Annotated in this window: 53 protein-coding genes (2 of these 53 only partly in view); 18 read left to right on the top strand and 35 right to left on the bottom strand. The window is 74.0% G+C overall.

Going from position 1 to position 56,771, the window contains the following annotated elements; translation table 11 throughout:
* Positions 1-21 carry the 5' portion of a LacI family DNA-binding transcriptional regulator gene (locus J2S55_RS04015; RefSeq protein ID WP_306857363.1) on the bottom strand. Its footprint begins 975 nt before the window's first position, so 21 of the gene's 996 nt are visible here — the first part of the coding sequence; its start codon is at positions 19-21; its stop codon lies beyond the left edge, outside the window.
* 165 nt (positions 22-186) lie between these two features.
* Between J2S55_RS04015 and arfA the strand changes: the two genes are divergently transcribed.
* The 5 genes from arfA to J2S55_RS03990 all read left to right on the top strand — a co-directional run bounded on the left by arfA (position 187) and on the right by J2S55_RS03990 (position 5,509).
* A complete protein-coding gene (gene arfA / locus J2S55_RS04010) occupies positions 187-1,701 on the top strand; it encodes an arabinosylfuranosidase ArfA (RefSeq protein ID WP_306857362.1) in 1,515 nt (504 codons plus the stop codon).
* Between the two features lie 4 nt (positions 1,702-1,705).
* Entirely contained in the window at positions 1,706-3,046 is a 1,341-nt protein-coding gene (locus J2S55_RS04005) for a substrate-binding domain-containing protein (RefSeq protein ID WP_306857361.1), read from the top strand.
* A gap of 85 nt (positions 3,047-3,131) precedes the next feature.
* A complete protein-coding gene (locus tag J2S55_RS04000) occupies positions 3,132-4,070 on the top strand; it encodes a carbohydrate ABC transporter permease (protein WP_306857359.1) in 939 nt (312 codons plus the stop codon).
* Complete coding sequence (locus J2S55_RS03995; protein ID WP_306857357.1) at positions 4,067-4,903, top strand: carbohydrate ABC transporter permease; 837 nt, start codon at positions 4,067-4,069, stop codon at positions 4,901-4,903. The genes J2S55_RS04000 and J2S55_RS03995 overlap by 4 nt, the downstream gene beginning before the upstream one ends.
* 18 nt (positions 4,904-4,921) lie before the next feature.
* Entirely contained in the window at positions 4,922-5,509 is a 588-nt protein-coding gene (locus tag J2S55_RS03990; protein ID WP_306857356.1) for a P-loop nucleotide/nucleoside kinase family protein, read from the top strand.
* A gap of 57 nt (positions 5,510-5,566) precedes the next feature.
* Here the strand turns inward: J2S55_RS03990 and J2S55_RS03985 are convergent, their stop codons facing one another.
* From J2S55_RS03985 to J2S55_RS03975, 3 genes are all read right to left on the bottom strand, one after another.
* Positions 5,567-6,349: a putative hydro-lyase gene (locus J2S55_RS03985; protein ID WP_306857355.1), complete on the bottom strand. Its 783-nt coding sequence runs from the start codon at positions 6,347-6,349 to the stop codon at positions 5,567-5,569.
* A gap of 323 nt (positions 6,350-6,672) precedes the next feature.
* Positions 6,673-6,912 (bottom strand): helix-turn-helix domain-containing protein, encoded by a 240-nt coding sequence (locus J2S55_RS03980; RefSeq protein WP_306857354.1) that lies wholly within the window; start codon positions 6,910-6,912, stop codon positions 6,673-6,675.
* Positions 6,909-7,145, bottom strand: coding sequence for a DUF6158 family protein (locus J2S55_RS03975; RefSeq protein ID WP_306857352.1), 237 nt, complete (start codon positions 7,143-7,145; stop codon positions 6,909-6,911). The genes J2S55_RS03980 and J2S55_RS03975 overlap by 4 nt, the downstream gene beginning before the upstream one ends.
* 136 nt (positions 7,146-7,281) lie before the next feature.
* Here J2S55_RS03975 and J2S55_RS03970 point away from each other — a divergent pair, with 136 nt between their 5' ends.
* From J2S55_RS03970 to J2S55_RS03960, 3 genes are all read left to right on the top strand, one after another.
* A complete protein-coding gene (locus tag J2S55_RS03970; RefSeq protein WP_306857350.1) occupies positions 7,282-8,241 on the top strand; it encodes a LysR family transcriptional regulator in 960 nt (319 codons plus the stop codon).
* 85 nt (positions 8,242-8,326) lie between these two features.
* Complete coding sequence (locus tag J2S55_RS03965; protein WP_306857349.1) at positions 8,327-9,829, top strand: S1 family peptidase; 1,503 nt, start codon at positions 8,327-8,329, stop codon at positions 9,827-9,829.
* A gap of 81 nt (positions 9,830-9,910) precedes the next feature.
* Positions 9,911-11,356, top strand: a complete 1,446-nt coding sequence (locus tag J2S55_RS03960; RefSeq protein WP_306857348.1) for a hypothetical protein — start codon at positions 9,911-9,913, stop codon at positions 11,354-11,356.
* Here J2S55_RS03960 and J2S55_RS03955 read toward each other — a convergent pair.
* From J2S55_RS03955 to J2S55_RS03925, 7 genes are read right to left on the bottom strand one after another with little or no spacing between them, the layout of a single operon-like run.
* Entirely contained in the window at positions 11,353-12,063 is a 711-nt protein-coding gene (locus tag J2S55_RS03955; RefSeq protein WP_306857347.1) for an N-acetylmannosamine-6-phosphate 2-epimerase, read from the bottom strand. The genes J2S55_RS03960 and J2S55_RS03955 overlap by 4 nt on opposite strands.
* The gene (locus J2S55_RS03950) at positions 12,060-12,971 is read right to left on the bottom strand and encodes an ROK family protein (protein ID WP_306857346.1); all 912 of its coding nucleotides are present in this window, start codon (positions 12,969-12,971) and stop codon (positions 12,060-12,062) included. Before J2S55_RS03950 ends, J2S55_RS03955 begins: the two co-directional genes overlap by 4 nt.
* On the bottom strand, positions 12,968-13,897 hold the full coding sequence (locus tag J2S55_RS03945; protein ID WP_306857345.1) for a dihydrodipicolinate synthase family protein: 930 nt from the start codon (positions 13,895-13,897) through the stop codon (positions 12,968-12,970). Before J2S55_RS03945 ends, J2S55_RS03950 begins: the two co-directional genes overlap by 4 nt.
* The gene (locus J2S55_RS03940) at positions 13,894-14,883 is read right to left on the bottom strand and encodes an oligopeptide/dipeptide ABC transporter ATP-binding protein (protein WP_306857344.1); all 990 of its coding nucleotides are present in this window, start codon (positions 14,881-14,883) and stop codon (positions 13,894-13,896) included. Before J2S55_RS03940 ends, J2S55_RS03945 begins: the two co-directional genes overlap by 4 nt.
* Positions 14,880-16,847: a dipeptide/oligopeptide/nickel ABC transporter permease/ATP-binding protein gene (locus J2S55_RS03935; RefSeq protein WP_306857343.1), complete on the bottom strand. Its 1,968-nt coding sequence runs from the start codon at positions 16,845-16,847 to the stop codon at positions 14,880-14,882. Before J2S55_RS03935 ends, J2S55_RS03940 begins: the two co-directional genes overlap by 4 nt.
* A gap of 2 nt (positions 16,848-16,849) precedes the next feature.
* The gene (locus J2S55_RS03930; RefSeq protein ID WP_306857342.1) at positions 16,850-17,800 is read right to left on the bottom strand and encodes an ABC transporter permease; all 951 of its coding nucleotides are present in this window, start codon (positions 17,798-17,800) and stop codon (positions 16,850-16,852) included.
* Between the two features lie 24 nt (positions 17,801-17,824).
* Positions 17,825-19,417: an ABC transporter substrate-binding protein gene (locus J2S55_RS03925; RefSeq protein ID WP_306857340.1), complete on the bottom strand. Its 1,593-nt coding sequence runs from the start codon at positions 19,415-19,417 to the stop codon at positions 17,825-17,827.
* Between the two features lie 167 nt (positions 19,418-19,584).
* Between J2S55_RS03925 and J2S55_RS03920 the strand changes: the two genes are divergently transcribed.
* Positions 19,585-20,271: a FadR/GntR family transcriptional regulator gene (locus J2S55_RS03920; protein ID WP_306857338.1), complete on the top strand. Its 687-nt coding sequence runs from the start codon at positions 19,585-19,587 to the stop codon at positions 20,269-20,271.
* A 349-nt stretch (positions 20,272-20,620) separates the two neighbouring features.
* On the opposite strand, the gene J2S55_RS03915 is transcribed toward J2S55_RS03920, so the two are convergent.
* From J2S55_RS03915 to J2S55_RS03885, 7 genes are all read right to left on the bottom strand, one after another.
* The gene (locus tag J2S55_RS03915) at positions 20,621-21,454 is read right to left on the bottom strand and encodes an amidohydrolase family protein (RefSeq protein WP_306857336.1); all 834 of its coding nucleotides are present in this window, start codon (positions 21,452-21,454) and stop codon (positions 20,621-20,623) included.
* Between the two features lie 281 nt (positions 21,455-21,735).
* Positions 21,736-22,575 carry a sugar phosphate isomerase/epimerase family protein gene (locus J2S55_RS03910; protein WP_306857335.1) on the bottom strand — a complete coding sequence of 280 codons (840 nt, stop codon included), beginning with the start codon at positions 22,573-22,575 and terminating at the stop codon, positions 21,736-21,738.
* A gap of 200 nt (positions 22,576-22,775) precedes the next feature.
* Positions 22,776-23,996 carry an ABC transporter substrate-binding protein gene (locus tag J2S55_RS03905; protein ID WP_306857333.1) on the bottom strand — a complete coding sequence of 407 codons (1,221 nt, stop codon included), beginning with the start codon at positions 23,994-23,996 and terminating at the stop codon, positions 22,776-22,778.
* Between the two features lie 76 nt (positions 23,997-24,072).
* Positions 24,073-25,008, bottom strand: a complete 936-nt coding sequence (locus J2S55_RS03900) for an ABC transporter permease (RefSeq protein ID WP_306857332.1) — start codon at positions 25,006-25,008, stop codon at positions 24,073-24,075.
* Positions 25,005-26,051 carry an ABC transporter permease gene (locus J2S55_RS03895; RefSeq protein WP_306857331.1) on the bottom strand — a complete coding sequence of 349 codons (1,047 nt, stop codon included), beginning with the start codon at positions 26,049-26,051 and terminating at the stop codon, positions 25,005-25,007. Before J2S55_RS03895 ends, J2S55_RS03900 begins: the two co-directional genes overlap by 4 nt.
* Positions 26,048-27,481: a sugar ABC transporter ATP-binding protein gene (locus J2S55_RS03890; RefSeq protein WP_306858554.1), complete on the bottom strand. Its 1,434-nt coding sequence runs from the start codon at positions 27,479-27,481 to the stop codon at positions 26,048-26,050. Before J2S55_RS03890 ends, J2S55_RS03895 begins: the two co-directional genes overlap by 4 nt.
* 8 nt (positions 27,482-27,489) lie before the next feature.
* Complete coding sequence (locus J2S55_RS03885; protein ID WP_370879587.1) at positions 27,490-28,599, bottom strand: Gfo/Idh/MocA family protein; 1,110 nt, start codon at positions 28,597-28,599, stop codon at positions 27,490-27,492.
* 128 nt (positions 28,600-28,727) lie between these two features.
* Between J2S55_RS03885 and J2S55_RS03880 the strand changes: the two genes are divergently transcribed.
* On the top strand, positions 28,728-29,909 hold the full coding sequence (locus J2S55_RS03880; protein WP_306857329.1) for an ROK family protein: 1,182 nt from the start codon (positions 28,728-28,730) through the stop codon (positions 29,907-29,909).
* Positions 29,910-29,927: 18 nt separating this feature from the next.
* Positions 29,928-30,422, top strand: a complete 495-nt coding sequence (locus J2S55_RS03875; protein WP_306857328.1) for a GNAT family N-acetyltransferase — start codon at positions 29,928-29,930, stop codon at positions 30,420-30,422.
* Between the two features lie 63 nt (positions 30,423-30,485).
* On the opposite strand, the gene J2S55_RS03870 is transcribed toward J2S55_RS03875, so the two are convergent.
* The 9 genes from J2S55_RS03870 to J2S55_RS03830 are packed head-to-tail and all read right to left on the bottom strand — an operon-like array spanning position 30,486 to position 40,066.
* Positions 30,486-31,451, bottom strand: coding sequence for a UDP-glucuronic acid decarboxylase family protein (locus J2S55_RS03870; RefSeq protein ID WP_306857326.1), 966 nt, complete (start codon positions 31,449-31,451; stop codon positions 30,486-30,488).
* Positions 31,448-32,542 (bottom strand): glycosyltransferase family 9 protein, encoded by a 1,095-nt coding sequence (locus J2S55_RS03865; RefSeq protein WP_306857324.1) that lies wholly within the window; start codon positions 32,540-32,542, stop codon positions 31,448-31,450. The genes J2S55_RS03870 and J2S55_RS03865 overlap by 4 nt, the downstream gene beginning before the upstream one ends.
* Before the next feature lie 58 nt (positions 32,543-32,600).
* Positions 32,601-33,281, bottom strand: a complete 681-nt coding sequence (locus tag J2S55_RS03860; RefSeq protein ID WP_306857322.1) for an SDR family oxidoreductase — start codon at positions 33,279-33,281, stop codon at positions 32,601-32,603.
* Between the two features lie 16 nt (positions 33,282-33,297).
* Positions 33,298-34,656: a PfkB family carbohydrate kinase gene (locus J2S55_RS03855; RefSeq protein WP_306857320.1), complete on the bottom strand. Its 1,359-nt coding sequence runs from the start codon at positions 34,654-34,656 to the stop codon at positions 33,298-33,300.
* Positions 34,653-35,204, bottom strand: a complete 552-nt coding sequence (locus tag J2S55_RS03850; protein WP_306857318.1) for a D-sedoheptulose-7-phosphate isomerase — start codon at positions 35,202-35,204, stop codon at positions 34,653-34,655. The genes J2S55_RS03855 and J2S55_RS03850 overlap by 4 nt, the downstream gene beginning before the upstream one ends.
* 2 nt (positions 35,205-35,206) lie before the next feature.
* The gene (locus J2S55_RS03845; RefSeq protein ID WP_306857317.1) at positions 35,207-36,400 is read right to left on the bottom strand and encodes a glycosyltransferase; all 1,194 of its coding nucleotides are present in this window, start codon (positions 36,398-36,400) and stop codon (positions 35,207-35,209) included.
* Complete coding sequence (locus J2S55_RS03840) at positions 36,397-37,473, bottom strand: glycosyltransferase family 9 protein (protein ID WP_306857316.1); 1,077 nt, start codon at positions 37,471-37,473, stop codon at positions 36,397-36,399. The genes J2S55_RS03845 and J2S55_RS03840 overlap by 4 nt, the downstream gene beginning before the upstream one ends.
* Positions 37,470-38,438 carry a glycosyltransferase family 2 protein gene (locus J2S55_RS03835; protein ID WP_306857315.1) on the bottom strand — a complete coding sequence of 323 codons (969 nt, stop codon included), beginning with the start codon at positions 38,436-38,438 and terminating at the stop codon, positions 37,470-37,472. The genes J2S55_RS03840 and J2S55_RS03835 overlap by 4 nt, the downstream gene beginning before the upstream one ends.
* Positions 38,435-40,066, bottom strand: coding sequence for a carbamoyltransferase family protein (locus J2S55_RS03830; RefSeq protein ID WP_306857313.1), 1,632 nt, complete (start codon positions 40,064-40,066; stop codon positions 38,435-38,437). Before J2S55_RS03830 ends, J2S55_RS03835 begins: the two co-directional genes overlap by 4 nt.
* A 187-nt stretch (positions 40,067-40,253) precedes the next feature.
* Here J2S55_RS03830 and J2S55_RS03825 point away from each other — a divergent pair, with 187 nt between their 5' ends.
* The 4 genes from J2S55_RS03825 to J2S55_RS03810 all read left to right on the top strand — a co-directional run bounded on the left by J2S55_RS03825 (position 40,254) and on the right by J2S55_RS03810 (position 43,178).
* Positions 40,254-40,982 (top strand): D-glycero-alpha-D-manno-heptose-1,7-bisphosphate 7-phosphatase, encoded by a 729-nt coding sequence (locus J2S55_RS03825; RefSeq protein WP_306857311.1) that lies wholly within the window; start codon positions 40,254-40,256, stop codon positions 40,980-40,982.
* Positions 40,979-41,938, top strand: a complete 960-nt coding sequence (locus tag J2S55_RS03820) for a glycosyltransferase (protein WP_306857310.1) — start codon at positions 40,979-40,981, stop codon at positions 41,936-41,938. The genes J2S55_RS03825 and J2S55_RS03820 overlap by 4 nt, the downstream gene beginning before the upstream one ends.
* 80 nt (positions 41,939-42,018) lie before the next feature.
* The gene (locus tag J2S55_RS03815) at positions 42,019-42,408 is read left to right on the top strand and encodes a hypothetical protein (RefSeq protein WP_306857309.1); all 390 of its coding nucleotides are present in this window, start codon (positions 42,019-42,021) and stop codon (positions 42,406-42,408) included.
* A gap of 95 nt (positions 42,409-42,503) precedes the next feature.
* On the top strand, positions 42,504-43,178 hold the full coding sequence (locus J2S55_RS03810; protein WP_306857308.1) for a DUF6766 family protein: 675 nt from the start codon (positions 42,504-42,506) through the stop codon (positions 43,176-43,178).
* 127 nt (positions 43,179-43,305) lie between these two features.
* Here J2S55_RS03810 and J2S55_RS03805 read toward each other — a convergent pair whose 3' ends face one another.
* Both J2S55_RS03805 and J2S55_RS03800 read right to left on the bottom strand, forming a co-directional pair.
* The gene (locus tag J2S55_RS03805; protein WP_306857306.1) at positions 43,306-43,503 is read right to left on the bottom strand and encodes a hypothetical protein; all 198 of its coding nucleotides are present in this window, start codon (positions 43,501-43,503) and stop codon (positions 43,306-43,308) included.
* A gap of 169 nt (positions 43,504-43,672) precedes the next feature.
* Positions 43,673-44,341 carry an AIM24 family protein gene (locus J2S55_RS03800; protein WP_306857304.1) on the bottom strand — a complete coding sequence of 223 codons (669 nt, stop codon included), beginning with the start codon at positions 44,339-44,341 and terminating at the stop codon, positions 43,673-43,675.
* A 216-nt stretch (positions 44,342-44,557) separates the two neighbouring features.
* On the opposite strand from J2S55_RS03800, the gene J2S55_RS03795 reads away from it, so the two are divergent.
* The gene (locus J2S55_RS03795; protein ID WP_306857303.1) at positions 44,558-46,204 is read left to right on the top strand and encodes a sensor histidine kinase; all 1,647 of its coding nucleotides are present in this window, start codon (positions 44,558-44,560) and stop codon (positions 46,202-46,204) included.
* A complete protein-coding gene (locus tag J2S55_RS03790) occupies positions 46,201-46,857 on the top strand; it encodes a response regulator transcription factor (RefSeq protein WP_306857302.1) in 657 nt (218 codons plus the stop codon). Before J2S55_RS03795 ends, J2S55_RS03790 begins: the two co-directional genes overlap by 4 nt.
* Here the strand turns inward: J2S55_RS03790 and J2S55_RS03785 are convergent.
* Both J2S55_RS03785 and J2S55_RS03780 read right to left on the bottom strand, forming a co-directional pair.
* The gene (locus J2S55_RS03785; RefSeq protein WP_306857301.1) at positions 46,854-47,504 is read right to left on the bottom strand and encodes a phosphatase PAP2 family protein; all 651 of its coding nucleotides are present in this window, start codon (positions 47,502-47,504) and stop codon (positions 46,854-46,856) included. The two genes, J2S55_RS03790 and J2S55_RS03785, sit on opposite strands and share 4 nt — an antisense overlap.
* 210 nt (positions 47,505-47,714) lie before the next feature.
* Positions 47,715-48,431, bottom strand: a complete 717-nt coding sequence (locus J2S55_RS03780) for a maleylpyruvate isomerase family mycothiol-dependent enzyme (RefSeq protein WP_306857299.1) — start codon at positions 48,429-48,431, stop codon at positions 47,715-47,717.
* 171 nt (positions 48,432-48,602) lie between these two features.
* On the opposite strand from J2S55_RS03780, the gene J2S55_RS03775 reads away from it, so the two are divergent.
* Complete coding sequence (locus J2S55_RS03775) at positions 48,603-51,011, top strand: tetratricopeptide repeat protein (RefSeq protein WP_306857297.1); 2,409 nt, start codon at positions 48,603-48,605, stop codon at positions 51,009-51,011.
* A gap of 114 nt (positions 51,012-51,125) precedes the next feature.
* Here the strand turns inward: J2S55_RS03775 and J2S55_RS03770 are convergent, their stop codons facing one another.
* The 4 genes from J2S55_RS03770 to J2S55_RS03755 form a co-directional block, all read right to left on the bottom strand.
* Entirely contained in the window at positions 51,126-52,733 is a 1,608-nt protein-coding gene (locus J2S55_RS03770) for a serine/threonine-protein kinase (protein ID WP_306857295.1), read from the bottom strand.
* Positions 52,734-52,845: 112 nt separating this feature from the next.
* The gene (locus J2S55_RS03765; RefSeq protein WP_306857294.1) at positions 52,846-54,540 is read right to left on the bottom strand and encodes a glycerol-3-phosphate dehydrogenase/oxidase; all 1,695 of its coding nucleotides are present in this window, start codon (positions 54,538-54,540) and stop codon (positions 52,846-52,848) included.
* Between the two features lie 117 nt (positions 54,541-54,657).
* Entirely contained in the window at positions 54,658-56,175 is a 1,518-nt protein-coding gene (gene glpK / locus J2S55_RS03760) for a glycerol kinase GlpK (RefSeq protein WP_306857292.1), read from the bottom strand.
* Between the two features lie 37 nt (positions 56,176-56,212).
* A protein-coding gene (locus J2S55_RS03755) for an MIP/aquaporin family protein (protein ID WP_306857290.1) crosses the window boundary here: on the bottom strand, positions 56,213-56,771 show its 3' portion. It continues 263 nt past the right edge of the window; 559 of the gene's 822 nt are visible here — the last part of the coding sequence; the start codon falls outside the window, past its right edge; its stop codon occupies positions 56,213-56,215.

Genomic DNA, 56,771 nt, shown 5'->3' with positions numbered 1-56,771 from the left:
GTCGCGCAGACTCACTCCCACTGCCCCCGCCTCCCAGGTCGTACGGCCCACACGAGCCGGACAAGATCTGACGCCGTCGATCGTAACGCCCAGGTATCGACCCTGGCAGCACCTGTTTACAACGTTGGAACAACGTTGTACAAACTCACCTACCACGGAACACCGCGACAACAGAGAGGTCGTGTCTTGGCGACCACCGCCCGTCTCACCCTGGACCCCGCCTTCCGGATCGGCCCGGTGGAGCGCCGGCTGTTCGGCTCGTTCGTCGAGCACATGGGCCGCTGCGTCTACACCGGCGTCTTCGAACCGGGCCACCCGCTGGCCGACGCCGACGGCTTCCGCACCGACGTCCTGGAGCTGACCCGCGAGCTCGGGGTGACGCTGGTCCGCTACCCCGGGGGCAACTTCGTCTCCAACTACCGCTGGGAGGACGGCGTCGGCCCGGTGGAGGAACGGCCGGCCCGGCTGGACTACGCCTGGCGGAGCCTGGAGGACAACCGCTTCGGGCTCAACGAGTTCATGTCCTGGGCGGCCAGGGCCGGGGTGGAGCCGATGATGGCGCTCAACCTGGGCACCCGCGGCGTGGCCGAGGCGCTGGAGCTGGTGGAGTACGCCAACCATCCCGGCGGCACCCGGCTGTCCGACCTGCGCCGCGCGCACGGCGTGGACAGCCCGCACGGCGTGCGGCTGTGGTGCCTGGGCAACGAACTGGACGGCCCCTGGCAGATGGGCCACAAGACCGCCGGGGAGTACGGTCGGCTCGCCGCCGAGACGGCGCGGGCGCTCAAGCGCTTCGACCCGGGGCTGTCCCTGGTGGCCTGCGGCAGCTCCAACAGCGCCATGCCCACGTTCGGCGCGTGGGAGGCCGAGGCGCTGGAGTCGACCTACGAGATGGTCGACTACGTCTCGCTGCACGCCTACTACGACCCGTCCGACGGCGACGTCGACTCCTTCCTGGCCAGCGGCGCCGACATGGAGCACATGATCCGCTCCATCGCCGCCACCGCCGACCACGTGGGCGCGAAACTGCGCAGCGACAAGAAGATCAAGCTCTCCTTCGACGAATGGAACGTCTGGTACCAGAGCCGCTTCCAGGGTGAGTCCTCGCTGGACTGGACCCGGCACCCCCGGCTGATCGAGGACGCCTACGACGTCACCGACGCGGTGGTGGTCGGCAGCCTGCTCATCACCCTGCTGCGCAACGCCGACCGCGTCGGGGTCGCCTGCCAGGCGCAGCTGGCCAACGTGATCGCGCCGATCAGGACCGAGCCGGGCGGGCCCGCCTGGCGGCAGAGCATCTTCCACCCGTTCGCGCTGACCGCCCGGCACGCCCGCGGCGAGGTGCTCCGGGTGGAGCCCGAGTGCGCCACGATCCCGACCGCCAAGTACGGCGAGGCGCCCGCGATCTGGGCGAGCGCCACCCACGACGCGGCGACCGGCGAGATGGCGCTGTTCGTGGTCAACCGTGACCGGCGCGGTCCCTGCACGCTGGAGATCACGCTCCCCGAGGACCTGCGGCCGGTGGAGCACGTCGAGCTCACCGACGACGACCTGTCGGCCGTCAACTCGGCCGACGCGCCGGACCGCGTGGCCCCCAGGCCCGGCACCGGCCTGAGCCAGGAGGGCCGCCGGGCCTCCCTGACCCTCCCGCCGGTTTCGTGGAGCATCGTCCGCTTTGCTCCCAATTCCCCCCAGGAGTAGTTACATGACCAGCCCTCTTTCCCGCCGTTCCTTCCTCGGCCTGTCCGGTGCCGTGGGACTCACCGCCGCGCTGTCGGCCTGCGGGAGCGGGACCAAGATCGGTTCCGGCTCCGCCGCCCCCGCCTCGGCCGCGCCGACGTTCTCCGGCGGCGAATACACCGGGCCCAAGGTGACCCTGGACTACTGGAACGGCTTCACCGGCGGTGACGGTCCTCACATGCGGGCCATGCTGGAGACGTTCAACAAGGAGTTCTCCGGCCGGATCGAGGTCCGCAACGTCACCCGCCGCTGGGAGGACCTCTATCCCGCGATGCCGACGGCCATCGCCGCGGGCAAGGGCCCCGACGTCGCGGTCATCCACAACGACTGGATCGGCACCTTCGCCGCCCGGCAGACGCTGATCCCGCTGGACGACGTGGTGGGCGCGCTCAAGCTGACCGAGGCGGACTTCATCCCCGCGGTGTGGAACGCCGGGATCTACGAGGGCAAGCGCTACAGCGTGCCGCTCGACGTGCACTGCCTGGGCGACTACTGGAACCGGGCCCACCTGGAGAAGGCCGGCCTGAGCGACGCCCCCGCCGACAAGGCCTCCTACGAGGAGGCGCTCGGCGGGCTCAGGGACGCCGGGATCGCCAACCCGTTCTGGATGCCGAACAAGTGGCCCGGCCACCTGATGTTCATGAGCCTGCTGTGGCAGCACGGGGGGCAGCTCTACAGCGAGGACGGCACGCGGGCGCTGTGGGGCTCCGAGCAGGGCGCGCAGGCGCTGAGCTGGATGGTGGAGCAGATCGACAAGGGCTTCAGCCCCGCCAAGGTGGCCCAGGACACCCAGTACGCCGCCTTCAAGAACGACAGGAACAGCTTCACCTGGGACGGGATCTGGCAGATCAACGACCTGAAGTCCAACGCCAGGTCGCTCAGGTGGGGCCTGTCCCCGATCCCCAACATCGGCGGCACCGCCGCGGTGTGGAGCTCCTCGCACAACTTCGTGATGACCTCCCAGGCGGGCAAGGACTCGAACAAGGTCCAGGCGGCCAAGTTCTTCATCGACCACATGGGCCGCCTGTCGGCCGAGTGGGCCAAGGCGGGGATGATCCCGGCCCGTAACTCCGTCCGCGAGGACCCCGCGATCGCCGCACTGCCCCAGATCAAGCTGGCCGCCGACCTGAACGCCTTCCACTTCCTGCCCGCGCTCCCCGGGGTCGGGGACGTGCAGTCCAAGGCGCTGGAGCTGGCGGTGGCCAAGGCCGTGCTGAAGGAGGCGTCCCCGGCGGACGCGCTGAAGGAGGGCGTGGCGACGGCCGACAAGCTGCTGGCCGACAACAAGCGGAAGTACGGGCGATGAGGGTGCGCACCGCGGCGGCCCGCGCCATCGGTGCCGCGCCGGACAGGCGCGCCGCGCGGGCCCTCACCTCGGCCGGGGAGCGGCCGTGAGCGTGCAGATCGGACCGGGGGACCTCGCCGTGGCGGCCGCGCCCGGCCGGTCCCCCGGGACCCCCCGCAGGATGCGGCCCTGGACGCCGTACGCGTTCCTCGCCCCCTATCTGATCCTGTTCGCCGTCTTCATGCTGCTGCCGATCGGCTTCGGGTTCTGGACCAGCCTGCACGAGTGGGACATCAACCTCCCGGACAAGCCGTTCGTCGGACTGGAGAACTACGCCGAGCTGTTCGACCCCGCCGGCGTGGACGGCTCGCGCTTCTGGACGGCGATGCGGGCCACCGGGATCTTCACCGTCGCCTCGGTCCCGCCGCTGATCGTGCTGCCCCTGCTGGTGGCGCTCCTGATGAACGGCCGCTTCAAAGGACGCAACGTCTACCGCGCCGTCTACTTCGCACCGTACGTGCTGGGCGTGGCCGTCGTCGGCTTCGTTTGGCGGTTCCTGCTGGACGGCAACATCGGCCTGGTCAACCACTATCTGGGCCTCGACGTGCAGTGGACCACCGACGTGCCGCCCGCCTGGATCGCCCTCGTCGGGGTGACGGTGTGGTGGACGCTGGGCCTGAACTCCGTCATCTTCCTCGCCGGCCTGCAGGACATCCCGCGCGAGCTGCACGAGGCGGCGATGGTCGACGGCGCCTCCGCCTGGCACCGGTTCCGCTCGGTGACGCTGCCCGGCCTGCGGCCCGTGACGGTCTTCGTGGTCAACTCCACCATCCTGGCCTCGGCCAACATGTTCGGCCAGTCCTACCTGATCACGGGCGGGGCCCCCGCCGACCAGACCAAGACCGCGATCTACCTCATCGCCGAGACCGGTCTGCGCCAGTTCGACATGGGCACCGCCTCGGCCATGAGCTTCATCCTGGCCGGCTTCCTGATGGTGGCCAGCGCGCTGGTGTTCGGCGCCTTCAGAGACAGGGGCAAGCGATGACCCGCGACATCCGCAGCCTGCGGCGGGCCCTGCTCCACCTGATCCTCGCCGTGATCGCGGCGCTCTACCTGAGCCCGCTGGTCTACATGCTGTCCACCTCGTTCAAGACCCGCGAGGGGGCCGGCTCGACCGATCCCCGGTGGATCCCCGGCCCGGCCACCCTGGACGCCTACCGGGAGATCCTCGGCAGCGCGGACAGCCCGATCGTCAAGTGGTTCGTCAACAGCCTCACCGCCGCCACCGGCCATGCCGTCCTGGTCCTGGTCACCGCGGCGCCCGCCGCCTACGCGCTGGCCCGGCTCCGCTTCCGCGGCCGGGGTGTGATCTTCGCGACGGTCGTGGCGACGCTGTTCGTGCCGCCGGTGGTGCTGTTGATCCCGAACTTCCTGATCGTCAACGAGCTCTCGTGGGTGGACAGCCTGCCCGCCGTGATCGTCCCCGCCGCCGCGGGCGCGTTCGGGGTGTTCTTCCTGCGGCAGTTCTTCGTCACGCTGCCGGGCGAGCTGGAGGAGGCGGCCGAGCTGGACGGCTGCAACCGGTGGCAGATCTTCACCACCATCGCGCTCCCGCTGGCCCGCCCCGCCCTGGTGACGTTGTTCCTGCTGTCCTTCCTCACCAACTGGAACGACTTCCTCTGGCCGATCTACGTCCTGCTCAGCCCCGAGTCCCTGACCCTCCCGGCGGGCCTGGGCAACTTCCAGGGGGCCAACAACATCCGCTACGACCTCCTGATGGCCGGCGCGGTGATCGCCAGCCTGCCGGTGATCGTGCTCTACCTCGTCGCCCAGCGCTGGGTGATCGAGGGGATCTCCCGTTCGGGGCTCAAGGGGTGATCGGGTGAGAATGGCCGCATGACAGGACCGGGGACGCTGTGGGTGGTGAGCGGGCCGCCGGGCGCGGGCAAGTCGACCGTGGCGGCGGCGCTGCTGGCGGGGCTGGACCCGGTGCCCGCGCTGCTCGACAAGGACACCGCCTACGGCGGGTTCGTGGCGGCCACCCTCCGGGCCCACGGCCGGGACCAGGGAGAGCGCGAAGGACCGTGGTACGACGAGCACGTCAAGCGGCACGAGTACGCCGGGCTGACCGCGCTCGCCCGGCAGATCCGCTCCCACGGCTGCCCGGTGATGCTCGACGGTCCCTTCACCGGCCAGGTGCACGACGCGGCGCGGTGGGAGCGCTGGGTGGAGGAGCTGGGGGGCCCGCCGGTCCACCTGGTCTGGATCCGCTCCGACGGCCCCACCCTGCGTGCCAGGCTGGAGCGGAGAGGGCTCGGCAGGGACGCGGGGAAACTGGCCCGCTTCGACGACTACCTGCGGGCGATCCAGGTCGACCATCCGCCCGCCGTGCCGTACGCCGAGATCGACAACCGGCTGGGCGCGCCGCCCCTGGGACCGCAGGTGGCCGCGCTCACGGCCGCCGTGAACGGCCGCCCGCGGTGAGCGCGGCCTCCGCGGGCGGGGGGCCGACCCGTCCGAGCCGGAGCCGCGAGGCCGCGCTCACGGGACCTGGAAGCGGTCGTCCCGGGCGTCGGTGATCGCCATGTGGCCCGGCAGGTGGCCGATCGCGAAGGACACCCCGCTCGCCGTCACGGCCGCCTGCGGCGTCACCCCGCAGGCCCAGAAGACCGGGGTCTCCCCCGCTCTCACCTCGACGGGGTCGCCGAAGTCCGGGGTGCCGAGGTCGGCTATCCCGATCTCGGCCGGATCGCCGACGTGGATCGGCGCGCCGTGCACGGCCGGGTATCTCGCCGTCACCCGGACGGCGGTCGGCACCAGGGAGGCCGGGACCGGGCGCATGGAGACGACCATCGGACCGCTCAGCGAGCCCGCGGGGCGGCAGGGCAGCGAGGTGAGATACATCGGCACGTTCGTCCCCGCCTCGATGTGCCGCACCGGGACGCCCGCCCGCAGCAGCGCGTTCTCGAAGGTGAAGCTGCAGCCCAGCAGGAAGGCCACCAGATCGTCGCGCCAGAGGTCGCGGACGTCGCCCACATCGGCCACGGCCGCGCCGTGCTCGTAGACCCGGTAGGCGGGCAGGTCGGTGCGGAGGTCCCCGCCGAACAGGCCGGTGCTGACCGCCCCGGGGTCGCCGACGTCCAGCACGGGGCAGGCGACGGGATTGCGCTGGGCGAACAGCAGCAGGTCGTAGGCGAGCTCGCGGGGCACGGCGAGCAGGTTCGCCTGGGTCCAGCCCCGGCACCATCCGGCGGTGGGCGTCCGCAGACCTTCGCGGAAACGGCCGCGGGCCTCGGCCGGGGTGAGCTCGGCGACGTCCATCATCGGATGGTAACCCCACCGGCACGCGACACCCAGCGGCACGGAACCCCGGCAAGCCCCGCGGCACCCAGCAAGCACGGAATCCCAGCGGCACCGACATCCCAGCGGCACGCGAGGCATGCCCCTCACCGCCCGCGCGCTCCCCGCGCGCTCCCCGCGGGCCCGTACACGCGACCGCCCACGCTCCTCGCGGACCCGTACGTGACTGCCCGCTCTCCCCTCGGGCCCGTACGCGACCTCCCCACGGGCGCGGCGGGCCCGTACGGCGGTCCGCGTCGCGGGGGGGACGGCCCTGTCACCTCCGCGGGTCAGTGCTCCAGCCCGGGTCAGTACTCCAGCCCCCAGCCGTGGGGGCCGAGGACGTAGGAGGTCCCGGCGACCTTCAGCCAGCCGGCCTCGGTCAGCCCGTCGAGGCTCCGCCGTACCGTCTCCTCCGGCAGGGCGGTCGCCCGGGCCACCTCGGCGACCGTCGCCGCCCTGCCCTCCACGGCGAGCCCGGACACCGCCTCGTAGACATCGGTGTCCACGCCCGACAGGGCCTGGACGTCGGGACGGCCCTCGTTCACGAGGGTGCTCCCTGGCGGCGCCGGGCGCCTTCGCGCAGCCGTTCGGGGTCGACGTCCCGCTCGGGGTGGCGGCGCAGATACTCCTGCTCCAGCTCCTCGGTCCGCGTGGTGTGGTTGGCGAGTGCGTCCGCGGAGCCGTGCAGGAGGGTGTCGGTCCGGGTGGCGTGCAGGTGCCGCAGCTCACGGAGCAGGTCGTCCTCGGTCAGGTCCATCGGGTCGATTCCCATTGTCATAGGACTCGCCTACCCGGTCACCGCCCTCCCTCACTTCCTCGGGGGTCCCTCCTGGCGACAGGATTTCACGAAATTGAGTCAGATTTCATGACTCGTTTGCATTGCAGCCATAACGCCGCGGCCTTACCTTCCCGGTATGGACCTTGAGCTCCGACACCTCAAGATCGTGCGGGCGGTCGCCGAGGCCGGGAGCGTCACCAAGGCGGCCACCCTCCTCGGGCTGGCCCAGCCCGCACTGACCGCGCAGCTCAAACGGATCGAGCGGGTGCTCGGAGGGGCTCTTTTCGAACGCGACCACAACGGCGCGCGGCCCACACCCCTCGGGGAGCTGGTGCTGTCCAGGGCGATGGTGCTGCTGCCCGCCGCCCGGGAGCTGCAGGAGGAGGCGGTCCGGTTCGCCAACGCCAGCGGCGAGGTCCCCAGCTACCGGCTGGGCGCCACCAACGGGCCGATCCTGGGTGGGCTGGTCGACCGGCTCGCCACGGCGTGGCCGTCGACGCCGGTGAGCACCTACACCTCCTGGTCGGCCAAGGAGCTCACCACGATGGTCATGCTCGGCCGGCTCGACTTCGCGCTCATCGGCGCCTGCGGGGAGAGCCCCCCGCCGGTGGAAGGGCCGGTGGTGTGGCTGACCGTGGGGGTGGACCCGGTCTTCGTGATGCTGGAGGAGAACCACCCGCTGGTCGGCCGGGAGGAGGTGGCGCTGGCCGAGCTGGCCGGAGAGCGGTGGGCGGTCACCCCCGGAGACAGCTGTTTCGGTGACTGCTTCGCCACGGCCTGCGCCCGCGCGGGCTTCACCCCCCGGACGATCTATGAGACCGACGTGGCCACGTGCACGCACCTGGCCAAGGTCGGACGCGCCGCCGTACTGTGCCAGGCGACCTTCCAACCGACCCCGGGCGTGGCGACGGTCCCGCTCGCCGACGCGCCGCTGCGCTGGCGGCAGCTGCTCGGCTGGCATCCGGAGGGCGCGGCCGCGCGGGTCGCGGCGTCGATCGCCGAGCACGCCAAGGCCGCCCACGCCGACGCGGTGCGGCGCAGCGCGCGGTATGCCGCCTGGCTGGCCGGCAACCCCCGGTTCGGCACCTCCCCATAACGCGGCGGTAGGGAGCATTTGGTAGAACCACGCCCCGTGTGAGCACCGCTACCTTGGCGGCACCCCCCACACGAGGAGACGACACATGCTCCGCAGAAGTGCCGTGTCCGCGGGCTTCGCGCTCGCGTTCACCCTGGTGGTCACCCCCGCCACCGCCCAGGCCGGTCCCGGCGGCGACCCCGCCCCGTCCGCGTTCGCCACGGCCCGGGCACAGGCGGCGGCCGCCAGGCCCGCCCCCGCCATGATCGACGCCCTCAGGCGCGACCTCGGGATCACCGGCGAGCAGGCCGTGGCCCGGCTCGTCAACGAGGCCGCCGCGGCCAAGGTCGAGCCCGCCGTCCGCGGGCAGCTCGGCAAGGACTTCGCCGGCGCCTGGGTGAGCGGCCCCACCTCCGAGTTCGTGGTCGCCACCACCGACTCGACGAAGATCACCACTATTCTCCGCGCCGGCGCGGAGGCCAAGCTCGTCAAGCACTCGCTGGCCACGCTGGAGGCGGCCAGGGAGCGGCTCGACGCCGTCGCCGGCGCGCCGTACGGGGCCGTGCCCTCCTGGTACGTCGACGTGCGCAGCAACAGCGTCGTGGTGCTGGCGGGCGACACCGCCGCCGCGGAGGCGTTCGTGAACGCCGCCGGCCTCGACAGGGCGCTGGTCCGCGTGGAGACCTCCACCGAGCGGCCCCGGCCGTTCTACGACGTCCGCGGCGGCGACGCCTACTACATCGGCAGCGGCTCCCGCTGCTCGGTCGGCTTCTCGGTCACCCGCGGCACCCAGGGCGGCTTCGCCACCGCGGGCCACTGCGGCACCATCGGGGCCAGCACCAAGGGCTCCAACCAGGTCGCGCAGGGCACCTTCCAGGGCTCGTCCTTCCCCGGCAACGACTACGCCTGGGTCGCGGTCAACTCCAACTGGACGCCGGTCGGCGTGGTGAACGGCTACAGCAACGGCATCGTCCAGGTCGGCGGGTCGGCCGACGCGGCCGTGGGCTCGTCGGTCTGCCGGGCCGGCTCGACCACCGGCTGGCACTGCGGCACCATCCAGGCCCGCAACGCCAGCGTCACCTACCCCGAGGGCACCATCACCGGCCTGGGCCGCACCAGCGTGTGCGCCGAGCCCGGCGACTCCGGCGGCTCCTACATCTCCGGCAGCCAGGCCCAGGGCGTCACCTCCGGCGGCTCGGGCAACTGCTCATCCGGCGGCACGACCTTCTTCCAGCCGATCAACGAGATCCTCCAGGTCTACGGGCTCACCCTGGTCACCGGGGACGGCAACCCGCCGGCCGGCTGCGGCGGCTACCAGAACACCTACAACGGCTCGCTGACCTCCAACCAGAGCGTCTACCAGCCCGGCAGCGGCGGCTACACCGCCGGCGCCGGCGTGCAGCGCATCTGTCTGGACGGCCCCAACGGCACCGACTACGACGCCTACCTGCAGAAGCTGAACGGCTCCACCTGGACCGACGTGGCCAGTGGGACCACCCCCAACCCCGACGAGGCCTTCACCTACAACGGCACCGCGGGCACCTACCGTGTGCGGGTCCACGCCTACAGCGGTTCGGGCTCCTACACCCTGGGCGTGACCAGGCCGTAACCGCCCGCGCGCCACGCGCCGCCGTCCCCTTCGAGAGGGGCGGCGGCGCCGTCGTGTCCGGATGTCCAGAAGAATGGACAGATGAGCGAGCTTCTGAGGTTGAGCGAGGGCGCGGTGCTGACGCACCTGGTCACCCGGGCCGAGCTGGCGGCCGGCGCGCTGACGGCCGTCGACGACCTGCGGCTGTGGGCACGGCTGGCCGACGGCGGCGGGGTGCCGCTGGCCGGGGGCGGCCGGGTCCGCACCGTGGTCGAGGCGGGCGAGCCGTCCCTGACGGGGCCCGAGGGCTGGCTGTCGGGGGTGGCGCCGGAGGACCTGGTCGCGCTGCGCCTGCGCGACGGCGCGCTGGAGCTGTCGACCACGGAGCTGACCGACTTCCCCGCCGAGCGGGCGATCCGGGTCGTCCAGGAGTTCGGTGAGCAGGCGCTCGACGCGCTGCGCGCCTTCGCCGAGGGGCTGGAGCCCGCTCCCGGCGTCTCCATCGACGTCGTGGTCCTCGAACTGCTGATGAAAGCCCCGGAGACCTTCGCCGACCCGCTCCCGCCGCTGGCCCCGCTGCTGCGTGAGGCCTCGCTGGAGCTGCGGGGAGGCCGGGTCGGCATCGTGGGCGCGCCGTGGGACACCGCTTCGGTCGCCGACCTGGCCCCGCTGGACGTCATCAGGCTGGCCCTGGTCCGCAGCGCGCTGCGGACCTACGCCGAGGGCGCCGACCTGTCCAAGGCGATCACCTACCTGTCCCGTTCGGAGGCGGTGCTCGCCAGGGTCGCCGACGAGGTGGAGCGCGAGCCGCTCGCCCCCGCCCTGATCGAGGCGCTCCCGCGCACCGAGCCGGCGGCGCTGCTGCTGATCGCCAGGTCGGCCGAGGGCGAGGGCCGGTCGTTCGAGGCGGCCGGGCTCGTCCACGAGGTGCTCTCCCTCTCCCCTGGCCTGGCGCCGGCCGAGCGGGACGCGGCCGAGTACGCCGCCTGCCGTACGGCCCCGGACGACCCGCTGCCGGCACGGGCCGCGCACCTGTTCCGGCAGCTGCTCGCCTATGGCTACCGCCCGGCCCGCCGCCGCCTGATCGACGACCTGGTCGCGCTGAGCGTCCGGGTGGCCGAGCCCGCCCTGGCCGACCTGGCGCTGTTCGAGAACGACGTCGTCGGGGAGTTCCTGGACGCGCGGGGCGAGTGGCTGCGCGACGACGAGGCGGAGCTGCTGGAGTCCTGGCGCAGGACGCCGCTGCGGCTGTGGGAGGTCCTCGACGTCTCCGGGGAGGAGATCACCCTGCGCGAGGCGGGCGGCGAGGGCGGGGGCCCGGTGACGCTGGCCGACGAGCTGCTCCCCCGGCAGGCCCTGCCCGGTGACCTGATGCTGACCAGGCTGCTGGGCGACGGGGAGGGCCCGCACGTGTTCGGCCACCCGTTCAAAGTGGACCCGGCCCGCAAGGACGAGATGCTCGCCCTGCTCACCGACCCGGTCGACCCCTACGCGGTGGCAGCCTTCTTCCGCCGGGCCGGGCGGGCCCCCGGCACGGCGCCCGGCTAGCCGGACGGCCCGGACGACCGGCCCGCCCGCTGGGCGCCGGCGGCGGCCTGGGCGAACCAGCGGGTGATGCTCGCCGGATGGGTGATGGCGGTGCCGACGACCACCGCGTGCGCTCCCCGCCGGATGGCCTCGGCGGCCTGCTCCGGGGTGTGGATCCGGCCTTCGGCGATCACCGGGACCGGCAGGTCGCGGGAGAGCCGGGCGACCAGGTCGAGGTCCGGGCCGGGGCCGCCGCGCGAGTACGGCGTGTAGCCGGCGAGCGTCGTCCCCACGAGGTCGGCGCCCGCTCCGGCCGCCGCGACGCCCTCGTCATAGGTCGAGACGTCGGCCATCACCAGCCGGCCGGTCCGTTCCCGCACCGCCCGGACGGTCTGCGCGAGGGTCCGGCCGTCGGGCCGGGGACGGGCGGTGCCGTCGAGGGCCACGATGTCGGCGCCCGCCCCGGCGACCGCGAGGGCGTGTTCGAGCGTCGGCGTGATGAAGACGTCGCCGTCGCCGTCCTTCCACAGACCGATGAGGGGCAGGTCGAGCGCGGCCCGGATCCGGCGCAGGTCCTCCAGCCCCTGCGCACGGATGCCTGCCGCCCCGCCGGCGCTGACGGACCGGGCCACCCGGCACATCGTGTCGGCGTCGCGCATCGGCTCGCCGGGGTAGGCCTGGCAGGACACGATGAGGCGGCCGCGGACCGCGGCGAGCAGCGGGTTCATCCGGCCGCCTCCAGCGCCATGCGGGCGGCGCCGAGCAGGGCGGCGTCACCGCCGAGCGCGGCCGGCACGACCGGCACCTCGCGCAGCGAGGGCAGCGCCTCGGCGCGGATCCCCTCCCGCAGCGCCCGCCACCACAGCGCCCCGCACGCGGCGACGCCACCCCCGACCACGACGATCTCGGGGTCGATGACGTTCATGAGTCCTCCGATCGTCGAGCCGAGCGCGGCGGCCCCCCGGGTCAGGACGGCCGCGGCGACCCGGTCGCCGTCCGCGGCGAGCCGGGCGACGTCGGCCAGGTGCGCGGCCCCGGCCCCGGCCCGGCCGCGGTAGTCCGCCAGCAGGGCGGGGCCGGACGCGACCGCCTCGACGTGCCCGCGCCCGCCGCACGGGCAGGGCAGGCCGGCCGCCGCCGCGGCGGGCACGTGGCCGGCGTGGCCGGCCACCGAGTGCGCGCCGCGCAGCACCCGCCCGCCGATGACGACGGAGGCCCCGATCCCGGTGCCCGCCGCCACCAGCAGCACGTCGGCGTGGCCGGCGGCGGCGCCGCGCCACTGCTCGCCGAGCGCGTGCGCGTGCACGTCGTTGTCCACGGCGACGGGCAGGCCGAGCCTGCGGGAGACCTCTCCGCGCAGGTCCGTGCCGGCCCATCCGGTGATGGCGTCGGTGGCCGAGACGATCACGCCGCGCCGCGGGTCCACGACCCCGGCGCTGCCGATGCCCACCGCCGCGACGTCCCCGGCCCCTGCGGCCAGCTCGCGGACCAGGTCCACGGCGGTGTCCACGACCGCCGCCGGACCCCGCGCCGCCGGGGTCGGCAGCGTCCGTACGGCCAGCAGGGCGCCGGAGCGGTCGACCAGCCCGGCGGCGGTCTTGGTGCCGCCGATGTCCACGCCGACGACGACGGTCACAGCAGCCCGGCCTCTTCGAGGTGGGCGGCCACGGTCCGGGTCTCGTCGGCGGTCAGCTCGCGCATGGGCGGCGAGACGGCCGCGCCCGCGATGACACCGCGCAGGGCGAGGGCCGTCTTGAACGCGCCGACGCCCTTCGTGCTGCCCCCGGCGGTCGCCGGTGAGGCGGCCTCGACGATCCGGAACAGCCGGGTCAGCCGGTCCTGCTCGGCCTTGGCGTCCGCCCAGCGACCCTCGGCGCAGGCCCGCACCAGGCGCACGTAGCCGTGCGGGTCGACGTTGCCGAGACCGGGCACCACGCCGTCCGCGCCGGCGAGCATCATCGCGTCGACGACGACCTCGTGGCCGGTCAGCGCCGCGAACCCGGGCAGCCCGGCGGTGCCGAGCACCACCTGGCGGAAGCCGACGTCGTCGCCGCTGGAGTCCTTGAGGCCGTCGATGACGCCGTCGGCGGCCAGCGACAGCACCTGGTCCACGGCGAGCTTGGTGTGCACCGACACCGGCACGTCGTAGGCGAACATCGGCAGGTCGACCGCGGCCCGGACCGCCCGGAAGTGGCGGTCGACCTCCAGGGGATGGACGCGGGTGTAGAACGGCGCGGTCACCACGGTCGCGTCGGCGCCGAGCTCGGCGGCGACCTCGGCCCGCTCGATCACGCGGGCGGTCGTCGTCTCGATGCACCCGGCGAGCACCGGGACCCGGCCCGCGGCCGTCCGCACCACGGCCTCCAGTGCCCGGTCGCGCCGGGCGTCGGTGAGGAAGGCGGCCTCGCCGGAGCTGCCGAGCGCGAACAGGCCGGTGACGCCCGCCTCGATCAGGAACTCGACCAGCCGCTCCAGCGACGGCACGTCGACCTCTCCACCCGGCGTCAGGGGGGTGACGATCGGGGGGACGACGCCGCTGAAGCGGGACTCACGGGGACTCACGGGGTTCTCCTTACGGGGGATTCGGGATGAACGCAGTGCCAGGAGTGCCGGCTCTCCCGGCCTGCCTGGCCGGCCGGCGGGAACCGCGCCGAGCACTCGTCTGTGGCCTTCCAGCAGCGGGTGCGGAACGGGCAGCCCGACGGCGGATGCGTCGCCGACGGCACGGGGCCGGTCAGCACGATCCGCTCGGTGTCGCCGAGCAGGCTCGGGGTGGCCGAGAACAGCGCGCGCGTGTAGGGATGGCGGGCCTCGCCCGCCACCTCGGCGGCCGGGCCCTCCTCCACGACGCGGCCGAGATACATGACCGCGATCCGGTCGGCGAGATAGCGGACGGTCTGGATGTCGTGGGAGATGAAGACCAGGCCCAGGCCCAGGCTCGCGCGCAGGTCGACCAGCAGGTTGAGCACCTGGGCGCGGACCGAGACGTCGAGGGCGCTGGTGGGCTCGTCGGCGACGATCACATCGGGTCCCAGGGCCAGGGCCCGGGCCACGGCGACCCGCTGGCGCTGGCCGCCGGACAGCCGGCCGGGCAGCGCGTCGGCGATGTGCCCGGGCAGCCCGACCAGGTCGAGCAGGTCGCGCACGCGCGCCTCGCGCTGCCGTACGGTCCCGCGCCGGTGGATGTCCAGCGGGTCACGCAGGATGCGCCGGACCGGCAGCCTCGGGTTGAGGGCGGTGGAGGCGTCCTGGAACACCATGCCGACGGAGGTGCCGAAGGTCTCGCGCCGCGTCTTCGCCGGCATCGACCACAGGTCCTCGCCGCGGAAGCGGACCGTCCCCGAGGTGGGCGCCTGCAGGCCGACCACCACCTTGGCGAGGGTCGACTTGCCGCAGCCGGACTCCCCGACGACGCCGAGGATCTCGCCCCGCCCGACCGACACCGTGGCGTCGGTGAGAGCGTAGACCCTGTCGCGGCTGAACATCCCGCCGCTGCGCGCGGTGTGCACGACGTGGACCTGTTCGAGGCTTACGACCGGTCCGTTCACAGCTGTCCCCCTTCGCGGACGGCGCCTGGATGGAAGCAGGCGTGCGCGTGCTCGCGCGGGTCGCCGGTGAGCTCCGGCCGCGACGCCCGGCACGCCGCGGTGGCGGCGGCGCAGCGGCCGGCGAAACGGCACCCCGGGCCGAAGTCCTGCGGCGCGGGCACCACGCCGGGCACCTGGTGCAGCCGCTCGGCCTCGGCCTCCAGGGAGAGCACGGAGCCGAGCAGGCCGCGGGCGTAGTGGTGCCGCACGCCGGACAGCAGCCGCGGGGCCGTGCCGACCTCGGCGAGCTGGCCCGCGTACATCACCGCGATCCGGTGCGCGAGCTCGCCGACCAGGGCGAGGTCGTGCGAGACGAGCACCATGGCGAAGCCGAGCTCGTCCCTGAGCCGGCCGAGCAGCTCGACGACCTGGGCCTGCACGGTCACGTCGAGGGCTGTCGTCGGCTCGTCGGCGACGAGCAGGCGCGGGCTGCGCGAGAGCGCCATCGCGATCAGCACCCGCTGGCGCTGGCCGCCGGACAGCTCGTGCGGGTAGCTGCGCAGGGTCCGCCGCGGGTCCAGGCCCACGAGTCCGAGCAGCTCCTCCGGCGTCCGGGTGCCGCCCCTGCGGGTCAGCTGCCGCAGTTGGGAGCCGACGAGGACCGACGGGTTCAGCGACGACATGGCGTCCTGGTAGACCATGGCGATCTCCGGGCCGGAGATCGCCCGCCGCTGCCGAGCAGGGAGGGCGAGGATGTCCCGCCCGTCGTACTCGATCCGGCCGCTGACCTGCGCGCCGCGGGGCAGCAGGCCCATGACCGCCAGGCTGGTCAGGCTCTTGCCGCAGCCGGACTCCCCGACCAGGCCGAGCGTCTCGCCGCCGCGCACCTCGAAGGAGAGCGACTGCACGACGGGGACGTCGCCATAGCGCTGGGGGAAGCGGATCGTGAGGTCCTGGACCGACAGCAGGGTCCCGGCCGAGGGGGACAGCGGCGCGACCCGGGGCTCGCGCCCGGCCATCACCGCGGCGAGCCGGGCGAGCGCGGCGTCGACCTCGGCGCTCGGGGCGGGGATCGGGCTCCCACCGGCGGGTACGGGGACCACGTCGGCTCCGGCCCGCGGCCGCCTGCGCCGGGCCGTGCGGGGGGCCGCCCACGCGTCGGTCAGCCCCTCGGCGAGCAGGTTGAGCGCGAGCACCGTCAGCAGGATCGCCAGCCCGGGGAAGAACGTGGCCCACCAGCCGCCGGCGAGCACGATCTGCCGGCCGTACGCCAGGACGTTGCCCCAGCTCGGCGCCGGGTCCTGGACGCCCGCGCCGATGAACGACAGGCTGGCCTCGAAGATGATCACTTCGGCCACCAGGAGGGTGGCGAAGACCAGGATCGGCGCGGCGCAGTTGATGGCGACGTGCTTGACCAGGATGTACCAGCGGGGGCCGCCGATCACCCGCTCGGCGGCGACGTAGTCCTCGCCGTACTGCGCCAGGACGTTGGCCCGCACGACGCGGGTGAGGTGGGGCACGTACAGGAAGGAGATGGTCAGCGTCAGCAGCATGAGGTCGCGGCCGAAGACCGCCACCAGCACCGCGGCCAGCGCGATGGGCGGGAAGGCCATGATCACGTCGAGGACGCGCATGATGCCCTCCCCGACGATCTTCCGGGAGGTCGCCGCGAGGCTGCCGAGCACCGCGCCGACGAGCACCGCCACCGCGGTGGCGCCCAGGCCGACGAGGAGCGAGGACCGGGCGCCGTGCGCGACCCGGGCGAAGACGTCACGGCCGGCGCGGTCGGTGCCGAACCAGTGCTCGGCGCCCGGCGGGGTGGCCGGGACGCCGGTCGCCAGTGGGTCGCCCACGATGAGCGGGGCCAGGAGGGCCAGCAGCCCCACCGCCACGAGGACGGCCAGGGAGACGGCCGTGACCGGCGACAGGCGGGACAGGCTGATGCCCGGGCGGGTCAGCCGGGCGGCGAGCTGTGGTCGGAACATGGTCACACCACCCGGATCCGCGGGTTGACGACGAGGTAGAGCAGGTCGACGACGAGGTTCACCACGAGGAACGACAGCGCGATCGTCAGCACCGCCCCCTGGACCAGGGCGACGTCGCCGTTGGTGACGCCGTCGAGGATGAGCTTGCCCATGCCGGGCAGGTCGAAGATCGTCTCGATGACCACGGCCCCGCTCAGCAGGTAGCCCACCCGGAGTCCGAGCACGGTCAGCGGGGTGATGAGGGCGTTGCGCAGCGCGCCGCGGATGACGATCCACCGGGGCAGGCCGTTGCCGGTGGCGGTGCGGACGTAGTCGCGGTCGAGCTCCTCGACCATCGAGGTGCGCACCAGCCGTGCCAGGGAGGCCGCCACGGGCACCGCGGTCGCGATCGCCGGGAGCGCGAGCGAGCGCAGCCACCCGGTGAGGGAGTCGGCCGGGTTGACGTAGCCGCCGGTCGGGAACAGCTCGACGCCGAGCGCGAACTCCTGGATGAGCAGGATGCCCAGCCAGAAGGACGGCACCGCCACGCCCGCGATGGACAGCAGGCGGGTCACCTGGTCCGGCCAGCGGTCGCGGTGGAGGGCGCCGGTGACCCCGAGGGCGACCGCCAGGACGACCGCGAGCACCAGGGCCAGCAGGGTGAGCTGCATGGTCAGCGGGAAGGCCGTGACGATGCGGTCGACCACCGGGGCGGCCGGCGGGGCGGTGTGGCCCAGGTCGCCATGGACGAGCTGCCCCAGGAACCGCAGGTAGCGCACCGGCAGCGGGTCGTCCAGCCCGTGGGCCGCCGCGTAGGCCGCGCGCGCCTCCTGGCTCGCGCTCTCACCGAGCGCGTTGTACGCCGGGTCGTTGGGCGAGAACTGGAGGACGACGAAGACGAGCAAGGTGACCCCGACGAGCATGAGCGGCAGGATCACCAGCCGTCTGGCGGCCAGTCGTAGGAACGCGAACATGGTGACTTTCTCGTCGCGGGCGGATCAGGCGAGGCCGACGTCGAGGAACGACAGGCCCGTCGTGGGGATGGGCCTGAAGCCGGTGAGCTTCTTGTCGTCCCAGGCGGTGGGCAGCTTGCGGTGCAGGATCGGGTAGAGCGGCGCCTCCTCGGCGATGACGTCGACCGCCTCGGCCCACAGCTTCTTCTGCTCGGCCGCGTCCTCGCTCCTGGCCGCCCTGTCGAGCAGTCGCAGGACCCGCCGGGCCTCCTCGGTGCCCTCCCAGCGGAACCGCTTCGCCGGCCAGAGTCCGTCGAAGAACCAGCGGAGCAGCAGGTCCATGTCGTTGCCGAAGACCGACGGGTCGCCGGGCGCCACCAGGATCTGGAACTTCCCGGGGTCGATCTTGTTGGTGTACTGCCCGCCGGACTGGCCGATGTCGAGGGCGGTGGTCACGCCGACGGCGTCCCAGCCCTCCTTGATGACCGGGACGGCGTCCTTCACCCAGCCGGTGTCGGTGGTCACCATGGTGACGTTCAGGCCGGAGACGCCGGCCTCCTTCAGCAGGGCCCTGGCCCTGTCCGGGTCGTAGCCGTAGACGGTGGCGGCCCTGGCGTAGGCCGGGTGGGTCTCCTGCACGTATCCCGTGGCGGCGGTGGCGTTGCCGAGCATCGCCGTCTTGATCACCTTGTCGGTGTCGATGGCGTAGTGCAGCGCCTGGCGCACGCGCCTGTCGTCGAAGGGCTTCTCGGCGCAGTTGAACATGAGGAAGAGCAGGCCGAAGGACTGCGCGGCCTCCAGCTTGTGCTTCTGGCCGACCTTCTGCACGTCGATGTAGGGGACGTCCTCGATGGCCGCGACCCGGCCCGACTCCAGCGCGGTGACGCGGGCGGAGGAGTCCGACAGCAGCCGCCAGACCATGTTCTTGACCTTGGCGGGGCGGGTGCCGTTGTACTTGTCCCACCTCTCGAAGACGATCTTGTCTTCCTTGGTGGCCTCGACCAGCCGGTAGGGACCGGACCCGACGGGTCTGGCGTCGAAGGCGGTCTTGTCCTTCTCGACGAGGGCCTTCGGCACGATCTTGACGACCGCGAGGCGCTCCTTCAGGAGCGGGAAGGCGTACTTGAGCTTGATCTCCACGGTCTTGCCGTCGGCCGCGGTGACGCCCTCGACGAACGGGATGAACTGCACCATGAGCGAGGCATTGGCCGGCTCCATCACGCGCCGGAAGCTGAAGGCCACGTCCTCGGCCGTCACGGCGGAGCCGTCGTGGAAGGTGGCGCCCTCGCGGAGCACGACCCTGTACGTCGTGTCGTCGACCTTCTCCAGGTCGCCGGCCGCGAGCGCGGCGTAGGACTCGCGGGTCACCGGGTCGAGGTCGAACAGGGCCTCGAAGACGTGCATGTTGGCGGCGACCGGCGTCGCGCCGGAGGAGGTCATCGGGTCGAAGCCGGTGGACAGGGCGTAGGAGATTCCGGCCTCGATCGTGTCGCCGGCGGCAGCCGGCGCGGCGCTCCCGGTCGAGGCGGGTCCGGAGCAGGCGGCCAGCGAGCCCGCGAACGCGGTGGCGGCGCTCACGGCCCCGACGAACTGCAGGAATCCGCGGCGGTTCATGGGCGCGGCTGGGGGGTGGGTCACGTCGTCCACTCCTTTGGTCGGGGCATCGAGAGGGCCGGTCGGGATTTCGGACAATCATATGACGTCTGATGTCTGATGCCGATAAGGTTGGAATGTAGACGGGCCCACCAAGGAAGGGCAAGAGGTTGGTTGAGATCGAGTCCATCTCGCGAAGGTCACGCGGCGCGATGTTGCGCCAGCATGAGGTGGCGGAGCGCATCAAGCAGTACATCCTGCAGAACCGCCTGCGACCCGGTGACCCGCTGCCCACCGAGACGGAGCTGTGCGCCGCCGTGGGGGCCAGCCGCTCCAGCGTCCGCGAGGCGATCAAGACCCTCACCGCCCTCGACATCGTCGAGGTGCGCCACGGGCACGGCACCTACGTCGGGCGACTGTCCCTCGCCGCGCTCGTCGAGAGCCTGACCTTCCGGGGGCTGCTCAGCCGGGCCGACGACTTCCGGGTGCTCTCCGAGCTGGTCGAGGTCCGCCAGACGATCGAGCAGGGGCTGGCCGGCTCCATCATCGCCGCCTTCAACGACACCCTCCACGAGGAACTGCTCGACCTCGCCGAGCAGATGGCCGAGCACGCGGCCCGCGGTGAGTCCTTCATAGAGCAGGACCGCGAGTTCCACCTGCTGCTCATGGAACCGCTGGGCAACGAGCTGATCACTCAGCTCACGGCCGCGTTCTGGGACGTCCACGCCATCGTGGCGCACACGTTGGACACCAGCCCCGAGTCGGTGCGGGAGACCGTCGAGGCGCACCACGCGATCGTCGCGGCCGTCGCCACCGGTGACGTCGCCGCGTTCGTCCAGGCCATCGAGGCCCATTACACCCCGGTCCGGCGGCGCCTCCAGGAGGGGCTCGGACACTGACCCCCACCGGCACGTGACGGCGCGCGCCCCCGTGGCGCCGCGCCCCTCGGAGCCCTCCATGTCACACGCCGTCACGTCGCACGCGTCACGACACGTCGCGTCATGTGCGACGTGACGTGACGCGTGCGATCTCGCGTGCCCGTCATGACACACGCGGGACCTCGCGCGCCTGTCACGACACACGCGAGAGCTCACATGCCGTCGCATCACACGCGGGACCTCGCGCGCCTGTCACGACACACGCGAGAGCTCACATGCCGTCGCATCACACATGGGACCTCGCGCGCCTGTCACGACACACGCGGGACCTCGCGTGCCGTCGCGTCACACGCGTCGCGTCACGGCGGATTCAGGCGATGCCGTAGACGCGGGCGGCCACCCCGCCGAACACCTCCTCGCGCTCGGACGCCGACAGGCGCGCGGTGAGCCCGCGGGTGGTCTCCAGCACAGTCTCGTACGGCGCGGCGAGCAGGCAGACCGGCCAGTCGGAGCCGAACATGACCCGGCCGGGCCCGAACGCCTCCAGCACCACGTCGGCGTAGGGCCGCAGGTCCGCGGCCGTCCAGCCGGCCCAGTCGGCCTCGGTGACCAGGCCCGACAGCTTGCAGGTGACGTTCGGGCGGGTGGCCAGCTCCCGGACCAGCGCGGCCCACGGCTCCAGCGCCCCGGTGGCGACCGGCGGCTTGGAGCAGTGGTCGAGCACGAACTCCAGGCCGGGCAGCGCGGTCACGGTCTCGATCGCGGCGGGCAGCTGGTGCGGGAGGGTGAGCAGCTCGTAGACCAGCCCCGCCCGCCCGACGGCCGCCAGGCCGCGCCGTACGTCGTCCCGGCAGAGCCAGCGCGGGTCGGCCTCGCCCTGCACCTGGTGCCGGACGCCGCGCAGGTATCCGCCGCCGGGCGCGGCCCGCAGCGCGGCGAGGTCGTCGGCCGCCGAGGGGGCGGTCAGGTCGGTCCAGCCGACCACCGCCGCGATCAGGTCGTGCGCCTCGGCCAGGGCCAGGAACTCCGGCGTCTCCTCCGGCACGGAGATCGTCTGCACGAGCACCGTGGCCGCGACCCCGGCGGCGGCCGCCGGCAGGTCCTCGACGCCGAAGCTCCTGCGCAGCGGGGCCATCTCCGGGCCGGTGATCCAGCCCTGGTCCCGCACGGACAGGTCCCACACATGGTGATGCGCGTCGATCATGGCTCTCCCGGGGCGATTGATCCGATCATTCAACCGAACCAGGCCGCACAGGACAAGTCACGGCCGGTCATTTCGGAATAATGATCGGACCTCAGCGCGTGGCCATGGGCCGATCCACCGGAGAACGCACGCAGAGAGGACAGAGGCCGCCGCCCGGTCGGTCCGCGGCGGGGGGACGCCGCACCGGGAAGGGCCTCCCGGGGCCGCCGGGAGGCCGGATCCCCCGGCGACCCCTCCGCGGGCTCCGGCGGGACGGGCCGGTACGGCCCGGCGGCGGCCGTTCAGAGGGTGCGCAGGAAGGCCAGGCCCTGGGTGGCGAGGTCGTCCTGGGTCGCGGCGAGCGGCCGCCAGACCGAGGCGGCGGTCGCGATCGACCGGTTGTGCGCGGTGAAGGACTCGATGCAGAGCGGGCCCCGGTAGCCCACCTCCTGCAGCGCCCCCGCCAGGCCCGGCCAGTCCAGGTGGTCGGCCCCGGGGGCGCCCCGGTCGTTGGCGCAGACCTGCACGTGCGCGATCAGCTCCCCCGCCTGCCGGACGGCCGCCGCGGGATCGCGCTCCTCGATGTTCATGTGGTAGACGTCCAGCGCGAGACCGACGCCCGGGATCCCGCCCACCGCCTCGACGGCCTGCCCGACCGTGTTGATCAGGCTGCTCTCGTAGCGGTTGAGCGGCTCGACGGCGACCGTCACCCCCCGCTCGGCCGCGTACTCCCCGACCGGGGCCAGGTTCTCGCGCAGCTGGGCGTAGCAGGCCGGCCGCTCCTCCTCCGACATCCGCCAGGTCCGCCCCACCGACGCGTACGCCGGCCCGGCGATCACCGGGCTCCCCACGGCCACCGCGGCGTCCACGCAGCGCCGCAGGTAGTCCCGGGTCGTCCGGAACGTCTCGCCGTCGGCCGCGACGAGCTCCCTGCCCGGGGGCATGACCAGCACCACCGACGCCTTCAGCCCGAGCTCTCCCAGCAGGTCGGCCGCCCGCTCGGGGTCCCAGTCGCCGATCTGCTCCATCGGCAGCTCGATCGCGTCGAATCCCCAGCCGGCCACCTTCGGGGCCAGCCGCATGAGGTCCTCATCCGTCAGCGGCGAGACCCACACCCACGTGTTGACACCGATGGAGAACACCGTCAACCCCTCCCTCTTCCTTCTCGTGAACGCTCCTCGCGAACGCCGTCGCGAACGCCATCGTGAACGCTCCTCGCGAACGCCGTCGCGAACGCCATCGTGAACGCTCCTCGCGAACGCCGTCGCGAACGCCGTCGGGCGGCGCCCGCCCGGCCCCTGTGCCCGGCGGGCGCCGCCGTCCTCGCCCCGGCGGACCGGCCCTACTTGCCGCCCCACTTGGCGGGGAAGCCGGGCAGGTCCTCGCAGCCGCACAGCGCGTAGTGCAGCGGCGGCATGTCGGGCCGCAGGTAGGTGGCCAGGCTCTCGGAAGTGATCTTGGGCTGGGGGAGCTTCCACGTCTTGGGCACCTCCTCACCCTTGAGGATCTTCAGGGCGGCGATCACCGGGGTGCGCCACTGGTAGGTGGGGTAGGTGGGCGCGACGGCGGTGAGACCACTGTCCTTCCACTTCTGCAGGAAGTCCTGCTGGTCCTCCCCGACGATCGGCGGCACCTGCCGGCCGGCGTCCTCGAACGCCTCGACCGCCGCCACGGCGGTCGCGCCCGCGTCCATCCAGACGCCGTCGATCTTGCCGTGGCGCTGGATGTAGTCGCTCACGATGCTCTTGGTCTTGGCCGCGTCGCCGTCGGTGAACTCCACCCCGACCACGTCGAGCTCGCTCTTGTCGAAGGCCACCTTGGCCGCCGACCAGCGCGTCTCCAGGACGTCCACACCCGGCAGGATCCGCAGCGCCAGGACCTTCCCTCCGGCGGGGACCTTCTCCACCAGGAACTCCGCGCCGTCGGCCCCGAAGGCGTAGCCGCCGATCGGGTTGATGAACGTCACCGGGCAGTCGGTGTCCACACCGCGGTCGAAGACGATCACCGGAAGCTTCGGGCAGGCGGCCGTCACCGCGGGGGTCAGCGTCGCGGTCGTGTTGGGCGAGACGATCAGCGCGTCACACCCCTTGCCGGTCAGCTCCGCGATGTCGGAGATCTGCTTGTCGTCCTTGCCCTCGGCGTCGAGCGCGGTGAACTCGGTGATCTCCTTGTGCAGGGCGACCTCGGCCTGCATGGTCTTCCAGCCCACCTGCCGCCACGGGTTGTTGACCGCGGCGTTGGAGAAGCAGAGGTGGTAGGGGCCGTCCTTCTTGTATTCGCCGGTGTCCGCCTTCTCGCCCGGGGCGACGGCCTGCTCCCACGGCCTGCCCGCCGGCCCCTCCGGGGTCTGGGCGCGCATGCCGAGCTGGGCGTCGTAGTCGGCCTGGACGAAGAACTTCGACTGCTCGCCCGTCCCGGAGGACGTGGCGGCGGCCGGAGCCGTCGTCGAGGCCGCCGAGGCGGTGGGGGCGGCCGTGCCCGCCACCGGCCGGTCGCTGGCGCAGCCGGCGGCCAGCAGCATCGCGGAGACGCCCGCGGTGAGGGCCGCTACAGACCTATTCAAATCAGGTCTCCTTCTTTTCCTGTGGGGGGTGCCTTCTGTTGGGAAGGGGTTCGGAGGGAGCTTGGAGGGAGCGCCCTCAGACGCGCGCCGCGCGCCGGAACGGGAGCCGTACGGTCCCCATCGCGACGGCGGCGATGATCACGCCCTGGACCGCGTACTCCAGGGCCCCCGAGACGCCGTGCAGGTTGAGCAGGGTGAAGAGCGCCTCAAGCGTGAACGCCCCGGCCATGGCCGCGACCACGGACCCGCGTCCGCCGCCGAGCGCCACGCCGCCGAGCACGACGGCGGTGATCGCCTGGAACTCCAGCCCCTGTCCGACCTGGGCGGAGACCCCGGCGAAGCCGCCCAGCAGGATGCCGGCGACGGCCGCCGCCAGCCCGGAGACGACGAAGGCGAGGACGCGGGTCCGCCCGACCCGGACCCCCGACAGCCCCGCGGCGCGCTCGTTGTCGCCGGTGGCGATGAGCCGCTTGCCGAAGTCGGAGCGCATGAGCAGGATCGCCGCCGCGCCCGCCACCAGGAGGACGAGGACCGACCAGGGCACCGGCCCGAGGTCCTTGCGGCCGAACATCCTGAACGTCTCCGACAGCGCTCCGCGCGGGGCGCCGCCGGTCCACAGGAACACCGCTCCGGACAGCACGAGCATCATGCCCAGGGTGGTGATGAACGACGGCACCCGGAGCCCGGTGGTGATCACGCCGTTGACCAGGCCGACCAGCAGCCCCAGCGCGACCAACAGGGCCAGCACCGGCCAGGTGGCCGGCTCGCTCCCGTCGATCAGGCGGGCGGCCACCACCACCTGCACGGTGACCAGCGACCCGACCGACAGGTCGAACTCCCCGGAGACGATCACGAAATACTGCCCCGCCGCGAGGATGACCAGCGGCGCGGCCCGTTTGAGGAAGGCGAGGAACCCGGCGGGCTCCAGGAAGAAGGGGTTGGCCACCGCGATCAGCGCCAGCAGCACGGCCAGCACGAGGAAGATCGGTCCCATGGACCTGAGGGCTCTCATCGGGATCGCCTCCTGGCGGTACGGCGGGCGTACACGGCCACCGCGGCGACGATCACCACGCCGCGCACCACGTCCTTGACGAACGCGTTGACCTCGAGCTGGTTGAAGACGCTGTCGAGCACGGCCAGCAGCAGCACCCCGCCGACCGTCCCGGGGATCCCGCCCCGGCCTCCGGCCAGGGCCGTGCCGCCGAGGACCACCGCGGCGATCGACTCCAGGTCGTAGCCGCCGTCGGTGCCGACCGTCGGCGCCCCCGCGCCGAGCCGGCCGGCCAGCAGCAGCCCGGCGATCCCCGCGCACACCGAGCAGAGGACATGGGTGGCGACGATGACCCTGCCGGTCCGCACCCCGGACAGCCGGGCCACCTCCTCGTCCCCGCCCACCGCGTAGATCCGGTACCCGAGCCGCGTACGGCGGAGCAGGAACCACGCCGCGACCGCGACGCCCGCCCAGAGCAGCGCCGAGACCGGGACCGGCCCGAGCCGGTCGTAGCCGAGCCGCTGGAAGGACTCCGGCACGCTGCCCGCCGGCCCGTCGTAGAGGTGGTCCACGACCCCCCTGATGATCAGTGCGGTGCCGAGCGTCGCGATGAAGGCGTGCACGTGGAGCCGGGTGATGATCAGCCCGTTGGCCAGGCCGGCCAGCGCGCTCACCGCGAGCACCGCCGCGACGCCCGGGACGATCCCGCCGTCCTGGCCCGCCATGACCTCCGCCGCGACGAGCGAGGTGAGGCTGATCAGATACGCCACCGACAGGTCCAGCGACCCCACCAGGATCGCCAGGGTCTGCCCCACCGCGACGATGCCCAGCGCGGCCGAGCGCTGCTGGATCCCGACGACGGTCTCCAGCGTGAGGAAGTTCCCCCCGTCGACCGCCACCAGCAGCCAGCCGACGAGCATGACCCCGGCCAGGGCCAGGTAGATGACCTGTGTCGAGCCGATGCGGCCGGCCAGGGCGGCCCGCCCGCGCGGGCCGGCGGCGGGGGCGGCGGTCTCCGGCGCCGCCAGGGGCCGGGCGGGCCGGAGCCCGTTCTGTCCGGTCACGGCGACACCTCACCGGCGGCCAGGCGCATGACTGTCTCCTCTGAGGAGCCGGATGGGAGCTCTCCGGCGATGCGCCCGTCGCGCATCACGACGACGCGGTCGCTCATGCCGATCAGCTCGGGGAGTTCGGAAGAGATCATCATGATGGCCATGCCGTCCCGGGCCAGGTCGCGCATCAGGTCGTAGATCGCGGCCTTGGCCCCCACGTCGACCCCGCGCGTGGGCTCGTCGAAGAGCAGGACCTGCGGCGCCACGGTCATCCACTTGGCCAGCACGACCTTCTGCTGGTTGCCGCCCGAGAGGTAGCGGACCTCCTGTTCGGGGCGGGGCGGCCGCAGCCGCACGGCCTCCAGGAGCCGCCTGACGTCGTCGCGGCCGCCGCGCCGTACCGAGCGGGAGACCAGCAGGGCGTTGTCGCGCACCGACTGGCGCAGCGCGAGCCCCTCGGCCTTGCGGTCCTCGGTCACCAGCCCGATCCCGGCCGCCACGGCCTGGCGCACCGACGTGGGCCGCAGCGGGCTCATCTCGCCGCGCGTGAACGGCTCGGCTCCGAACAGCGCCTTGGCCAGCTCCGTCCGGCCCGCCCCCTGCAGCCCGGCCACCCCCAGGATCTGCCCGGCGCGCAGGTCGAGGTCGATCCCGTCGAGCACGGCGTTGCCGCCGCCGCGCACGCTGAGCCGCACCTCGCCGGCCCGGCCGTCGCGGGGCGGGAAGTGGGCGCCGAGGTCGCGGCCGACCATCAGCCGGACCAGCTCGTCGGAGGTGACCTCGGCGGTCCGCACGGTCTTGACCAGGGCGCCGTCCTTCAGCACGGTCACCCGCGCGGCCAGGTCGAACACCTCGCGCAGCCGGTGGGAGATGTAGAGGACGGCGATCCCCCGCTCCCGCAGCCGCGCGACGAGCCGGTAGAGCAGCTCCACCTCGTGGTCGGCCAGCGCCGCGGTCGGCTCGTCCATCACGATGATCCGGGCGTCCTGGGAGAGCGCCTTGACGATCTCCACGACCTGCTGCTGGGCGACGGACAGGTGGCGGACCAGGTCACGGGGGCTGAAGGAGGTCTCGCCGAGCTCCTCCAGCAGCCGCGCGGTGGCGGCCTCCATCACGGCCCGGTCGACCAGCCCCCGCCGGACGGGCTCGCGGCCGAGGAAGACGTTCTCGGCGACGCCGCGCTCGGGCAGCAGGTTGAACTCCTGGTAGATGATCGCCACCCCGGCGCGCTGCGCGTCGACGGGGTGGGCGAAGGAGACCGGGACGCCGTCGATCTCGACACCACCCTCGTCCGGCGCGTGGACCCCGGCGAGGATCTTCATCAGCGTGGACTTGCCGGCGCCGTTCTCGCCGACGACCGCGTGCACCTCTCCGGCGGCGGCCTCCAGGTCCACCCCGCTCAGCACCCGCACGCCGAGGAAGCTCTTGGCGATGCCGCGCATCCTGAGGATCACGTCTCGTCCACCTCCACCCACCGGCCGGTCCCGGCGGAGGCCAGTACGGCGTCGCAGACGCGGGCGGCGCGGGCGCCGTCGGCGAAGGTGGGCAGGCCCTCGCGGTGCTCGCCCCGGATCACCGCGTAGGTGTCGCCGACGAACGCCTCGAAGCAGTCGTGGTATCCCTGGGCGTGGCCGGCCGGCAGGGTGGCGTACCGCGCGGCCCCGGCCGACAGCGCGGCCGGGTCGCGCATCAGCAGCCGCGAGCCGTCACGCCGCCCGGACCACAGGAGTTCGGGCTGCTCCTGGTCGAAGGCCAGGCCGGCCTCCGACCCCGAGATCTCCAGCAGGAGCCGGTTCTTCCTGCCGGGCGCCACCTGGCTGGTCGTCACGGTCCCCAGCGCCCCGGAGACCGTGCGGAACTGGACCGTGGCCACGTCCTCGGTCAGCACCGGGCGGTTCATCACGCGCTCGGGCACCACCACGGCCGTCTGCGCCGAGACCGCGGCGATGCGGTCACCGGAGACGAACTCGGCCAGGTCGCACCAGTGGGAGCCGATGTCGGCGAAGACCCGCGACGGGCCGCCGCGCTCGGGGTCCACCCGCCAGTTGTCGTCCTCCGGGGCCAGCAGCCAGTCCTGCAGGTAGCTGCCGTGGATCAGGCTGATCCGGCCCACCGCGCCCGAGGCCACCCGGTGGCGGGCCTCGCGGACCATCGGATGGAAGCGGTAGACGAAGGGGACGGCCGTCACCCGTCCCGCCTCCACCGCCCGCGCGGCCATCATCGTGGCCGTCCCGCCGTCGGTGGCCAGCGGCTTCTCGCAGACGACGTGCTTGCCGGCGTCCAGGGCCTTCAACGCCAGGGACGCGTGCAGGTGGTTGGGGGTGCAGATGTGGACGACGTCGACGTCGGCCGAGGCGATCAGCTCCTCGGCCGAGCCGAATGCCCGCTCGGCCCCCAGACCGGCCCCGGCCTGGGCGGTCCTCTCCCGGCCCGACCCCACGGCACCGACGATCCGGGCCCCGGCGAGCCTCGCCGAGCGTGCGTGGACCGTGCCCATGAAACCGGTTCCGATGACGCCCACCCGGACCTGATCCGCTGGTAACCGTCCGATTTCCTCCATATTGCGGGATGTTAAAGGGAGCTTATGGCGACAGTCAAGCAAAAGTTGGCGGGCTTTGGGCATAATGGAGCTATGAAGGAACGTAAGTCGCTTTGACGTGGTGCAAACGAGGAGTGTTGACTGTGCGCATGCTGAGTGAAGCGAACGGTTCAATCGCCGGCGCGGGGGCGCTTCTGAAGATCCTGCGTGACGGTCAGGCCCGGACCCGGGCGGAGTTGGTGCAGCTGACCGGGCTGGCACGGTCCACCCTCGGGCAGCGGCTCGACGCGCTGCTGAGCCAGCAGTGGATCATCCCGACCGAGGAGGCCATCTCCTCGGGAGGCCGTCCCGCCGTCGCCTTCACCTTCAACCGCGGCGCCCGCGTCGCCCTCGCCGCCGACCTCGGGGCCACCCACGCCCGGGTGGCGATCACCGACCTGGGCACCGAGGTCCTCGCCGAGCGCGCGGACGAGGTGCCGATAGACCGCGGCCCCGTCGAGACGCTCACCTGGCTCCAGCGCACCTTCGAGGAGATGCTCGCCGAGACAGGCCACACCCCGGAGCAGGTCTGCGGCATCGGCGTCGGCCTGCCCGGCCCGGTCGAGCACAGCTCGGGCCGGCCGGTCAATCCGCCGATAATGCCGGGCTGGGACGGCTTCCCCGTCCCCGAGTGGCTCGGCGAGCGTTTCGGCGCCCCCGTGCTCGTCGACAACGACGTGAACATCATGGCCCTGGGCGAGCACTGGGCCGCCCGCCCCGGCGCCGACCACCTCATCTTCGTCAAGATCGGCACCGGCATCGGCTGCGGCATCATCAGCGGCCGCCACCTGCACCGGGGCGCCCAGGGCGCGGCCGGCGACATCGGCCACATCCAGGTGGCCTCGGCCTCCGACACCGTCTGCCGCTGCGGCAACCTCGGCTGCCTGGAGGCCGTCGCCAGCGGCGCCGCCATGTCCGCCCGCCTGTCGGCCGGCGGCGTGGAGGCCGCCGGCAGCCGCGACGTGGTCCGCCTGGTGCGCAGCGGCAACACCCAGGCCGTCCAGCTCATCCGCCAGGCCGGCCGCGAGGTCGGCGACGTCCTCGCCTCGATCGTGAACTTCTTCAACCCGTCGGTGATCGTGGTCGGCGGCGACATCGCGGAGGCCGGCGAGCAGGTCCTCGCCGGCCTCCGCGAGGTCATCTACAGCCGCTCCCTGCCCCTGGCCACCCAGCACCTGACGATCACCGCCAGCGAGCTCGGCGACCGCGCGGGCGTGATCGGCGCGGCCGTCATGGTCATCGAACACGTCCTGGCCCCCGGCACCGTCGACCGGTCCGTCATCCGCGCCTGACCGTGGCACACTGACCCGGTGACGGAGACCGGACCGATCAGGACCCCCCGGCTGACGCTGGAGCCGCTGGCGGTGGAGCACGCCGCCCAGATGGCCGAGGCGCTCGCCGACCCGGCCCTGCACACCTTCATCGGGGGCTCCCCCGCGACCGCCGGGGAGCTGCGCGACCGTTACGCCCGCATGGTGGCCGGCCCGCCGCCCGGCGGTGACGACGCCTGGCTCAACTGGGTGATCCGTCTCGACGGCGAGGAGGGCCCGGTCGGCTACGTCCAGGCCACCCTGACCGCCGGCCGGGCCTACGTGGCCTGGGTCGTCGGCACCCCCTGGCAGGGCAGGGGCGTCGCCGTCGAGGCCGCGCTCGCCCTCCTCGCCTGGCTCAGGGAGCGCGGCGTGCAGACCGTCGTCGCGACCATCCATCCCGACCACGCCGCCTCCTCCGCCGTGGCCCGCCGCATCGGCCTGGTCCCGACCGACGCCCGGGTGGACGGCGAGGTCGTCTGGCGGTCGGAGTAGGGCGGCCACGGGCCACGCGGCGGCGGCCACGGGCCACGCGGCCCGGAGCGGGACTCGGGCCGCCTAGCGGCGGACCAGCTTCTCCGGTTCGCGCAGCTCGTCCATGAACCAGGAGATGGTGCGGCTCAGCCCGTCGACGATGTCCACCTTCGGCGCCCAGCCCAGCCGGGAGGAGGCCAGCGAGGTGTCGGGGCGCCGGATCTCCGGGTCGTCGGTGGGGCGGTCGACGAAGTGGATCGGCGAGTCCGAGCCGGCCAGCCGGCGGACCGTCTCGGCGAGGGAGAGCATGGACAGCTCCGCCGGGTTGCCGATGTTGACCGGGCCCTCGAAGTCGCTGTCGGCCAGGGCGAGGATGCCCTCGACCGTGTCGTCCACGTAGCAGATGGACCGGGTCTGCGTGCCGTCGCCGGTCACGGTGATCGGCTCACCGCGCAGGGCCTGGCGGATGAAGGTGGGGATGGCCCGGCCGTCGTGGGGCCGCATCCTCGGGCCATAGGTGTTGAAGATCCGCACGATCGCGGTGTCGGCCCGGTGGGAGTTGCGGTAGGCCGTGGTCAGCGACTCGGCGAAGCGCTTGGCCTCGTCGTACACGCTCCGCGGCCCCACCGGGTTGACGTTGCCCCAGTAGGTCTCCCGCTGCGGGTGCTCCAGCGGGTCGCCGTACACCTCGCTGGTGGAGGCCAGCACGAAGCGGGCGTCCTTCTCCCTGGCCAGCCCGAGGGCGTGCAGCGTGCCGATGCTGCCCACCTTGAGCGTCTCTATCGGATGGCGCAGGTAGTCGGCGGGAGAGGCCGCCGAGGCGAAGTGGAGCACCAGGTCCACGTCGCCGGGGACGTGGACGAACCCCGTGAGGTCACACTCGACCAGCCGGAAGGCGGCCCGGCCGATCAGGTGCTCGACGTTGCGGGGCGAGCCGGTCAGGAAGTTGTCCATGCAGACCACCCCCGCCCCCTCGGCGAGCAGGCGCTCGCACAGGTAGGACCCGAGGAAACCGGCTCCGCCGGTCACCACCACCCGTCGCGTGTTCATCGGACGCTTACCTCCAGCAGATTGACGGCGGCGTCGAGGACCTCCAGGACACCGATCTCCAGCAGGCCCTCATCGGGCAGGTCCCCGTGGGGGTCGCCGGAGCGCCCCGCCCACAGGGCCACGTGCGGTCCGTGGGGCGGCCCCCACAGTGCGGGCGAGACGGGCCCGAACAGCACCACGGAGGGGGTGGCGAACGCGCTCGCGAGGTGGGCCACGCCGGTGTCGCCGCAGATGACCAGCCGGGCCCCGGCCACCAGCGCGGCCAGCTCGCGCAGGCAGGTGCGGCCGGCGAGCACGCACGCCTCCGGCAGCCGGGCGAGGGAGGCCACCCGCTCGGCGAGCACCCGCTCACCGGCGTTCCCGGTGATCACCACTCCGTGGCCGGCCTGCCGCAGCGCGACGGCCACCAGGGCGAACCGCTCCGGCGGCCAGCGCCTGGCCGGATCGGCCGCTCCCGGATGGACGACGACCGGCCCCGGCCGTCCGGAAGCGGACCTTCCCATCCTTCCCATCCGTCCGGACGCGGACCTCCCCGGCCGTCCGGACGCGGGCTCCCCCGGCCCCGCCTCCCCCGGGCCGGCCACGACCGGCTCGGGCTCCCACGACGGTACGGCCTCCCGCGCCGGGTCGGCCGCTCCCAGGCAGGTGGTCACCGGCGCGCTCCCCCAGGACAGGGGGAGTTCCAGCCTCAGGTCGGCCGGATCGGCCGCGACGCCGTACCAGCCGAGCAGGTCGCACCAGCGCCGGACCTCGTGCGCGTCGCCCCGCCAGGACGGCCCCCTCGTGTCCGGGAAGTCCGGGTGCGCGTGGGTGAGCAGCCGTCCCGGGCCGGCACGGCGCAGCGCGGCGATGCTCTGTGGCCCTCTGCCGTGCAGGTTGACCGCGATGTCGGCGGACACGCCGGACGGGAGCGGCCCCGGCCCCGACACGTCGAGCAGCCCGTCCACCGCGCCGATCAGCGGCACCAGGGGCGCCAGCGAGGCGGGCGCGGCCAGCACGATCCGGTGGCCGGGACAGGCCCGCCGCAGGGCGCGCAGGGCGGGGACCGCGGTGAGCAGGTCACCGAGGCCGAGACCGCGCAGCACGATCACGGCCGGCGCTCCCCCGTCCGCCGCCCGTCCGCCCGCGGTCATGCCGGTCCCCGGCCCGTCACGGCCATGACGTCTCCGTGGACGGGCAGACGACCAGTTCCCTGACCTCGCAGCCCGCGGGCTGGCCGAGGGCGAAGACGACGGTCGCGGCCACGTCCTCCGGCTGGTTGAGCCGGGCGTCGGGGCCCGGCCGGTAACGCTCGTCGCGATCGTCGAAGAAGCGCGTGTTCATGCCCCCGGGGACCAGCAGCGTCACCCCCACCTCCCCCGCCAGTTCGGCGGCCAGGGCCCGGGTGAACCCGACCACCGCGAACTTGGAGGCGCAGTAGGCCGTCGCGTCGCTCAGCGCCCGCAGGCCGAGGGTGGAGGCGCAGGTGACCACCCTGCCCCGGGAGGCGAGCAGGTACGGCAGGGCCGCGCGGACCACCGAGACGGTGCCGAGCAGGTTGACCTGCACGACCCGGTCCCAGGCGGCGGCGGGGACGTCGGAGAGCCGCCCGCAGGCGTCGATGCCGGCGGCGGTCACGACGCCGTCGAGCCCGCCGGCCAGGCCGGCCAGCTCGGTCACCGCCCGCTCGGCCCGCGCGCGGTCGGCGAGGTCGGCGATGACGTGGTCGCCGCCGTCCTCGGGCGGGTCGACGTCGACGACCAGCGGACGGCCCCCCGCCTTGGCCACGGCCACGGCCACGGCCCGGCCCAGCCCCGACGCGCCGCCGGTGATCAGGATGTTTCCCAGCATGGACGTTCCTCCTCGGTCACCTGGCCGCCCTCGCGGCGGCGATCAGGCCGGTCGTGGACCGGCCGGACACGCGGGGCAGGATCACGCTCTCCCCGCCCGTCCGGCGTACGGTCTCGGTCTCGGGCAGGTCGAGGGCCTCGTAGTCGCCGCCCTTGACCCACACGTCGGGCCGCAGCCGTTCGATCATCGCGACGGGGGTGTCCTCGTCGAAGACGGCCACGGCGTCCACGCACTCCAGCGCGCGCAGCACCTCGACCCGGTCCAGCTCACCGACCACGGGGCGGCCGGGACCCTTGAGGCGCCGGACGGAGCCGTCGGAGTTGACGCAGACGATCAGCGCGTCGCCCATCGCCCTGGCCCGGCGCAGCAGGCTGACGTGGCCGGCGTGCAGCAGGTCGAAGCAGCCCCCGGTGGCGATGAGCCGGCCCCCGGTGGCGCGGACGGCGTCGGCCACCTCCAGCGCGGTGCGCGGCCGGTCCCCGGGCACGGGCGCGGGCAGCCGGACCGCCGCCGCTCCCCCGCCCTCCACGAAGCGGGCCGCCTCCCCCACCCCCATCACGACGGCGTCCTCGATGGACGCGCCCTCGCTCAGCGCGAACGCGGCGGCCCCGGCGAAGCGGTCGCCGGCGCCGCAGGCGTCCAGGCCGGTCGCGCAGACCGGCGGCGGCACCCGGACGGACCGGCCGTCCCGCCGGGCCAGCACGGCCCCTCGGGCGCCCACCGTGACGGCCACCGCCTCCGCGCGCAGGACGCGGACGAGATGGCGGGCGGCCCGGTCGGCGGAGGTGCCGGGCTGCGCGCTCAGCAGCCGGGCCTCGGACTCGCTCGGCGTGAGCAGCGTGCATCCGGGCACCGGCACCAGGCCCCGCGGATGCGGATCCCAGACCAGCGGCGCCGGCAGGCTCGACAGCGCGCCCCTGGCGGCCTCGGCGACCCCGAGGCCGTAGTCGGACACCAGGACGGCGCCGGCGCCCCGCAGGAGGGTGGCGATCCGGCGGGCGCGGGCCCCGTCCAGGTCCGCCTCGGCGCGGCCGTCACCGGTGTCGATCCGCAGCAGCGTCTGCCCCCGGGCCCGGACGCGGGTCTTGGTGATCGTGGTCCCCAGCAGCGGCAGCCGGACCACCTCCACCCGGCCGGAGAGCAGGCCCAGCAGGCACCTGCCGGGCAGGTCGTCGCCGACGGCGGTGACCAGGATCACCTCGGCCCCGTTCTCGGCCGCCAGGACCGCCGCGAGACCGGCTCCGCCGGGGCGGCGGTGCTCGTGGCCGCCTGTCACGACGGGGACGGGGGCGTCCGGGCAGAGGCGCTCGGCGTCCCCCTCGACGTCCACGTCGAGCAGCATGTCGCCGATGACCACGACCGGCCCGGCGCTCACCCCGGGGCTCCCTCGATCGCGTCGCAGAGCATGTGGATCACGGCGAGGTGCACCTCCTGCACGGTCGCGGCGTCCTCGGCCGGCACGGCCAGGGCGTCGTCGCAGAGCGCGGCGAGCGGGTTGGGCGCCGGGCCGGTCAGCGCCCAGGCCACGATGCCGGCCCGCCGGGCGGTGCGCGCGGCGGCCAGGACGTTCTCGCTCGCCCCGCTGGTGGACAGGCACATCAGGACGTCGCCGGGTCTGCCGTGCGCCCGCACCTGGCGGGCGAACACCTCCTCCGGCCCGAAGTCGTTGGAGATCGCGGTGATGCTGGAGGTGTCGGCGTGCAGCGGGATCGCCGCATAGGGGGGCCGGTCGACGCGGAAGCGCCCGACCAGCTCGGCGGTCAGGTGCTGGGCCTCGGCGGCGGAGCCGCCGTTCCCGCAGGCCAGCAGCCGGCCGCCGGCCGCCAGCACGGCCGCCAGCTCACGGCCCCACACGGAGATCGTCGCCGTGTCGGCGCTCACCGCCGACAGCGCGGCGCTCAGTCGTGACAGATGTGGGTGCACGGTCAGCCTCCCGCCACAGCGATCCGGGCCCGGCGCGCGGCGAGCACGTCCAGGTAGACGGCCTCGGTGCGGGCGGCCACCTCCGGCCAGCCGTACCTCGTCCGCACGCGCCGCGCACCGGCCGCCGCGAGCGACGCCCGCAGGTCCGGACGGCTCAGCAGCTCCCGCAGGGCCCGGGTCAGGGCGTGCGGGCGGCGCGGCGGCACCAGCACCCCGCACCCCGCGACCGTGTCGAGGTGGCCGCCGACCGCGGAGGCGATCACGGGCACCCCGCAGGCCATCGCCTCCACCGGGACCATGCCGAACGGTTCGTACCAGGGGACCGTCACCAGGACGTCGGCCGAGCGCATCAGCGCCGGGACCTCGGCACGGCCGACGCTGCCGAGCAGGTGGACCCGGTCCGACAGGCCGTATCCGTCGGCCAGGCGGGCCAGCCGTACGCTCTCCTCGTCCGCCGGCGCCCCTCCGGCGATCAGCAGCTCGGCCTCCGGCAGGTGGCGCAGGGCCCGCACGACGGTGTCCACGCCCTTGCGGGGGACCAGGCGGCCGATGCTGAGGACGCGCGGCCCCGGCCCGCGAGGGGCGACCGGCCCGTCCGGCCGGAAGATGCCGAGATCGACCCCGCACGGCACGACGGCGATCCGCTCGGCGGCGATCCCCATCCGCAGGAGCTCGCCGACCTCGTCACGGCAGGTGGCCACGACGGCGCCGGCCCGGCGCCCGATGCCGGCCTCGGCGGCGATCCGCCCGGGCGGGCTGGTGTCGGCCGCGCCCTGCCAGCGCCGCTTGACCGTGCCCAGGGCGTGGAAGGTCTGCACGACCGGGACGCCGAGCCCCCGCGCGGCCGTCAGCGCGGCCAAGCCGCTCATCCAGAAATGGGCGTGGACCACGTCGGGCGGCCTGCCCGCCCACTGCCTGGCGAGATGCGCGCCGAAGGCCGTCATGTACGGCAGGAGCTCGTCCTTGGGGAGCGCGGTGGGAGGGCCGGCGGGAACATGCTCGACGGTCAGGCCGGGGCCGGCGGGGACCCTGTCGGGCTGGCCGGCGTCCGTGCGGCGGGTGTGGACGGTGACCTCGTGCCCCCGCTCGGCCAGTGCGGCCGCCAGGGCCGCGACGTGGACGTTCTGCCCGCCCGCGTCGACGCCGCCGACCGCTGCCAGGGGACTCGCGTGCTCCGATATCAAGGCGATCCTCAATGGACGACCTCCTTCACGGACGCCAGGTGGTTGACGGCCTCGACGACGCGGGCAACCGGCACGGACGACAGGCAGGGATGGCCGGGGACCGGGCACACCCGGGCCCGGCTGCCCCGGCACGGGGCGTCCTGGTCGCCGAGCAGCACGGCGGGCACGCCATACGGCGCCCAGCGGGCGGCCGGGACCACGGGGGCGAAGAGGCTGACCACGGGGGTGCCGACGGCCGCGGCGAGGTGCGCCGGGCCGGTGTTGGCCACGACCACCACGCTCGCCCCGGCGAGCACCGCGGCGAGCTCGGCGAAGGTGGTCCGCCCGCCCAGGTCGGCGACGGACTCCCAGACGTGGCCGCCGTCGACGACCTCCGGAGCGGGCCGGCCGCCGGCCACCCGCGCGGTGAGCGCGCGCTCGCCCGGGCCGCCGGTCACCATGACCCGCCAGCCCGCGCGGACGAGGTCGTGGACCGTCCTCGTCCAGTTCTCCGCCGGCCATGCCCTGGCCGGGGCGGAGACCCCCGGGTGCACGACCACGTAGCCGGGCGGCCCCGTCAGGTGCCCGACCTCGGGCAGCGGGCGCCGCACGGCGAGCGCTCCGGCGTCGCCGGGTGGCAGCTCGAACCCCGCGGCTCTGGCCAGCCCGAGCATGCGCTCCGCCTCCGGCACGTCCACGTCCTCGTCGACGACGTGCCGCACGTCGAGCAGCGAGCCGGGGTAGTCGGCGCAGATCGCGGCGATCCGCGGCGTCCCCGCCAGCCTCAGCAGCAGGGCCATCGGCAGCGGCGACTGGTGGAAGGAGGTGAGGACCAGCGCGAGCTCGGGCGCCGCCTCCTGGACGGCCCGCATCAGCCGCAGGGCGTGCGGGCCGGTCATGGGCGGAGGGCTGGGGTCGATCCACGGCGTCCGCCACTCCACCACCCTGGACACGCCGGGCAGCAGCTCGGCGGCCGCACGGCCGTGCGGCCCGGCCAGCAGCACGACCTGCCTGGCCCCCTCGGCGACCGCGCGGACGGCGGGCCCGGCCAGCAGGACGTCGCCCGCGCTGTCCGGGCGCACGACGAGGACGGTGCCGGCGGTCATCTCCGGACCCGCACTTCTCCCGCGAGGCGGCGCGCGCAGGCCACCGGCGGGATGACCACGCTCGTGACCATCATCCTCCGGATCTCCTCTCTCGTGCGCGGTCCCGGTGCGATGCGGGCCCAGGCGAACTCGGCCGTGAGCAGCGCCCACGCCGCTCCGGCCGCGGCGGCCGCCCGGCCCGGCCGCACCGCCCACAGCACGGCCGCGAGCGCGCCGAGCCCGGTGACCAGGGCGTGCCTGCGCAGCCGGCCGGGCGCGCCGCCGATGGCGGCCCGCCAGCCGGGGCCGTGCACGCGGCGCATGAGCGCGTCGTCGGCGTTGCCGCGCTGCAAGCGGACGCTGGCCCACGGGCCGTCGTCGCGGAACGGGTGCCGGGTGACCCGCCCGCCTCTGACCAATCGGTATCCGGCCGCGAACATCCGCAGCGCGAGGTCGGCGTCCTCCCGGTAGGCGCGGGGGAAGCGCTCGTCGAAACCGCCCGTCCGCTCCAGCGCGGTGCGCCGGTAGGCCATGTCGGCGGTGATCCAGCGGGCCTCCGCCAGCCCCGAGGTGTTCCGCTCCGCGTCGGTGAGCCTCCGGCCGGCCGGCAGCGGCACCTCGATGCGCCCCTGACTCCCGGCCACCTCCTCGGGCAGCCCGGCCAGGTCGGCGCGGAGGGCCTCCGCCCAGCCGGGCTGGGGCACCACGTCGTCGTCCAGGAAGGCGATCCACGGCGTCCGCGCGGCCCGCCACCCGGCGTTGCGGGCGGCGGCCGGCCCCCGCCCGCCGGTGCGGAGCACCCGGATCCGGCCGCCCGCCGGCCCCTCGCCGCCAAGAGCCCGCGCGACCCGCGCGCCGGAGGCGGCGCGGGCCCCACCGCGCCCCGGACGGTCGTCGACCACGATGACCTCCAGCGCCGGGTCCAGCGCGGCGAGGACGGTGTCGAGGCCGGGACGGCCGATCGTGGGGATCACCACGGTGATCATGAGGCGTACCTGCGGATCAGGTAGGGCCCCAGGGTCAGCACGTCGACCGGCGCGGAGCCGAAGCACTCCAGGGCGTCGCGGGGGTCGTCGACCATGGGCCGTCCCGCCGTGTTCAGGCTGGTGTTGACCACCACCGGCACCCCGGTGCGCGCCTCGAACTCCGCCAGCATCCGGGCCAGCAGCGGTTCGGCCACCCGGTCCACGGTCTGGACCCGGGCCGTGCCGTCGACGTGCACGACGGCCGGGATGCGGTCGCGCCAGGCGGGCCGCACGTCGTGCACGAAGAGCATGTAGGGGCTGGGGATCGGGCCCCTTTCGAAGATCTCCTCAGCCCGTTCGGCGAGCACCATCGGGGCGATCGGGCGGAACTGCTCGCGGCCCTTGACGGCGTTCAGCCGTTCGGTGTTGGCGGCCCGCCCGGGGTGGGCCAGCAGCGAGCGGCGGCCGAGCGCGCGCGGGCCGTACTCGCTGCGGCCCTGGAACCAGGCCACGATGCGGTCGGCGGCGAGGTCCGCCGCCACCGCGGCGGCCAGGTCGGCGGGGCGCTCGTACGGCACGCGCGCCGCCTCGAGCCACGCGGCCAGCTCCCCGTCGCTCCAGCTCCGGCCGAGGTCGGCCCCCGGCATCGGCGCGGCCGGCTCGCCGAAGGTCCGTGCCAGGTGCAGCGCCCCGCCGAGCGCGGTGCCCGCGTCGCCCGCCGCGGGCTGCACCCAGAGCCGCTCGAAGGGCCCCTCGGCCAGCAGCCGCGTGTTGGCGACGCAGTTGAGCGCCACGCCCCCGGCCATGGTCAGGGACCGGTCGCCGGTACGCCCGTGCAGCCACCTGGCGAGGTCGAGCAGCACCTCCTCCAGCCGTGTCTGGACACTCGCCGCGAGGTCGGCGTGCTCCTCGGTCCAGGGCTCGCCCCTGCCCAGCGCCTTGGCGTAGCCGCTCCAGTCGACCGGCTCGACCCGGAAGCCGCCGTCATCGGTGGGGTAGATCAGCTCGCGCAGCTCTCCCAGGTGGCGCGGCTCTCCGTAGGAGGCCAGGGCCATGACCTTGTACTCGTCGCTGGAGCGCAGGAACCCCAGGTGCTCGGTGACCTCCTCGTACATCAGCCCGAGCGAGTGCGGCAGCTCCTGGGCGGCCAGCACGGTCAACTCTCCGTCCCGGTAGTGCCCGGCCAGGTGCGAGACCGCCTCTCCCCGCCCGTCGCAGACCAGCACCGCCGAGTCCCGGTACGGCGCGGCCAGGCCCGCCGAGGCCGCGTGCGCGACGTGGTGGGGCACGTAGCGGACCTGGGCGGAGTCCAGCCCCGGAAGGGCGGTGGCCAGGAAGGCCGGGGCCCGGCGGGCGTAGGTGGTGCGCAGGTCCTCCCAGCCCTCGTCGAGGCCCTGCAGGCCGGGGCGCACCAGGTCAGGGTCGTAGGAGTAGGCGACGGCGTCGAGATCCTCCGGGCGCAGACCGGCCCGCTCCAGGCACCAGGCGGCGGCGCGCTCGGGCAGTTCCCAGGCGGAGAAGGGGACCGGACGCTTGCCGTGCTTGCGGCGGCTGAACCGCTCCTCCTCCGCGGCCGCGACGACTTCTCCGTCGACCACCAGCGCCGCCGCGGGGTCATGGAAGATCGCGTTTATCCCGAGAAATCTCATGGATTCGCCTCTCGTGTGTAACTGGTTAACTACCGAGAGAAGCGATTCTCAAAACAAAAGAACGGGGAAAAGTCCTGGTAAGAGACCTGCATATCGTCATATGTCACGCTCTGTAACATTTTGGAGGGCTTGTTCAGTGGCCCGCAGGGCGGCGAGCCCGTTGACGAGAGACACACTGGAGACGCCCGTGCCGAGCCGCCGACATCCCGCCGCCGTCCTGTTCGACCGCGACGGCACCCTGATCGTGGACGTCCCCTACAACCGCGACCCCGGCCGGGTGGAGCCCGTGCCCGGAGCCCGCTCCGCGGTCGACCGGGTCCGTCGGGCGGGCGTGCCGGTCGGCGTGGTCACCAACCAGTCCGGGGTGGCCCGGGGGCTCATCGGCGCCGAGGAGCTGCGCGCCGTCAACGCGCGGGTGGAGGAGCTGCTGGGCCCGTTCGACGTCTGGGTGGTGTGCCCGCACGGCGAGAACGACGGGTGCGGATGCCGCAAGCCGGCTCCCGGGCTGGTGCTGCGGGCGGCGGCGGCGCTCGGCGTGGACGCCCGCGACTGCGTGGTCATCGGGGACATCGGCCGGGACGTGGAGGCCGCCCAGGCGGCCGGGGCCCGGGGCGTCCTCGTCCCCACCCCGCGGACGCTGCCCGGCGAGATCACGGCCGCCACGGAGGTGGCCGGCGATCTCGCCGCCGCCGTGGACCTGGTGCTCGGAGGCGCCACGGTGAACGGCACGGCCCGGACCGGCACGGCGGGCGGGACACCACGGACCGGCACGGCGGGCGATCCGCCGCCCGGGACCGGCCCCCTGGGCGAGACACCCCGGACCGCCACGGTGAACCGCACGGCCCGGACCGGCACGGCGGGCGGTCCGCCCCAGGCCAGGGGCGGGGGCCGTTCGGACGCCGGAGCCCTGCGGTGAGGGTCCTGCTCTGGCACGTGCACGGGTCCTGGACGACGGCGTTCGTGCAGGGCGCCCACGACTATCTCGTGCCGCTCGTCCCCGGCCGCGGCCCCGACGGGCGCGGCCGGGCCCGGACCTACCCCTGGCCCGCCGGCGTGCGCGAGGTGCCGTGGGACCGGCTCCACGGCGAGGAGGTCGACCTGGTCGTACTGCAGCGCCCCCACGAGCTGGAGCTCGTCCGGCGCTGGCTGGGCCGCCGCCCGGGCCGGGACCTGCCCGCCGTATACGTCGAGCACAACGCGCCGGCCGGCGACGCCCCCGGCACCCGCCACCCACTGGCCGGCCGCGACGACATCCCGCTGATCCACGTCACCCACTTCAACGACCTGTTCTGGGACTCCGGCAGGGCGCCCACCCAGGTCGTCGAGCACGGCGTCGTCGACCCCGGCCACCGCTACACGGGCGAGCTGCCGCGGGCCGGCGTCGTGGTCAACGAGCCCATCCGGCGCGAGCGGGTCGCCGGGACCGACCTGCTGCCCAGACTCGCCTCCGCTGCCCCGATCGACGTCTTCGGCATGAAGGTCACCGGCCTGCCGCACCGGCTCCGCTTCCCCTTCGGGACCTTCGAGAACCTGCCCCAGGAGGCGATGCACGCCGAGCTCGCCCGGCGGCGCGTCTACCTGCACCCCTACCGGTGGACCTCGCTCGGTCTCTCCCTGATCGAGGCCATGCTGCTCGGCATGCCCGTCGTGGCGCTGGCCGCCACCGAGGCCGTGGAGGCGGTGCCGCCGGAGGCGGGGGTGATCTCGACCCGCGTCGCCACCCTCACCGCCGCACTGGAGTCCTTCGTCACCGACCCCGCCAGAGCCCGGCAGTGCGGGAAGGCCGCCCGCGCCGCCGCGCTCGCGCGTTACGGCCTCGGACGCTTCCTGGCCGACTGGGACCGCGTCCTCGCCGGGGCCGTCGGACGCTGAGGCGCCGCGGCCCCGCCCCCCCCGGGCGGCCGGATCCCCGATCCGGGTGAATTCTGCGTCGAGGGGGGAAGCAGGGACGGATGAAGACTCCAATCACGCTGGTGGCGCTGGCCGCGGTGGTGACGGGGCTGGCCGGTTGCGCGGCCGCGGAGAAAGAACCCGCCGAGCAGGCGGTGACGCGCTTCTACGCCGCCCTCCACAGCCGCCAGGGTGAGCGGGCCTGCGCGCTGCTGGCACCGAAGGCGGCCGAGAGCCTGCGGACGGGGGGCCAGACCTGCGCCAAGGCCGTCCTCGACCTCGATCTGCCCGGTGGGCAGCCGCGCGAGGTCGACATCTGGGGCGACGAGGCCCAGGTGCGGCTCACCCGGGACACCGTCTTCCTGCACCGCTTCCCCCATGGCTGGCTGGTGCGCGGCGCGGGCTGCCGGCCCCGCGGCGACCTGCCCTACCGCTGCGAAGTGGAGGCCTGACATGCGCGTCATGTTCGCCACGACCCTCACCGTCGTCGTGGTCGGCCTGATCTACGTCTTCGCCGTCGGCCTGCTGCAGCGCTAGGGAGACGCTCATGAAACGATTCGTCAAGGAGAACAGCCTCAGCCTGTTCTTCCTGATCACCTTCCTGCTGGCGCTGCTCGGCCAGTCCTTCGCGGGGAACGCCGCCGCCAACGACCAGCGGCTCAGCGAGGGGGCCGAGCCGATCTCCTGGCTGCACTACGTCACCTCCTCCGACTTCGCCGTCGACGTCGCGGAGAACTGGCAGTCGGAGTATCTGCAGTTCCTGCTGTTCATCCTCGCCACGGTCTGGCTGGTGCAGCGGGGCTCCCCGGAGTCGAAGAAGCCCGGCGATGAAGGCGGGGGGAGCGACGCCGAGCAGAAGACCGGACGGCACGCCGAGCCCGGCAGCCCGCAGTGGGCCAGGGCGACCGGGCTCCGGCAGACGCTGTACGGCAACTCCCTCGGCGCGCTGATGGGCGTGATCTTCGTGCTGTCGTGGCTGGGCCAGTCGGTGGCCGGCCGGGCGAGTTACAACGAGCAGCAGCTCGCCCAGTTGCAGGACCCCCTGAGCTGGGGCGGCTACGTCACCTCGGGCGACTTCTGGGACCGCACCCTGCAGAACTGGCAGTCGGAGCTGCTGGCCGTGCTGTCGATGGTCGTCTTCTCCATCTACCTGCGCCAGCGCGGATCGCCCGAGTCCAAACCCGTCGGCGCTCCGCACCGGGAGACCGACGTCGAGGGCTGACCCGGACCGGCCGCGGCCCGACACCGCCCCGCCGGCGGGCCGGCACCGCGCGGACGGCCCGCCGTACTCGGACTCCCCGGGTACGGCGGGCCGTCCGCGTGATCGGCCGGGCCCGCCGGAGCGGCGGTCACCCCCCGTCGTCGCCCCGGTCCTCGGGATGCCACGCCTCGGATCCGGCGACGCCCTTGCGGTCGTCGGGGATGTGCGGCTCGGGACCCTCGGGATCTATGCCGGTGGGGGCTCCGGCGCCGGCGGCGTCCGCCCGGTCGTCCGGCACCTGGGCCGGGGGTTCGGGGGAGGTGCTCTCCGGGTCGCTCTCAGTCATGGGGTTGCCCCGTCCTCGAAAAGGCCCCTCGGCCGGGGCGGCGCGGACCGTCCGGCGACCGGGGAGACGCGATCATCGACACACAGGGAGTCCCTGTCCACCGCGGGGCGCCTTATAGCTCGTGCCGGCAAAGCTCTCCAAAAGAAGGAGGAGCGCCCCGCCGCGCGGGTCAGCCGTTGGACTGCGGGACGATCGGGCCCTCGCTGGCCTGGACCAGGACGAAGCCCTGCCCCTGGAAGGCGAGCTGCGCGGCCTCGCCGCTCCCCCGCCCGATGAGCGCCCCCGCCTTGAGGGTGCGGTTGACGCCCACCCGCAGCCCGGCGCTCCAGCAGACCGCGGACTGGCTGTCGGCGAAGGTCGGCGCGTAGGAGGTGTCGAGCAGCACCGGCGCGCCGTGCGCGGTGACCGCCACCCAGCCGGTGCCCTGGACCGTGGTGTTGAACAGGCCGCCGGTGGCGATGCCGGCGCCCTGCAGCCGCTGGATGTCCCAGGCGAGCTGCGGGTCGAAGGCCAGCAGGTTGGTCCCGTTGACGGTGATGGCCTCGTTCTCCAGATAGAACAGGTGCACGTCGTCGGCGTTGTTGGCCACGAAGAGCGCGCCCTGCCCGCGGACCCGCATCAGCGGCGCGCCCTCACCGGTGACCATCTTCTTCAGGAACCGCCCGACCCCGCCGGACCCCTCGTAATCGAAGTCCATCTGCCCCTGGAAGGCGACCATCGACCCCTGCCGCGCCAGCACCTCCCCGTTGAGCTGCACCCGCAGCATCTTGGAGTTCTGCAGGGCGAAGTGGCCGGGGACCTGGCCCTGGTCCAGGTTTCCGAAGAACGAGCTACGCACGGGGTGAGGCCTTTCATCGTCGAGGAGCCGCAGGAGACCGCATGAGAAGTGACGAACGGGGCCGGGTGTGGGTTCCCCGCCCGCGCCGGTGGGACCGACCCTACAGACCGGTGAGGCCCGCCCCCACGGACCGGTGGGGAAGGGACCGGTGCCGCCGAGCCCTGCCTGACTTCCGGCGGTGGAGCCGCCCCCTGGCGACTGGGTAGCGTCAACCGGATGAGGAAGTCGGCGGCTGACCGGATCAGCCGGTATCACGTGCTCACGGAGACCCTGCTGTGGGCGGCTGTGTGCCTGCCCGTGCTGTGGGCGGGAGGCACCTCCGCCGAGGACGCCTACGCCTGGTGGGAGGTGACGGCGGGGCTGGTCCTCATGGGCGCGGCGGTGGCGCTCGGCCGGCCCTTCCCACCGGCGTCGATGCTCCTCACCGCGGCGCTGTGGGAGATCTCACTGCTGTCCCGCGGCGAAACGGCGGTGGGCGTCGTCCCCTTCTTCCCGGCGATGGTCGTCATGAGCTATCTGGCGGGCGTACGGACGGCACGGACGCGGCCCGGACTGCTCGGGCTGGCCGGGACGGCCGCCGTGACGGCGGTCCTCGCGTCCGTCCTGACCGGCGGCTCCGCGGTCGGGTTCGTCGCGGTCGTGGGGGTCGCCCTGTTCGGGGCCGTCCCCTGGCTGACCGGGCGGGGCAGGCACCAGCATCTGGAGCTGGCCCGCTCGGGCTGGGAACGCGCCGAGCAGCTGGAGCGCGCCCAGCGGATCGTGGCCGAACAGGCCCGGCTGCGCGAGCGCACGCGCATCGCCGGGGACATGCACGACCTGCTCGGGCACGAGCTGAGCCTGATCGCGCTGCGGATCGGCGGGCTCGAAGTCGCGCCGGACCTCGACGCCCGCCATCGCGACGCGGCCGGCGAGGCCCGCAGGGCGGTCACCGCCGCCTCCGAGCGCCTCCAGGAGATCATCGAGGTGCTCCGCGACGACACCGCCCCGGCCGCGCCGGACCTGCCCGGGGAGAGCGTCGCGGAGCTGGTGCGGCGGGCCGCCGCCTCCGGCGTCCCGGTCGAGGCGCACGGCGTGCGGGAGGACGGGTGGCCCACCCCGATGGTGGAGCGCGCCGTCTACCGCGTGGTGCAGGAGGCGCTGACGAACGCGGTCAAGCACGCCGCGGGGGCACCGGTGACGGTCAGGCTCGACCATCTGGCGGGCGAGACCGTGGTGACCGTGACCAACGGCGCGCCGCCCGCGGGCCCGGTGCCCGGCCGCGGGGGTGACCAGGGCCGGGAGGGCCTGATCGCGGGAGGGGGCCACGGGCTGATCGGCCTGGCCGAGCGGGTCCGCCTGTGCGGCGGGTCCCTCCGGGCGGGCCGGTGCGGCGACGGTTTCGAGGTGACGGCACGGCTGCCGCACGTGCCGGGCCCGGCCGGGGAGAGCCGGATCCCGTCGCCGTCCGCCGTCCGCCTGCAGCAGGCGCGGCGGCGGGTGCGCCGCGCCCGCACCCTGGCGATCGGTGCGGCCGTGGCGACCTGCGCGGGCGCGGCGGTGGGCGTGGGCGGGTTCATGACTTACGACACCGTCACCTCCGCCCTGCCTCCCGCCGACTTCGACCGGCTGTGGGTGGGGCAGAATCGGAGCGAGGTGGAGGCGGTGCTGCCGGCCCGGACCCGGGCCGACGCCGTGGGGCGGCCGGGACCACCGGTGCCCGACGGGGCCGAGTGCCTCCACTACGGCGCGCACCGCAACCCGTTCGGCGGGGACCGGGGGGAGCTCTACCGGCTGTGCTTCAAGGACGGCCGGCTGGCGGGCAAGGACTTCCTGCCCGCCGCCCCGGCCCGGCGGGCGACCACCCGGCAGGAGGGAAGACATTGATCCGAGTGGTGCTGGCCGACGACGAGACCGTGATCCGCGCGGGGGTGCGGATGATCCTGTCGGCCGACCCCGAGATCGAGGTGGTCGCCGAGGCCGGGGACGGGCGGGCGCTGGTCGAGCTGGTCCGCGCCCACCGGCCGGACGTCGCCCTGGTCGACATCCGCATGCCGGAGCTCGACGGGCTGGCCGCGACCGCCGAGATCCGCCGGGCGGTGCCCGGGACGGCGGTCCTGATCATGACCACCTTCGGCAAGGACTCCTACATCGCGCGGGCGCTCGCCGACGGCGCCGCGGGGTTCCTGCTCAAGACCGGAGACCCCCGGGAGTTCCTGCTGGGGGTGCGGGCGGCGGCCGAGGGCGGCGCCTACCTGTCGCCCAAGGTGGCCGCCCGGGTGATCGGCGAGCTGGCCGGCGGGCGCATGGCGCGCGCGGACGCCGCCCGCGAGCGGATCGAGGTCCTCACCAGGCGTGAGCGCGAGGTCCTGGGCCTGGTCGGCGCGGGCATGTCCAACGCGGAGATCGCCCAGCGCCTGCACCTGGTCGAGGGCAGCGTGAAGACCTACGTCAGCACGATCCTGGGCCGGCTCGGCGTGCGCAACCGGGTACAGGCCGCCGTCATCGCCCACGAGGCCGATCTGGTCGAGCGCGGCTAGCCCCTCCGGGCGTGCCCGGCGCGGTCCGCGGCCGCCGCCGCGGTGAGCGCCGGACGCAGCGGGCCTCCCGCACGCAGGCGCGCCACGAGCGGGGTGAGCAGGGGTGTCAGGGCCAGCATCAGCGGCGGCGCCACCACCGCGCCGAGCAGGGAGCCCGCGATGACGTCGTGCGGGTAGTGCACGCCGACGAAGACCCGGGAGAAGGCCCCCAGCACGGCGAGGACCAGCACGTAGGGGGCGGTCCGCCGCCAGGCGACGGTCATGGCGGCCGCCGCGGCGGCGACGAGCGTCGCGTGGTTGCTGGGGAAGGACCAGTCCCCGTACGGAGGACACTCGGCGATGGCGGAGACGCCGCGCAGGACCCGGCAGGGCCGGTCCTCCTCCATCAGGCCCTTGGAGAGTTCGCTGATCACGTAGGCCGCCACCGTCGCGACGGGGGCGAGCAGGGCCAGCGTCATCGTCCGGGTGTCCTGGCTCCGGGCCCGCCACCAGGCGGCGAGGAAGAGCGCCGCGAACAGCAGCAGCACGGCCTCCGTGCCGATCTCGGCCAGCGTCTGGAACCAGGGCGGGGTGCTCTGCGCGAACTCGGTTATCTCGCGGTACAGCTCGGCGCTGACGTCGGGCACGTCCTCGATCTGATCGCTCACATTTCCTCCACATCGTCCCTGCAGGTCGCGAACGACTGTAGGAACCGGGAGGTCAGACGGGCAGTCGCCGGTCGTCACCGATCGGCATTGACTTTCGGCAAGGTCACCGGGGACGTCCGGCGGGGCGGGGGCATCGGGGCCGGGGTCCCCCGGGGACGTCCGGCGGGGCGGGGTGGAGGGCGGGGACGACCGCCCCGGACCCGTGAGTGATCAGGCCAGGCAGCGCAGGGCCGCCCTGAGCCTGCGGTCGAGCGGGTGGCCGTCCGGCAGCCGGCCCACCGTCGCCTCGACGAACTCGGGGGCGGACAGCTGCGCGGTCGCGCCGGCGGCGTGCACCCAGATCCGCTCGGCGGTCAGCTCGACCTGCGCCTGCGATCCCTGCTCCGCCAGCACGGCGGCGGCCACCTCGGCCCGCCACCGGGCCCGCTCGCCGGCCTCGTCGTCCGGCACGGGAGCGCCCACGTCGTCGGCGTGGGTGGCGTACTCGGAGTCGTAGTGGAAGGTCTGCAGGCCCACCGGATACGGGCCGGCCAGGGTCTGCAGCTCCGCGTCGCGGCCGAGCGCGCGCATGCGCCCGCGCGTCTCGCCGTTCGCCCGCCGCCACTCCTCCAGCACCTCCTCCACGGGCATGCCGCGGCTGCGCTGTACGCACCAGTCGTTGAAGCCGTTGAAGCCGCCGGTGACGCCCTCGCGTCCGAGCATCGCGGTGAAGCCCTGGACGTCGCCGTCCAGGCAGGCGTGGTTGTACAGCTCCTCGCCGGCCAGATGGCCCAGGACGTCGCGGACCGACCAGCCCGCGCACCGCGAGGGGCGCTCCCAGCCCTCGTCGTCGAGCCGGGAGAAGTGGCGGTCCAGGCGGGCCGCCTCGGTGTCGAAGATGTCAAAGGGGTCGAGACCCGCCAGCGGGTCCTTCAGTGGTGAGGTCATGCGTCAGAGGTACCCCGGAAAGGGGTGCCGTACATCGCGGGACGGCGGCCCGGACGGCGCGCCGGCTCGACCCGCTGAGCCGTCTCCCTCTCCGCGCCCTCCGCGGCCGGCGTTCACCGGCGTTCACCCGCTTTCAAGCGAAGGACAAGCGGCAGCCGCGAAGGTGGAAGGGTGAGGGAGACATCGATGAACCCGGCCGAGGACGGGGTCCACGCGGGGCGGGCCGACGGCGGCTGGGAGACGGACTACGAACAGCTCGCCGGCCTCAACCACCTGCTCGGCCTGCAGCGGGAGGAGGGCGACCGCGAGGCCGCCCTCGGCACCGCGAGGCGGGCGCTGGAGCGGGCCCGCCGGCTGCCGCCCCTGCACCGCCTCGCCGTGGCCGAGGCCCTGCAGGAGCTCCGGGAGGAGCTGACCGCGAGCGAGCTGTGGGACGAGGCGAGGCAGGTGGCCGTCGAGACCGTCCGGGCGTACGCCGGGCTCGGCCAGGACGGCCTGGACCTGCGTTTCCGGCACGCCCTGGCCCTGGACGGCATGGCCGGGATCGACCTGCGGCTGGGCGAGCCCGCGAGCGCGCTGGAGGCCGTCCTGACCTCCACCGGGATGTACCGGGCGCTCGCGGGCGCCGACCCGGCCGGCTACCGCCCGGAGCTGCTGCGCTCGCTGCACAACCTGCGGCACGTCCACCGTGAGCTCGGCCGGCTCGGCGACGCCGCCGGTGCGATGCGCCAGGCCGTCGCCCTGTGCCGGGAGGCCCGCGACGGTGACTCCGGCTGGACCCCGGAGCTGGCCCGCGCCCTCGACCGCCTCGGCTGGGACCTCGAGGAGAGCGGGCAGCACGGGGCCGCGGTCTCCGCGCTGGAGGAGTCCGCGGCGCTCTACGGCGAGTGCCCGGGCAGCGAGGAGTCCCGGGCCGACGTCCAGGAACGGCTGGGCGTCGTCCTGACCGCGATGGGCCGGAGCGCGGAGGCGGTCGAGGCCGCCGCCGCGGCCACCGCGCTGCTGCGGGAGATCGGCGACCCCGCGCGGCTGGCGACCGCCCTGCACAACCTCGGCATCAGCCTCCGGGGCGCCGGCCGGGCCGCGGAGGCGGCGGAGGCGGTGCGCGAGTCGGTGGAGCTCCTCCAGCGCCTCTACGACGCCGACCCCGGCTGGGCGGCCGGGCTGGCCGCCACCCTGGGCTTCCTGAGCCTCCTGCGGGAGGAGTGCGGGCAGTTCGAGCAGGCGGCCACCTCGGGTGAGCGTGCCGTGAGCCTGCTGGAGCGCCTGCGTTCCGACGGCGACGGTGACGGCGACCACGGCCACGACCTCGCCCAGGCGCTGCACAACCTGGGCCGCCACCACGAGCGGCTGGGGCGGCCGGATCGGGCGGCCGCCTGCCTGGAGCGGGCTCTCACCCTGTACGGGGAGCTGGCCTGGCGCGCCCCGGACCGCTCCCGATCCGGCCTGGCCGACGCGTGGGTCGCGCAGAGCGTCTACCTGGCCCTGCTCGGCCGCCCCGAGGAGGCGGTGGCCGCGGCGCAGCTGGCGGCCGACCTGTACGGCGGGGCCTCCCCCGCCGAGACGGACCACCTGGCGACGGCGGCCGGGCACCCGGCGGGAACGGCCGGCCGGCAGGCGGGGACGGCGGAGCACTTGGCGACGGCGGTCGAGCACCCGGCGGGGACGGCCGGCCGGCGGGCGGGAATGGCGGAGGCCCTGTCCCACCTGGGCGCCCGGGCGGCGGACGCCGGGCACCACGGGCGCGCCGTCCGGGCGACGGCCCGGGCCGTGGACCTCTACGAGGACCTCGCGTCCCTCGACCCGGGCTCATACCTGGACAAGCTCGCCGACGAGCTTGACAGCCTCGCCGTACGGCACTGCGACCAGGAGGACCACGAGAAGGCTCTGCCCCTGCTCGAACGGGCGGCCTCCATCTGGGACGACCTCGGCCACGGCGCCAAGCTCGCGGTGACGCTGCGCAGGCAGCTTCTCGTCCTGAGCTGCCTGCGCCGTGACACCGAGACGGTGACCGACAGGTTGCTCGCGGCGGCGGACGACCCGGTCGACGCCTTCACCGCCCTCGGCGAGCAGCTGGTCGGCGCCCGGCAGCCGGAGGCGGCCCTGGAGCACCTGATCCGGGCGGTCACGCTGTGGGAGATCATGTCGATGCGGCAGCCGGACGCCTCGGCGTCCCCCTGCGCCCGCGCGCTCTGCCTCATGGCCACCTGCCTGGACGATCTGCTCCGCCCGGACGAGGCCGTCGTGGTCCAGGCGAAGGCTGTGGATCTCCTCACCGCCGCCGTCGAGAACGAGCCCGAGCAGCTGCCCCTGCTCTCATGGGCGCTCGGCGAGCTGGCCGGCTACCTGCGTCAGGCGGGCCGCGCCGGCGAGGCGCTCGACCACCGCCGCCGCGCCGTCGAGATCGACCGCGGGCTCGCCATCCGGGAGCCGGCCCTGCACCGCCGCTCCTTCGCCGGCTCGCTGACCGAACTCGGTCAGCTCCTGGAGGATCTCGGCAGCCACGCGGAGGCGGAGGAGGTGCTGACCCGGGCGCGCCTGCTCAGCGCCACCCTGCCGGATGCCGGGCAGGTCCCCTGACGCGGGCCTCTCGACGCGGCCCCCTGACGCGGGTCCCCCCATGCCGGCCGGGCCGCCCCCGCCCCCGCCCCCGCTCCGGCGAGGGCGGGTCCGGCGGACCCGGCGGACGGCGGGTCAGTCGTCGTCATCGTCGGAGTGGCGGCCGCGCGAGGTGAGGTCGACCCCGGACTCGCGCAGGAAGGCGATGAGCGGCCCTTCGGAGGCGAGCCTGCCCTCCCGCCGCGCCTTGACCAGGTCACGGCCGAGCTCACGCAGCTCGTCGCGGACATCCCCGTTCTTGCCCTCCTGGATCTTCCGGGCGATCTTGGCGATCTTCTCCCGGACCTTGCGGGCCAGTTTGGGGTCGATGCCTCCGCGCCGTTCCTGGTCGGTGACGGCACGGCCGAAGGCCAGCAGCCGCGCCCGCCACTCCTCCGCCGCCGATCGCGGCGACGGCCGGGTCCGGCTGGGGGCCGGGGACGGGGCCGCGCTCCGCGAGGCGGTCGGCGACGGTGACCGCGGCGCGGACGGCGTTCCGGACGGGACCGCGACGGTGGTGACCGAGCTCACCGGATCCGACGGGGCCGACGTCCACAGGGCCCCGGCCACGAGCACGGCGACCACGCCCAGCGCGGCCCCCGCGTGCCACCTCCGCAGGCGGCCCGGCACGGGTCCCGCCGCCCGAGGCTCCCCCGGAGCGCCGGGCTCCGCCGCCGGGCCGAGGTCCGGTACGGGGAACACCGCGGTCTCGTGGGTCCGGGGCGCCTCGGCACCGGGAGCCCGGAGCGGCGCGGCCTCATGGCCCCGGGGCCTCACCGTGTCGTGGGCCCGGGACGCCTCGACGCCGGAGCCCCGGGACACCGCGCTCTCATGGACACGGTGCGCCGCGGTGTCATGGACGCGTGGCGTCGCGTGGCGTGCGACGTCGGCCAGCACCCGGCGGACGACCTCGCCGCTGGCGGGCCGGGCGGCCGGGTCCTTCTCCAGCAGGGCCAGCACCAGCCTCTCCAGCTCCGCCGGGACGTCCGGGCGGTACCGGCTGGGCGGGTCCGGGCGGTTGTGGACGTGCTGGGCGGCCAGCTCCGTCGCCGGCCCGGTGAACGGGGGACGCCCGCACAGCAGCTCGTAACAGACGCAGCCGAGCGCGTAGAGGTCGGAGGCCGCGTTCCCCGCCCCGCCGAGAACCTGCTCGGGCGACAGGTAGGCGGCCGTGCCGATGCCGCTCTTCCCTGAGGTCAGCCGTACCGCGGCCTCGGTCGCGACCCGGGCCGTCCCGAAGTCGACCACCTTGAGCACGCCGTCCGCGCTCTGGTGCAGGTTGGCCGGCGTGACATCGCGGTGCACGACTCCGGCCCGGTGCGCGGCGTCCAGCCCGAGCGCCGCCTGCCCCGCCAGGCGGCACATCGCCGGGACGCTCAGCGGCCCGTTCTCGGCCAGCTCGGTGGCGAGATCGCGGCCGGTCAGCAGCTCCATCACCAGGAACGGCCGGCCCTCGTGCTCGCCCACGTCGAACACCGTCACCACGTTGGGGTGGACGACCCGGGCGGCGGTCCGCGCCTCCCGGGCGAACCGCTCGCGCATCGAGATGTCGGCCACCCGCGGCGACAGGATCTTGACCGCCACCGGCCAGCCCGGCCGCAGATCATGACCGCGCCACACCTCGCCCGTCTCGCCCCGGCCGATCAGCTCCTCCAGCCGGTACCGGCCGGCGAGCATGGCCGGCGGCCGTTCCCAATCACCCACGATTCCCGCCATCGATTCCGAGCCCGGCAATTGGGACCCCACCTTACGGGTGCCCGACCGGGTGGTGCCCGCTGGAGCCGATCATGGCAGCGGCCGTCCGGGTCCCGTCGGCTCAGACGGACGGTTCCGGGACGGCGCGCAGGGCCTCCGCCGCCGCCACGTCGTCCGGCCGCCGCTCGGCGGCGAGCTCCGCCTGGACGTGCAGCCGGTACCGCTCCGTCTCGCGCCGCACCGTGTCGTCGTCCCAGCCGAGGACCGGGGCGATGAGGGCGGCCACCTCGGCCGCGGCGGCGAGGCCACGGTCCCGCTCCTCCATGAAGACGTGGGTACGGCGGGTCAGCACGTCCTCCAGGTGCAGCGCCTGCTCGTGCGAGGCCGCGTAGACGGCCTCGGCCCTCAGGTAGCCCGGCGCCCCGTGGAGCGGCCGCCCCAGCGCGGGGTCGGCGGCGACCAGGTCCAGCAGTTCCTCGACCTCCGACCCGTAGCGGCGCAGGAGCCGTTCCACCGAGGCGACGCTCAGCCGCGAGCGCCCGGCCAGGCCGTGCCGCCCGTTCCACAGCGCCTCGTACCCGGCCGCCCCGAGGAGCGGGACCCGGTGGGTGACCGACTCCGGTACGGCGGTGCCGAGCTCTCGCGCGGCCATGTCGACGGCGTCCTTGGCCATCACGCGGTAGGTGGTGTACTTGCCGCCGACGACGACCACCAGGCCCGGGAGGGGGGCCGTGACCAGGTGCTCGCGCGAGAGCTTCGCGGTGTCCGCCGAGTCGCCGGCGAGCAGCGGGCGGAGCCCGGCGTAGACGCCTTCGACGTCGTCGTGGGTCAGCGGCCGGCGCAGCACCGCGTTGACGTGGTCGAGCAGGTAGTCGATGTCGGCGCGGCTGGCCACCGGGCGGTCCTTGTCGAGGTCCCACTGCGTGTCGGTGGTCCCGATGATCCAGTGCCGTCCCCACGGGAGCACGAAGAGCACGCTCTTCTCGGTCCGCAGGATCATGGCGCTGCGGAGCCCGATCCGGTCACGCGGCACGACGAGGTGCACGCCCTTCGACGGCCTCACGGTGTGGCTCCCCCGGACGCCCGCCATCACGAAGGTCTCGTCCGTCCAGACCCCGGTGGCGCTGATCACCTGACGCGCGCGGACGGTGACCTCCTGGCCGCTTTCGAGGTCCGCCACGCGCGCTCCCGTGACCCGGGCGCCCTCGCGGAGCAGGCCGGTCGCGCGTGCCCTGCTCACGACGGTGGCGCCGTAGCGCGCGGCCGTCCGCACCAGCGTCAGCGTCATGCGCGCGTCGTCGGTCTGCGCGTCGTGATACCGGAGGGCTCCGACGAGGGCGTCGGGGCTCAGCCCGGGAGCCTCCTCAAGGGCACGGCGGCGGCTCAGGTTCCGGTGACGCGGGACGGCCGGCCGCAGCCCGCCCAGGAGGTCGTACAGGGTCATGCCCGCGCCGATGTAGAAGCGCTCCCAGATCCGGTGGGTGAGCGGGAAGAGGAACGGGACGGGGTGGACGAGATGGGGCGCCAGCCGGGTCAGCAGCAGGTGGCGCTCCTTGAGCGCCTCCCGGACGAGCCGGAAGTCGAGCTGCTCGAGGTAGCGCAGGCCGCCGTGGATCAGCTTGCTGGACCGGCTCGAACTGCCGGCCGCCCAGTCACGGGCCTCGACCAGCGCGACCGACAGACCGCGGGACACCGCGTCGAGCGCGGCCCCCGCGCCGACGACTCCACCGCCGACGACCAGCACGTCGTAGTGGTTCTCGCTCATCTCCCGCAGCGCCGTCGCCCGGTACTGCGGTCCCAATGCTGCAGATCCCACGGTAGGGCCTCCTCTCCTCAGGGCCGAGCGTGGTCTCGTCCTTCAGGGGCGAGCGTGGTCTCGCGGAGAGGCGGGGCCCGGCCGCGGCGGCCGGCGGGGTCGCCGGCCGCCGGCCGGTCAGTCGACCTCGACCCAGTTCAGCGTGCGTTCCACGGCCTTCTTCCAGCCGGCGTAGCCCCGCTCACGCTCTTCGTCGGACCACTCCGGCTGCCAGCGCTCGGCCTCGTTCCAGTTCTGCTTGAGCGCGTCGGTCGACTGCCAGAAGCCCCGTGCCAGGCCCGCCGCGTAGGCGGCGCCGAGCGCGGTCGTCTCGGCCACGACCGGCTTGGACACCGGCACCCCGAGGACGTCGGCCTGGAGCTGCATGCACAGCCGGTTGGCCGTCACGCCGCCGTCCACGCGGAGCACGTCGAGGACGACTCCCGAGTCGCTGTACATGGCCTCGACGACGTCGCGGGTCTGGTAGCAGATCGCCTCCAGGGTGGCCCGCGCGATGTGCGCGTTGGTGTTGAACCGCGACAGCCCGACGATCGCGCCCCGCGCGTCCGAACGCCAGTAGGGAGCGAACAGCCCCGAGAAGGCCGGCACGAAATACACCCCGCCGTTGTCGTCGACCTGCCGGGCCAGCGCCTCGCTCTCGGCCGCGCCGGAGATGATGCCGAGCTGGTCACGGAGCCACTGCACCGCCGAGCCGGTCACCGCGATCGACCCCTCCAGCGCGTACACCGGCCGGTCGGCGCCGAACTGGTAGCAGACCGTGGTCAGCAGGCCGTTCTTCGACCGCACCAGTTCATGACCGGTGTTCAGCAGCAGGAAGTTGCCGGTGCCGTAGGTGTTCTTGGCCTCCCCCACCTCGAAGCAGACCTGCCCCACGGTCGCCGCCTGCTGGTCGCCGAGGTCGCCCGACAGGGGCACCTCGCCCTTCAACGGCCCGTAGCGCCGGGTGACGCCGTACAGATCCGGGTTGGAGGAGGGTTTGATGGCCGGCAGCATCCGGCGGGGGATGCCGAAGAAGGACAGCAGTTCATCGTCCCAGTCGAGGGTCTCCAGGTTCATCAGCATGGTGCGGCTGGCGTTGGTCGGGTCGGTGACGTGCACGCCGCCGTCGGTCCCCCCGGTGAAGTTCCACAGCAGCCAGGTGTCGGTGTTGCCGAAGATCGCCTCGCCGTCCTCGGCGGCCCGGCGCACCCCCTCGACGTTCTCCAGGATCCATTGGATCTTGCCGGCCGAGAAGTAGGTCGCCGGCGGCAGCCCGGCCTTGCGGCGGATGACGTCGCCCCGGCCGTCGCGGTCCAGCGCGGCGGCGATCCGGTCGGTGCGGGTGTCCTGCCAGACGATGGCGTTGTAGTAGGGCCGGCCGGTGACCCGGTTCCACACCACCGTGGTCTCGCGCTGGTTGGTGATGCCCAGCGCCACCAGGTCGGCGGCGGTCAGGTCGGCCCTGGCCATCGTCGTCTCGATCACCGCCCGGGTCCGCTCCCAGATCTCCAGCGGGTTGTGCTCCACCCAGCCGGCCTGCGGCAGGATCTGCTCGTGTTCGAGCTGGTAGCGGGCGATCTCGTTGCCACCGTGATCGAAGATCATGAAACGGGTGCTCGTGGTTCCCTGGTCGACGGCTCCGACGAAGTCAGCCATGGGATGTCGCCTCCTCTGTGGCGTGCCGGTCGGTGCTTCAGGCGGGTCCGGGCGCGGTGGGTACGCGGCCGGGTTCGGGCTCCTCGGCGATCGGCAGGAACCGGCCGACGAGCAGCTGGTACAGGCCGGCCCCCAGCACGCCGCCGATCAGCGGCGCCACGATGGGCACCCAGAAGTAGAGCTGGCCGTACTGGTCGCGCCAGGCCGTCCCGTAGCCGGTGAGGAAGGAGGCCAGGCGGGGTCCGAAGTCACGGGCCGGGTTGATGGCGTAGCCGGCGTTGGTGCCCCAGGCCATGCCGATCGCCACGACGATCAGGCCGACGATGAAGGGCGCCAGGTTCGCCCCGGGCGCGGTGTTGTTGAGATCGGTGACGGCGAGGACGAGGAACAGCAGGATCGCGGTGCCGATGATCTGGTCGCGGAAGGCGCCCCAGGTGCCGACGGGCAGCGCTCCGTTGCCGGGCATCGTCGAGAAGACGAACTGGCTCTTGGCGGTGTGACCGGGGTCGAAGGCGCCGAGCACCTCGGAGTAGTTCCACCGCACGATCAGCGCCGCCACGAACGCGCCCACGGTCTGCGCCAGCGCGTACGGCAGG

It is taken from the genome of Streptosporangium brasiliense, assembly GCF_030811595.1.
In the GTDB taxonomy this organism is placed as follows: domain Bacteria; phylum Actinomycetota; class Actinomycetes; order Streptosporangiales; family Streptosporangiaceae; genus Streptosporangium; species Streptosporangium brasiliense.
This window is presented reverse-complemented; position numbering and strand designations above follow the sequence as displayed.

What these genes read in the sequence shown, in the direction of transcription:
- J2S55_RS03880 (WP_306857329.1), top strand. Translation starts at nt 28,728, where the DNA reads ATGCTGAGTGAAGCGAACGGTTCAATCGCCGGCGCGGGGGCGCTTCTG.
- J2S55_RS03780 (WP_306857299.1), bottom strand. Translation starts at nt 48,431, where the DNA reads ATGACCTCACCACTGAAGGACCCGCTGGCGGGTCTCGACCCCTTTGAC.
- J2S55_RS03990 (WP_306857356.1), top strand. Translation starts at nt 4,922, where the DNA reads ATGACAGGACCGGGGACGCTGTGGGTGGTGAGCGGGCCGCCGGGCGCG.
- J2S55_RS03900 (WP_306857332.1), bottom strand. Translation starts at nt 25,008, where the DNA reads ATGAGAGCCCTCAGGTCCATGGGACCGATCTTCCTCGTGCTGGCCGTG.
- J2S55_RS03975 (WP_306857352.1), bottom strand. Translation starts at nt 7,145, where the DNA reads ATGACAATGGGAATCGACCCGATGGACCTGACCGAGGACGACCTGCTC.
- J2S55_RS04005 (WP_306857361.1), top strand. Translation starts at nt 1,706, where the DNA reads ATGACCAGCCCTCTTTCCCGCCGTTCCTTCCTCGGCCTGTCCGGTGCC.
- J2S55_RS03920 (WP_306857338.1), top strand. Translation starts at nt 19,585, where the DNA reads ATGTTGCGCCAGCATGAGGTGGCGGAGCGCATCAAGCAGTACATCCTG.
- J2S55_RS03995 (WP_306857357.1), top strand. Translation starts at nt 4,067, where the DNA reads ATGACCCGCGACATCCGCAGCCTGCGGCGGGCCCTGCTCCACCTGATC.
- J2S55_RS03985 (WP_306857355.1), bottom strand. Translation starts at nt 6,349, where the DNA reads ATGATGGACGTCGCCGAGCTCACCCCGGCCGAGGCCCGCGGCCGTTTC.
- J2S55_RS03870 (WP_306857326.1), bottom strand. Translation starts at nt 31,451, where the DNA reads ATGAACACGCGACGGGTGGTGGTGACCGGCGGAGCCGGTTTCCTCGGG.
- J2S55_RS03960 (WP_306857348.1), top strand. Translation starts at nt 9,911, where the DNA reads ATGAGCGAGCTTCTGAGGTTGAGCGAGGGCGCGGTGCTGACGCACCTG.
- J2S55_RS03965 (WP_306857349.1), top strand. Translation starts at nt 8,327, where the DNA reads ATGCTCCGCAGAAGTGCCGTGTCCGCGGGCTTCGCGCTCGCGTTCACC.
- J2S55_RS03815 (WP_306857309.1), top strand. Translation starts at nt 42,019, where the DNA reads ATGAAGACTCCAATCACGCTGGTGGCGCTGGCCGCGGTGGTGACGGGG.
- J2S55_RS03860 (WP_306857322.1), bottom strand. Translation starts at nt 33,281, where the DNA reads ATGCTGGGAAACATCCTGATCACCGGCGGCGCGTCGGGGCTGGGCCGG.
- J2S55_RS03835 (WP_306857315.1), bottom strand. Translation starts at nt 38,438, where the DNA reads ATGATCACCGTGGTGATCCCCACGATCGGCCGTCCCGGCCTCGACACC.
- J2S55_RS03970 (WP_306857350.1), top strand. Translation starts at nt 7,282, where the DNA reads ATGGACCTTGAGCTCCGACACCTCAAGATCGTGCGGGCGGTCGCCGAG.
- J2S55_RS03805 (WP_306857306.1), bottom strand. Translation starts at nt 43,503, where the DNA reads ATGACTGAGAGCGACCCGGAGAGCACCTCCCCCGAACCCCCGGCCCAG.
- J2S55_RS03915 (WP_306857336.1), bottom strand. Translation starts at nt 21,454, where the DNA reads ATGATCGACGCGCATCACCATGTGTGGGACCTGTCCGTGCGGGACCAG.
- J2S55_RS03810 (WP_306857308.1), top strand. Translation starts at nt 42,504, where the DNA reads ATGAAACGATTCGTCAAGGAGAACAGCCTCAGCCTGTTCTTCCTGATC.
- J2S55_RS03935 (WP_306857343.1), bottom strand. Translation starts at nt 16,847, where the DNA reads ATGTTCCGACCACAGCTCGCCGCCCGGCTGACCCGCCCGGGCATCAGC.
- J2S55_RS03955 (WP_306857347.1), bottom strand. Translation starts at nt 12,063, where the DNA reads ATGAACCCGCTGCTCGCCGCGGTCCGCGGCCGCCTCATCGTGTCCTGC.
- J2S55_RS03840 (WP_306857316.1), bottom strand. Translation starts at nt 37,473, where the DNA reads ATGACCGCCGGCACCGTCCTCGTCGTGCGCCCGGACAGCGCGGGCGAC.
- J2S55_RS03795 (WP_306857303.1), top strand. Translation starts at nt 44,558, where the DNA reads ATGAGGAAGTCGGCGGCTGACCGGATCAGCCGGTATCACGTGCTCACG.
- J2S55_RS03890 (WP_306858554.1), bottom strand. Translation starts at nt 27,481, where the DNA reads ATGCGCGGCATCGCCAAGAGCTTCCTCGGCGTGCGGGTGCTGAGCGGG.
- glpK (WP_306857292.1), bottom strand. Translation starts at nt 56,175, where the DNA reads ATGGCTGACTTCGTCGGAGCCGTCGACCAGGGAACCACGAGCACCCGT.
- J2S55_RS03885 (WP_370879587.1), bottom strand. Translation starts at nt 28,599, where the DNA reads ATGGAGGAAATCGGACGGTTACCAGCGGATCAGGTCCGGGTGGGCGTC.
- J2S55_RS03930 (WP_306857342.1), bottom strand. Translation starts at nt 17,800, where the DNA reads ATGTTCGCGTTCCTACGACTGGCCGCCAGACGGCTGGTGATCCTGCCG.
- J2S55_RS03830 (WP_306857313.1), bottom strand. Translation starts at nt 40,066, where the DNA reads ATGAGATTTCTCGGGATAAACGCGATCTTCCATGACCCCGCGGCGGCG.